Source organism: Amycolatopsis sp. NPDC023774 (assembly GCF_040639695.1).
In the GTDB taxonomy this organism is placed as follows: domain Bacteria; phylum Actinomycetota; class Actinomycetes; order Mycobacteriales; family Pseudonocardiaceae; genus Amycolatopsis.
The window spans coordinates 112558-169530 of sequence record NZ_JBFAAJ010000001.1 but is presented as its reverse complement, the minus strand read 5'-3'; the positions used below and the strand labels follow the sequence as shown (position 1 = coordinate 169530).

The following is a 56973-nucleotide window of genomic DNA, read 5'->3' as shown; positions in this document are numbered from 1 at the left end:
CACGAGGTCAAGGTCCCTGATCGCCAGGACAGTGGTGGGCTCGGTCGAGTCCCACCAGGCGTCTTCGTCGGGCAGGCCGTGGTCGGGCTCGTGCGGCTCCTCGTCCCGGACGACGGCGAACGAGTCGAGCACCCCGACCGCTTCGAGCGTCGACTGTGGCCAGTCCTCGGCGAACTCCTCGTCGAGAACGGAAAGGGCACCGTCTTCTTCGAACACTTCGGGATCGAACACGTCGAGAAGTGGAGACGAAGGCAGCACGAGCTCGTCGGCCCGGCGCCAGCCATCTTCGGACGGGAGGGCGAGCGCACCCGCCCACCCCGGTGCGTCGTCGCCGCACTCCGCGATCAGCCTCAGCACGGCGCCCGCGAGGTTCATGCCGTCCAAACCGGACCGGACGTCTTCCACGCTGCGTTCCACGGCGTACTGCACCTGCTCGGCTTCGAGCAGCTGGCGGGCGTCGGCGTGCTTGGCACCCAAGCGTTCCAGCAACGGATGCGCCGCGGCGGGGTGCACGAGCCTCAGCCCCGGAACGTCCACATCGGACAGCAACGCGAGCAGCTCACCGGACCCGTCGACGAGCAGCGCACCCCTGGCGCCGGGCAGCGTCCGCCCGTCGGACAGCGGCACCGGCAGCCCGTCGAGCTGCGCCGGCGACACGTCGTGCGTGTCCACGGCCACGGCGAGCGCCGCGTACAGCCGGTGCCACCACTCGGGTTCCCGGTCGATCCCCGTGAGCACCTCCAGCACGTCCTCGATACCGATCGCCTGCGCCGACACGGGTTTCAGCGTGCGCGCCGCTCCCGGCGGCGCGGGGACGAGCCCGGGCACGAGGTCGGCCAGCAGCGGCGGCAAGTCCGGCACGTCGATGTCGAGCACCTTGGCCTGCCGGCCGGACACCTCCGCATTGCCCAGGGTGGACAGCCAGGGCCGCGTTGCCAGCTCGGTGAAAACCTGGTCCCTCAGCTGCGCGTCCACCGTGGACCGCGGAAATCCGGCCTGAGGCACCAGCACGAACCGATGCTCCTGCGGCACGGACCGGACCAGCCCGACGTAGTTCGTCGCCGCCTGCGCGATCGCTTCGTCCAGCGCCGCCCCGGGCAGCACCCTCCGCCGCGACGGCTCCAACGGCACGGGCGCGATCAACCTCGCCGGCAACGACAATGCCTCATCCGTCGGCGTCGGCGCGTGCAACACGTCTTCGGCCAGCGGCTGGGGCACCCCGTCCGCGTCGATCGGCACGGCCCAGCCCTCGTGCGTCAACCACCGCCGGTTCGTCTCGGGCCCGATGATCTCAACCTGGTCCGTGCCGGCGCGCGTCCAAACGCGACCATCCACTTCGACCTCGCCCAACCAGGGCAAGGCCAGCAACAGGTCGGAAATCTCGTCCTGGAGGGCGTCCAGCAACGCCTTCCCGCTCGCCGGTTCCCGCAGCGGCAGCCGCACCTCCGTGTCAAACCCCGCCGGCGGGGTCTCCTCGGAAGGCCACGGCAGCCTCAGCACGGGCACGTCCCCGTCCCGCCCGGCCGCCTCCCGCGTGCGCTCCGCGGAGAACCGCACCCCACCTCGCGCCGAAACGACCCGCGGCTCGTCGGACACAGTCAGCACCGCGGCAAACCCGACGCCGAACCGCCCGACCGTATCCAGCCGCTCCTTCGCCGACGCCCGCAACGACGCCAACGACTCCACACCGCGCGTGTCCAGCGGCGCGCCGGTGTTGGCGAACCTCAGCTCACCGTGCACAACGGACACTCTGACGCGGCCGGGCGCGCCCGCCGCTTGGGCCGCGTCCGCCGCGTTCTGCGCCAGCTCCACAAAGAGCCGATCCCGGTACGCCCCGACCCTCAGGTCACGCTCGGCGTTGGTGTCCTCCACAAACCGCGTCGGCGAGTCTCGCCACGCGCGCAGCATCGCCTCGCGCAGCCGCCCCGTCCCGAACGGATCCGCCCCCACGCCCTCGTTCACCGGGGGCCGTCACCACTTTCAGCAGCGCGCTCACCCTCGCCGGCCTCCACTTCGGCGGCTTCGGCCGCTTCAGCGGCTTCAACGCCTTCGCCCGCTTCGGAAGCAGTAGCGGAGGTAGATTCGACGCTTTCGCGCGCTTCGGCGACCTGAGCCGACGCAGCAGCCGCCGGAGTCACTTCGGCAGCCCCGGTCTCGCCGCCATCGTGCGCTCCAGTCGCCCGGCCCGCGTCGCCTGCTTCGGCCACCACGGTGACATCGGTGGCCTGGTCAGCTCCAGTGGACTGGCTCACTTCGTCCGCTTCGACGCCTTCGCGCTCTTCGACCGCGGCGGCTTCGGCAGAATCGCCGGCAGCTTCCTCGAACGACTCCGCAGCCGACTCCTCGACGGTCGTGCCTTCCGGCGCCGCGCTCTCCGCGATCTCGTCGCCCGCGGAAACCGCCTGGGCCTCGGGCACCGCGACGTCGGCGAGCGCAGTGGTTCCCGCGCCATCCTGCGCAGCCGGCTCGGCGGCAGCTTCCTCGGAAGCTCCGACATGAACCTCGCCGGCCGGTTCCGAACCCTGCTCGGCAGCGTGGTCCGCCCACAGCCCCACCGCCTCCCAGGCCCCGCCGGTCGGCTTGGCGGGGGCAGCCGGCTCGGGCTCCGCGGACACACCTGCGGAGTCCGCAACCGCATCGGCCGCCGGGGTAGCGGCAGCCGGCTCGGCCGCCTGATCCGCCTGGGCCACCGCAACGTCAGCGACCGAATCGGCAGACTCCCCTTCCACCGCCGACTCCGCGCCGGCCTCAACCTCAGCCTGAGCGGCCGGCTCGGCCGAAGCAGTCGCCTCCGGCTGCGAGGTCGCGGCCGCGGTATCGGCGGCTGCAGCCGGCGCAATCGGAGTCGACTCGGCCGAGGCCGAGGGGGGCTCGGCGGCGGGAGCTGCCGCGGAAGCCGGCGGCGCCGCACCCGGCTCGGTCGAGGCCTCAGCCGCGGACTCCGAAGTCACCGCCGCGGGTTCAGCAGCCGCATCCGGCGCCGGGGTGACGGCGGTCGGCTCGCCGACCGACCCGGCCGAAGCCTCGGCGAGGGACTCGGTGGCGGGAGCCGCCTGCGAAGCCGCACCTTCAGATGCTGAGCCGGCAGGCACGTCTTTCACCGCCGACTCAGCAGCCTCAACCTCAGGCAAAGCAGCCGCGGCCGACCCCGCCGCAGCGGCCGGAACCGCCTCCGAGACCGAGGTCGCCGCAACCGGCTCGGCGGAGTCGGTCGCCGTGGGCTGCGCGGGCGCAGCCGCAGAGTCGGCAGTTGCTTCGGGTGCCGTGGCAGTCGGGGTCTCCGCGGTCGGCGAGGTGGGCGCAGTCTCCGGTGTGGTGACTGTGGCGGCCGAAGCGGTCTCAGCGGCGTTCGTCGCGAGGGTTTCGGCAGCCGGAGTCTCGGTGAACCCAGCCGGGGAAGCCTCCTCGGCCGCCACCTCGACAGCGGCAACCTCCGCGGCAGCCTCCGGCTCCACAGTCGCCACAGTGGAAGTCTCTTCAGCGGCAGCCGACGAAGCCTCCGCAACCACCTCGGCCGAAACCGCAGCCGAACCCTCAGGCTCAACCTCACGCTCGGCACCCGAAACGAAGTCGATCAGCGAATCGTCATAAACCAGTTCCGCCACCGGGATCGACGAGGTGATCTCCACCTCCACCTCGGAATGCGCCCCGCACCCGTACTCCACATCCACCACGTGGCCGTCCGCTGGTGCGATGTCGTTGGTGCACACCCCGAACGCCCCGCGTAGAGAACCGGCGAGCGGCACGAAAAACCCGCAGGACCCACAAGTCGCCGGAGCACTGCGGGCCATGTCGGAGCGCGGGCCGAACTCGCCGCCGTGCCAGCGGGTGGCGGCGTCCTGGCGGCCGTAGCGCGAGAGGACGTGGACGCGACCAAGGCCGACGTCGTGGGCGACCTCTTCGACGGCCGGGTCGTCGGACTGCAGGTACGCCGGCGCGAGGCGCGGGTCGTCCTTGTCGGTGGGGAAGATGTCGCCCACGCCGAGGTCGCCGGCGCGCACGCGTTGCTCCCAGGGGACCCACGTGGGCGCGACCAGGGAGTCCGGGCCGGGCAGGAGGGCGAGCTCGCTCACGGTCACCGGCTCGTCCAGGCCGGCGACGGCGACCGTCACGGCCCAGCGCCAGCCGCGGTAGCCGGGCACCGACGCCTCGAACAGGTGAGTCGCCGAGACGGCGTCCTCGGAGGTCACGCCGACGTGCTCGCCGACCTGCTCGGCCGGGGCGTCCGCCAGCACAGCTTCGCGCGCAAAGTCTTCCGCGTCCGCGAGCTTCCGCTGGATAGAGCCGTCGTCCAGGGTCAACAGCAACGTCATGTCCCCAATTGTGCCGCACGCATCCGCGCCGCCCGTGCCAGGCTGTTCTCGTGCGCACTCCCCCGAGCCGAACCCCGTTGATCTGGCCACTGCTGGCGGTGGCCCTGCTCGGCGGCTGCGCCGGCACGCAGGCGGCGCCGCCCCCGCCGGAAGACCTCACCGGGCAGGTGCTGCAGACGCTGCCGCACGACACATCGGCCTTCACCGAGGGCCTCGAGTTCTCCGGCACGACGCTGTACGAGAGCCGCGGCCTTTCCGGCGAGTCCGCCCTCACCGCGGGTGCCGCCGGCCAGGACCCCACCACGCGCGTGGCGCTGCCGTCGCCGCTGTTCGCCGAAGGCATCACCGTCCTCGGGCCCAAGCTGTGGCAGCTGACCTGGCAGGACGGTTTCGCCATCGAACGCGATTCGAAAACCTTGGCCGAGCTGCGCCGCGTGCCCTTCGACGGCGAGGGCTGGGGCCTGTGCCACCAGCCCAGCGGGCGCCTGGTCATGAGTAACGGCACCGCCATGCTCACGTTCCGTGACCCGCAGACGTTTGCGGTCACCGGGAGCGTCGACGTCGGCGTGGACCAGCTCAACGAACTCGAGTGCGTCGGTGACACGGTGTACGCGAACGTGTGGAAAACCGGCACCATCCTGCGCATCGATTCCAAAACCGGACAGATCACCGGACGCATCGACGCGAGCAAGCTCCGCACCCCCGTCGACCCCGGGGAAGACGTGCTCAACGGCATCGCGGCCGTCCCCGGCACCGACGAATTCCTCGTCACGGGCAAGCTCTGGCCCGCGATGTACCGGGTGAAGTTCGTCCCCGCCGGCGCCGCCGGGACACAGAACGGCACGTGATCGGGCGGACCGGCACTCGGATGAGGCAGGATTGACACGTGGCACTCTTCGGTTCGCACTCCGAACCCGACGGCACCTTCTCCGAGCGGTCGGGCAAGGGTCGCGGCCGGAAGTCCAAGCGCAAGTGGACGCCGGAGCCCAGCGCCGCCCAGGCCCGCTCCTGGCGCGACTCTCCGCAGCCCACCCGCGTCGACCCCGCCGCGCACCCGGTCGAACCACCGACCCGGCGCGCGCCGGCGGAGCCCTCGACCCAGCACGTCCCACCGCGCGCACGGCCCGAGCGGTACGAGCCCCGCGCCCGCCCCGAACACATCCCCGCCGAGAGCCGGGAGCCCCGAGGCCGCGCCCGAAGCCCGTTCTACGACGAGCCGCGAACCCCGACGGCCGATGAGGCCCCCACCGGCGCCGTCCCCCTCGGCCACCGGCCGCCGCCCCCCAGGGGCGCGCGGCCGTACCCGTCGCAAGACCACCGCACCGAACCGGTCCGGCCGCGCCAGGACGACTCCCGGCCCGGCAGCGGCGAATACGAGCACTACGACACCGGTGGCTACGCCGGCGAACCCCGCGTCGGCCCCGAGCGTGACGAAGAGTTCCGCACCACCGCCGTCCCCGGCGCCGGCTCGATCCCGAAGCTGCCGAAGAAGATCACCGTCACGCGCGTCGCCGCGTTGCGCAGCCGGCAGCTGAGCGGCCAAGCCATCGGCATGTTCCAGCGCGCCACCAAGGCCGACGGCGCGGACAAGTCGGGCCTCACCTCGCTGATGTACGCGGTGATGCTGAACTACGCCAGCGACGCCGCCATGGCCATCGCGCTCGCCAACACGCTCTTCTTCGCCGCCACCAGCGGCGAGAGCAAGGGCAAGGTGGCGCTGTACCTGCTGATCACCATCGCGCCTTTCGCGCTCGTCGCACCCGTCATCGGCCCGGCGCTGGACAAGATCCAACGCGGCCGCCGCCTCGCGATGTGCGTGGCCTCCATCGGCCAGGGCCTGATGGCCGTGGTCATGGCCCTGCACTTCGACGACTGGCTGCTCTACCCCGCCGCGCTCGGGATGATGGTGCTGTCGAAGTCGTTCACCGTGCTCAAGGCCGCCATCACGCCACGCGTGGTGCCGCCGGAGATCACGCTGTCGAAGACCAACGCGCGGCTCACGATCTTCGGCCTCATCGCCGCCGGCGTATTCGGCGGGCTGGCCAGCGGCGTCAACGCGATCAGCGGGTCCGCCGGTGCGCTGTGGTTCACCGCGTTGATCTGCGTGGCCGCAGCCGTGCAGTCGATGCGGATCCCCTCGTGGGTCGAGGTGACCGAGGGCGAGGTGCCCACGTCGCTGTCGGCGCGGCCCGAACCGAAGCAGAAGAAGCAGCGTCAGCCGATGGGCCGCCACATCGTGGTCGCCTTGTGGGGCAACGGATCCGTGCGGGTGCTCACCGGCTTCCTCATGATGTTCGCCGCGTTCGCGGTGAAGGCGCAGACGGAGGGCACGGGCCACAGTCCGTTCATGCAGCTGCTCCTGCTGGGCGTCATCGGCGCCGCGGCCGGAGCGGGCGGCTTCGTCGGCAACGCGCTGGGCTCGCGCCTGCAGTTCGGCTCGCCGGACCAGGTGATCGTGTGGTGCGTGGCCGCCTGCACGGGTGTGACGCTCGTCGCCACGCTCCTGCCCGGCCTCGCGACGGCGGCGGTCGTCGGGCTCGTCGGCGCCACGGCAAGCGCGCTCGCGAAGATCAGCCTCGACGCCGTGATCCAGGAAGACCTGCCGGAGCAGTCGCGCGCGTCGGCGTTCGGGCGCTCGGAAACGGTGCTGCAGCTGGCCTGGTGCTTCGGCGGCGCCGTCGGCCTGCTGCTGCCGCCGACCTACTGGATCGGCTTCCTCGTGGTCACGGTGCTGCTCGGCGTGGGCCTCACGCAGACCTACCTCGTGCAGCGCGGCGGCTCGCTCGTGCCGGGGCTGGGCGGAAATCGGCCACTGCGGCCCGAACCGACCGGCAGCTTCCCCGCGCAGGGCACGTCCCGGGAGCGCCGGTAATCTTCGGGCCATGCGACGTTCCCGATTGGTGGCCGTGCTCGCGGCCGGTGGTCTCGCCGTGGCCGGCTGCTCGGCGCCCGGGCCGGCCGAGGTGACCTTCTACGGCGATGGGCACACGATCAACGTCGGGCCCATCGGCAACTGCGACGTCAAGACCGGCATCTGCGCCGCCAACCCCGGCGCCGCGGGCAGGCTGAAGCTGCGCCCGGGCAAGCCCGTGCAGATCTCCGTGCCGAAGGAGGTCGCGGAAGGTCCGTGGAAGGTGACAGTGCAGTTCGTCAACGGCAAGGGCCAGCCCCAGCCGCTGAAGGAAGACATCATCACCAGCGGCGACCGCTACGCCTACACCGCGATGCCGCCCACCAAGGACGACCAGATCGTGGTGGTGGAGATCGCGCAGGCCACCGTGGTCAGCCGCACGGGCGACCCCAACGACGCGGAGCCGATCACCTCGGCCCTGTGGTCGTTGCAGGTCCAGCCCGCCTGAAGCCACAACGAGTGAAGGGCACCCGCCGAGGTGCCCTTCACCACCGCGTCCGACGCGGGCTCAGGGGTCGAGGTCCCGGGCGACCGCGCGCATGATCTCCGCGATCTGCTTGGTGTTCTTGCGATCCGGGTACCGGTTGCGGCGCAGGTCCGGCTGAACCTTCAGCTCGAGAAGCTTGATCATGTCCTCGATCAGGCCGTGCAGCTCCTCGGCGGGACGCCGGCGCGCTTCCGCGACCGACGGCGGCGGATCCAGCAGCCGGACGGAGAGCGCCTGCGGCCCGCGACGGCCGTCGGCGACGCCGAACTCCAGCCGCTGCCCGGCCTTGAGCCCCTCGACGCCCTGCGGCAGCGCGGCCTTGCGAATGTAGACGTCGGCTCCGCCGTCCTGCGTGACGAACCCGAATCCCTTCTCCGCGTCGTACCACTTGACCTTGCCGGTCGGCACTTCCCTCACCAGTCCTTCTGCTGTACTGCTCACGACGAACGCGCCCCGGGCGTACCCAGGGCGCGCGTCCGCTTAGCGTATCTCGCCACATGCCCTGGGGAGAAGCGGATACGGCCGATACCCTCAGCGCCATGGAAAACGCAGCGAAGCAGACCGCGGGCAAACCGATCCTCATGCGGATCGGGATCGGCCTGTTCGCCATCGGGCTGCTCGCCGTGCTGGCGGTGTTCATCATGTTCGCCGCCGGTCTGGAGAACCTGCCGGTGTGGCTCAGCGCGGTCGCCGGCGTGCTGACGCCGCTGGGCCTGCTGCTCGGCCTGATCGCGCTGGTCCGCGAGGCGCGCGCAGGCAAGCACGGCTGAGCCTCAGAACGCGCGGGCGAACCACTCCGGGAACTGCGTGAGCGAGCCGAACACCACGTCGGCTCCCTCGGCGAGCAGTTCTTCCTTCGTGCACGGCCCCGTGGTGACCCCCACCGCGAGCGCGCCGGCGGCACGGGCTCCTCGCACGTCGCCGAGGTGATCTCCGACATACGCCTGTGCGCCGTACTCCTTGAGCGCAACCGCTTTCTGCGTGGACCACAGCTCGCCCACAAGCTCGTCGACCTCCAGCCCGAGCGCCTCGACGTGCAGCCGCGCGTTGGGCCCGTACTTGCCGGTGACCACGAGCGTGCGCCCGCCCGCCGCGCGCACGGCCTTCAGTGCTTCCGCCGCGCCCGGCAGTGCGACCGTGCTCGGCACGACGAGCCCGGGGTAGAGCGCCCGAAACCGGTCCACGAGCCCCGGAATCCGTTCCTCGGGCGCCTCGAAGCCGCGCAGGATGTCGTCGAGCGGCGGGCCGAGGTTGGCGGCGAAGTGCTCACCGTCGAGCGCCAGGCCCGACTCCGCACCCAGCGCGTTCATCGCCGCGACCATGCCCGGCCGCGGGTCGATCAGTGTCATGTCCAGGTCGAAGCCCACGGTGATGCCCACGCCCGCCACGGTAGCGGGGACCACCGACAGAGCCGGCGTGTACATCCGATCGTGGTCAGTAAAGCTTCTTGACACAACATCGATCTGTGTCAAGCTGGCGGTGTGACGAGCTTCACCGAGCGCACCAAGGCATCACTGCGCGAAGCGCTGCTCGACGCGGCCGCGGACCTGCTCCCCGACCGCGGCCACAAGGCGCTGCGCATGGCCGACGTCGCGGCGCGCGCGGGCGTGAGCAGGCAGACCGTCTACAACGAGTTCGGCAGCAAGGCGGCGCTCACGCAGGCCGTGGCGCTGCGCACGGCAGCCGAGTTCCTCGACGGCATCCGCCGCCGCTTCGAAAGCGCCGACGGGCTGATCCCCGGCATCCACGGCGCCGTCGTCTACACGATCGACCACGCCCGCGAGAACCGGCTCGTCGCCGCCGCGCTCGGCACGGAAGCGGGCGAGGACCTGCTGCCCCTGCTCACCACCAGGGGCGAGCCCATCCTCACGGCCGCCGCCGACCTCGCGACCGAGCAGTACCGCTCGCTGGAGCCCCGCCTGTCGCAGAAGTCCGCCGCACTGCTGGCGGAGACGGTGGTGCGGCTTTCGCTGAGCCACCTGGTGCTGCCGACGCACTCCGCGACCGTGGCGGCCGACGCCGTGGTGGCGGTGCTGGCGCCGGCGATCGAGAGCTTCCTGGCGGATTCGCCGACAGGCTCGTCCACGGAATCGTCCACAATGGAGTGACACGAAAGGGCCGGACATGACGGACACGCTTCCCGAGCTGCGCAGCGGGTTTTCGTCGCTGCGCAAGGGTGGGCTCAACTGGGACTCGTTCCCGCTGCGCCTGTTCGTGAAGGGCAACAAGAAGTTCTGGAACCCCGCCGACCTCGACTTCAGCCGCGAACGCGAGGGCTGGAAAAGCCTGACGCCGGAGCAGCGCCGCTCGACGACCTACCTCGTGGCGCAGTTCATCGCCGGCGAGGAGGCCGTGACGGAGGACATCCAGCCCTTCATGCGCGCGATGTCCTCGACCGGCCGCTTCGGCGACGAGATGTACCTGACGCAGTTCTGCTTCGAGGAAGCCAAGCACGTCGAGGTCTTCCGCCGCTGGATGGACGCCGTCGGCCTCGACGACGACCTGCACCCCTACGTCGCCGAAAATCCCCACTACCGCAAGCTTTTCTACGAGGAGCTGCCGCAGTCACTGCGCGCCCTGCAGGACGATCCCAGCCCCCTCAACCAGGTCCGCGCGAGCGTCACGTACAACCACGTCATCGAAGGCAGCCTCGCGTTGACGGGCTACTACTCGTGGCAGCTCATCTGCACCCAGAACCAGATCCTGCCCGGCATGCAGGACCTCGTCCGCCACATCGGCGACGACGAACGCCGCCACATGGCGTGGGGCACCTTCACCTGCCGCCGCCACGTCGCCGCCGACGACTCCCTGTGGGACGCCGTGCAACAGCGCATGGGAGAACTGCTGCCCCACGCGCTCAACATGATCCAGTGGGTGCAGGACCAGTTCGAGGAAGTCCCGTTCGACAACGACCCGCAGGAGCTGATCCAGTACGCGGCCGACCGCGCCCAGCGCCGGTTGGGTGCCATCGAGTCGGCCCGCGGGACGCCCGTGGAGCAGATCGACCTGGACTACTCGCCGGAGCAACTGGAGGACACCTTCGGCGAGGAAGACGAGAAGGCCCTGGCGGAAGCCGCGGCGGCGGCTTCCTGATGGACGGTGGCCGTCTCCGGATCGCGCCGGAGACGGCCACCAGCGCCACCTCCAGATCACTGCGTGCCGCCGTACGACGTGCCCGCGGTGACGCCGCGCGAGTTGATCAGCAGTGCCGGCGCGGAAGTGTGGGCCGGCGGGGCGCCAGCCGCGTGCGGGTGCCCTCCGGTGCCCATTTCGCGCCGACGCCCTCGCCTGGTCGGCAATCGTGCCGGAGCAGTTGAGGTCGCCGGGCCGTCGCGTTGCGCGCGTCGCTCGGCAGGTACGTCGGCCGGCCCGCGCAGTCCCACCGCGTCGCGTACCTGCCCCCGAAGTCGGATCGACGAGCCCCACGACGGTGCCGTTGGCGCCGAGCCCCCTCGCCGCCCGAAAGCTCGGCGCCTCGGTTCCGCCGAGCGTCACGACGCGGCCCCGGGGGCCCCACCGCTTGGCCACGGTGTTGCCACCGGCCGACGTCGTCGAGCCGATGACCGCGCCACCACGGGAAATCCCGGCGACGGTGCCGTACTCGCCGTCGGGCGTGAGGTCCGTGATGCGCCCCGTTCGTCCCAGCGCACAGGTGCGTGCGCCCGCCCACATCGACGGCGGTATCGGCGACGAGACGACCGTCGGGCGTGATCTCGTTCGCGAACGCCGAGCCGCCACTGGGCAAGCCAGGCAACTCGTGGACACGGCCGTCGCGTTCCCACAGCAGCGCGTGTGAAGCCGCGCCGTCGTACGAAGCGCCGGCGATCCGACCGGTGCCGCTGATCGCGCCGGCACTGCTGCTCTCGCCGGTGTCCGGCAGTCACGTGACCGTGCCGTCGGCGGCCAATGCACGGCACGCTGAACGCCTTGCGCGTCCTCGGCCCACCCGACCACGACGTCGTCCTCGTCGATCGCGACAGCCTGGCCAGGGCACCCCGAGCGTCGGCAACGCGGTGGGCTCGCCCGTGGCGGACCACTTCATCGGGTGGTCGAGGATCCGCGCGTCACGCGGGTCACTCTCGCCCACGACCGTGCCGCGGCGATTGTTCGCCTCGGCTCCGGTGCAGGTGTCACCCCGGACGCGACGCAAGCTCGGTCGGCTCCACCGGCACGGCCGTGGCGCAGGCCGCTGGTGCGAGCACAGTGATCGTCGTCACCGCGACCCCGCGGCGAACGCTTTTCGGCTGACCTTCACGGTGTTCCCCCTTCGTCGGTCTCCGAGGGGGAACACTCGCGACGAGGTTGTCCGGTTGTCTGCCCTATGCGTGTTTCGCCGAGGCGGCGGCTTCGAGGCCCAGCAGCGTCACCGACTGCTCGCGCATCTCGACCTTGCGCACCTTGCCCGTCACGGTCATCGGGAATCCGTCGACGATGTGGACGTAGCGCGGGATCTTGTAGTGGGCCAGCTTGCCCTGCGAGAACTCGCGCACGGCCTCGGCGGTGAGGGGCTGCGCGCCCTCGCGCATCTGGATCCAGGCCATGAGCTCTTCGCCGTACTTGACGTCGGGGACGCCGATGACCTGCGCGTCGAGCACGTCCGGGTGTGTGTAGAGGAACTCCTCGATCTCGCGCGGGTACACGTTCTCGCCGCCGCGGATGACCATGTCCTTGATGCGGCCGGTGATGTTGAGGTAGCCGGCCTCGTCCATCACGGCGAGGTCGCCGGTGTGCATCCAGCGCGCGGCGTCGATGGCTTCGGCCGTCTTGTCGGGCTGTTCCCAGTAGCCGAGCATCACGGAGTAGCCGCGCGTGCAGAGCTCGCCGGGCACGCCGCGCGGCACGGTGAGGTTCGTCTCGGGATCGACCACTTTGGACTCGAGGTGCGGCCCCACGCGGCCGACCGTGGACACGCGGCGCTCCACCGAATCGTCCGCGCGCGTCTGCGTGGAGACCGGCGAGGTTTCCGTCATGCCGTAGCAGATCGACACTTCCGTCATGCCCATTCGGTCGATCACCTGCTTCATCACCTCGACCGGGCACGGCGAGCCCGCCATGATTCCGGTGCGCAGCGACGACAGGTCGAACTCGCCGAAGTCGGGGTGGTTGAGCTCCGCGATGAACATCGTGGGCACGCCGTAGAGCGACGTGCACCGCTCCGCCTCCACGGCCTCCAGCGTGGACCGCGGGTCGAACGCCGGCGCCGGGATCACCATGCACGCGCCGTGGCTGGTGCACGCGAGGTTGCCCATCACCATGCCGAAGCAGTGGTAGAAGGGCACGGGGATGCACACGCGGTCTTCTTCGGTGTAGTTGCAGAGCTCGCCGACGAAGTAGCCGTTGTTGAGGATGTTGTGGTGGGACAGCGTGGCGCCCTTGGGGAAGCCCGTGGTGCCGGAGGTGTACTGGATGTTGATGGGGTCGTCGGCGCTCAGGTTTTTCTGGAGCTCGGCAAGGGCCTCCGGGTCACCGCCCTCCCCCTTGGCCATGAGGTCCGTCCAGGCGTCGGTGCCCAGCAGCACCACGAACTCGAGCCCGGGGCAGTCCGGCCGGACCTGCTCCACCATCGCCGCGTAGTCCGACGTCTTGAACTTGTCCGCCGCGACGAGCATCCGGACGCCGGACTGGTTGAGCACGTACTCGAGCTCGTGCGAGCGGTACGCGGGGTTGATGTTGACGAGGATGGCGCCGATCTTGGCCGTCGCGTACTGGAGCAGCGTCCACTCCGCGCGGTTCGGCGACCAGATCCCGACGCGGTCCCCCTTGCCGATCCCGGTGGCGACGAGCCCGTGCGCCAGCTGGTCCACGTCCTTTTTGAGATCGGCGTACGACCACTTCTTGCCGGCCGCGCGGTCCACCATCGCGTCGCGAGCCGGGAAGGCGGCCACGGTGCGGTCGAGGTTGTCCCCGATGGTGTCACCCAGCAGGGGGACGTCGGACGTCCCGGAGGCATAACTGGGCAGGGCGGGCGCGTCGGGCATGGTTGCCTCCCGGTGGGGTCTTCGTCGACACCCGCGAGTCTAGGAACCCGGGGGGTCGACGACCACCCGGCCGGGCACCCGCCTTCCGCTACGCTCGGTGCGGGTTCGTTTCACGAAGGGTTGGGGTTGGGCCGTGCCGGAGGAGTTCTCCCTGAACTTGACCGAAGTCGACGTCGCCGTCCGCCGCAGCGGCCTGCCGGCTTCGTGGCACCCCTTCGAAATCCGCAGCCCGGGGCTGACGCTTTCTGAACACCGCCGCCTGTCGGACTCGGCTTGGGACGCGCTGCGTTCTCGCGGGTTGGCCCATGCGGACAAGCTCGACCACGACGTTCTGGTCACCTTGCAGGCCTGGACGCGCCCCGAGGTGCTGATCATCGTGCGCGCGGCGGAGCTGCCTTCGGGGACGGTGCTGTACCGGGCCTGCATCGGTGAGGGGCTCGGGGTGTTTTCGTCGTCCTCGCCCGAGGGGATCCGATTCCAGCAGACGCGGCCGGATCGGCTGGTGGAGACGGTGTTGAGCATGTTCCCGGCCTATCCGGCCCTGCCGGTCGCACCGGTCTCTCTTACACAGGCGCCGGCTCGCCATTCGGCTGCGTCGTCGGATGATTCGGACTTTTCGGACCGGGATTTCACTTCGCCTTCGTCAAGTCCGTCTCGCCGTGATCGAGATGCTCTGGGTGCTTACTCTCAGTGGCCACTGCATCGGCACGGCACGGTGGAGCTTTCGCTGCGGCCTCGGCACGGGGTGTTGCGCCCCGTCTCGACGGCCACCTTCGTCGATACGGACGGGGGCCGGTACGTCACGTTCTCGGAACCGCTGCGAGATGGGGGCTTCCGGCTGCGGTTCGTGCCGTCCGACGGGTCGCACCTGCGCCGGTGGCTGTTCGAGACGATCGAGGAAGGGATTCGCTGAGTCGCCTTGTCGACTCGACGCCGAGCCTCGTACCGGCCAATTCGCTCATCTTTTCGCGGGCGCTACACGTCGACCCGTAGTGTTCACCACGTGACTGGACCGACTCGTGGCCTTTTTACACTCGCCTGTCTCGCCACCCTCGCGCTCGCGCTCACGGCGTGCGACGGCTCAGTTGGGGGCAACCCGTCACCGGCGACCTCGGCCGGACAGGGTTCGAGCAACACTGCGCCTCCCCTCTCCAACACACCGTTGGCAGGGATGAGCTCATGCAAGGCGTTGGACCAGGCGATCGCGGGGCAGGGCTTCCCCCCATCGACTCCGACGCTCGCGGACCCGGAACACGCGTGCGAGACCGAGAAACCCGGGTACGGCAGTGTCGGTCTGGACCTGCAAGACGGCCAGAGCTACGACGCGGCCTTCTCCAACACGAGTCAGCTGCAGAAGGGGAACGTGCGAAACCGTCAAGCGTTCCTAGAACCGGCGATCAACCACGGGACCGGAGGCTGTGCGGTGAGCATGGAGGTGAAACCGAAGTCGCGTGCGCTCGTTGTCCTAACTCTGTCGTCCGGCAGCACCGACCAGGCGTGCCTTGATGCGCGCAAGGTCTCGGAGGCCGTCGATCTGCTTCTCCCCTCGAACAGCTGACGAGCGTCGGCCGTTATCCGGAACTCGCTGACAGGTCGTGATGGCCCATCTAGAGTGGGCACGGAAGCACGCAGCGTGTTCAGGAGGGTGGCTGCAGCGATGACAAGCGCGTCCAACTTCAGCGGTCCCCCCGTGTCCGTGACCGATTCGGGCCAGGGTGAAGTTCCGAACCTGTTGGTCAGCCCTCTCGACACAGAGGGGGCGCACCGCCTGAACGACGCCGCCAAGACGTTCAAGGCGCTCGCCGAGAGCGGCGGGTTCGCGGTCAATGAAGTCGGGTTCGAGGCCTACAACAAGGTGTGCAACGAATTCCTTGACGGCTACGCCGGGATGCAGAACGAGGTCAGGTTGCTCGTGCAACGCGCCAAGATGGGATCGAGCGACTACTCAACCCAGGTCGCGACTTACAACGTCAAGGTCGCCGACGGTGACGAGAACTCACTGATCCCCAACCTCGAGCTGCTCAAGCAGAGCATCCTGCAGGTTCAGGAGGCGCTGAAGATCGCGAAGGCCAACTACCACGCGGCCGACAGCGAGCACGCCCAGACCTTCTCCGGCATCGGCAAGGCGCATTGATGAGCGAACGTGTCCAACCCCGCGAATACGAAGCCGACTACTACAGCCAGACCCACGCCGACCTGTCTAAGAAGGCAGCACCGGGGCGGTTCGGTGCCGAGGATCAGCAGAACGTTCGCGACTCGGTCGATCAGCGCACCGGCCAGGCGGCGTCGAAGTACTCGGTCACCCAGGGTGAGCAGCTCCTGCAGGGCCAAGCCACTCGCGGCGACGCTCCCGCCCCCGACGCGAACTACGCGGCGCACGATCACCAGACGCTGTACGACATGGTCCACACGAACATGGACCCCGGCGACCTCGACGCCCGGGGGCGGGTAGCCAACCAGCTCGGCAACTGGCTGGCCGAGATCTCCAACTCAATCAACGACGCAGCCAACTCCAGCCAGATCGAGTGGCAGGGCGCGGGCGCGTCACAGGCCCACAACTTCTTCCAGAACACCGCGACCTACGCAGCGAACACCGCGAACGCCGCCCAGCTGAGCTCCAACCGCTATTCGCAGCAGGCCGCGGCGGCCGGGCACGCGCAGACGACCATGCCGGAGCCCGTCAAGTTCGACCAGCAGGCCGAGCTGGACAAGGCCACCCAGCAGTTGAGTGTCGCGGATCCTGCGGCCGCCGTGCAGACGATGAACGCCATCGCCGCCAAGCAGAAGGAGGCGGACGCCGCGCATCAGCAGGCCGTGCAGGTGATGCAGGGACTCGACAACACGTACCACGAAACGTCCACGACTCAGCCCCAGTTCTCACCCCCGCCGCCGATCGGAGGCGGGGACGACAGCACCCACGCAAGCAGCGCTCAGCCCGGAGCCGGCCTCGGAGGGCACGCGGGTGCGTTGAACACCGGCGCCGGCGGCTTCGGGCCGCCCGGTGGAAGCGCGCCCGGGGGTGGCCCCGGTGGCGGGGCGGCAGGCTTCAACGGCAACGCCTACACACCACCCGGTGCGGGCTCCAGCACCGGTGCCGGGGCCTTCGGTGGGCCCGGCGGTACGGGTGGCTCCGGCTTCCGGCCGCCCGCCGGTGGCGGTGGCTTCGGCCGCCTGTCCCCGGACGCATTGGCGTTTGGGGGTGGCCCGGGCGGCGCAGGGGGTGCCGGCGAGGAGACCCTGCGCGGAGGACGCGCCGGCGGCGGGACCGGGAGGTCCGGCGGCGGGTTCGCCGGGAGCCGCGTATCCGGCGGCGGAGCCACAGTGAAGCCGGGCGAAGGCGAAGGCCCAGGCTCTGGCAAGGGCGCCGGCGAGCGGCTGGAGCGCGGGGCGACCGCGGCGGCCAATGCGGGCAAAGCCGGGAAGGCCGGTGCGGGCGGAGCGGCCGGCGCCGCGGGGGCCGGTAAGAAGAAGGAAGACGACAAGGAGCACAAGAACAAGCTCCCGAACCAGGAAGACCCCGACGAGGTGTTCGAGGTGCGTCCCGAGCGTGGGCCCGACGGGGAAAAGATCACGCCCCCGGTCATCGGTGGGTGAGGAGAGGCTGACGGAGCGCGGCGCCATCCGGCGGGTGGCGCCGCGTGGTGTTTCTGGGCGAAGGGCGGCAACGGCGATGTCTCGAGCGCGCCGCGCCCTGGGTGTCGAGCAGGTGCGGCCGGCAACTGGAGCCTAGGCAAGTCGACAAAACGACACCCACAAAACCCAGGGTAAATCCCTGACACCCCCACCCACCGCCCCCGGTACCGTCAACCCCATGCGGTTCTACGTGGTCGATGCGTTCACCGGGGAGGCGTTCGCCATCGTCAGGAAGAACGACACCACCACAACCCTGCGCTGGTTCACCCCGACGACCGAGGTGGACCTGTGTGGCCACGCCACCATCGCGGTGACGCAGGTGCTCGGTGGCACGCAGAAGTACGAGACGCGCAGTGGAATCCTCACCTGCACCAAACGCGAAGACGGCTGGATCGAGATGGACTTCCCCGTCGACGAGCCGCAGGAAACCCAAGAGGACGTCGGCCACATCATCAAAGACACCAAGCCCCTCTACGTCGGCCGCAGCAGGGAGAACCTGTTCATCGAGCTCGAAACGGCCGAGGACGTCGAACGGGCCCAGCCGGATCTTGAAGCGCTCAAGGGCACCTGGACCGGGCGCATGATCATCACGGCCCAGAGCACGACACAGCAGAAAGACTTCGTCAGCCGGTTCTTCGGGCCCGGCGTCGGGGTGGACGAAGACCCGGTCACCGGGTCGGCGCATTGCGCGCTGGCGCCCTACTGGGGCAAGAAGCTCGGCAAGACGAAGATGCAAGCCCACCAGATCTCGCGAAGGGGCGGCGTCGTCCGAACCGAACTCGACAACGACCGCGTCCGCATCAGTGGGCAGGCGGTCACCGTGGTGAGTGGGGAGCTGCACGTCTGATGCGCCTGCTGCTGAACATCATCTGGCTCGTGCTCTGCGGATTCTGGATGGCCGTGGGCTACGTCCTCGCGGGCATCGTGTGCTGCATCCTCATCATCACCATCCCGTTCGGACTGGCGTCGTTCCGGATCGCGAACTACGCGTTGTGGCCGTTCGGCCGGACGGTGGTCGACCGGCGCGACGCGGGCGTCGGGTCGGTGCTGGGCAACATCATCTGGTTCATCTTCGCCGGCCTGTGGCTGGCAATCGGCCACGTGGTCACCGGCATCGCGCTGTGCATCACGATCATCGGGATCCCGTTGGGGATCGCGAACTTCAAGCTGATCCCCGTGTCGCTCATGCCGCTGGGCAAGGAGATCGTCGACGTCCCCTAGGACTCGGGGGTAAAAGGCAACGGCACCACGAGACACGGTCCGCCCACGAACAGGCCGCCGTCGATGCCCAGCGCCTTGCCACCGGCGTACAGGTACGGCCCCTCGATCTGCGCCGGGTGGATGCCCAGCTGGTCGGCGATCACGCTGTGGCCGTGGACGATCCGCGAACCGCCGAGGGCTGTCATCAACGCGTCCGCGTTCTCCTCGCCGGCCGGGCCGCGGAAGGCGTAGCGCGTGGTCATCCGGCGCCAGACGTCCCACCACGCTTCGATGTCGCTGCCGGTCAGGATTTCCCTCACCGACGCGTTGATCGACGCGATGTCCGAGCCCCAGTCGAGGTACTCCAGCGTGTCCGAGTGCATCAGCAGGTGGTCGTCGACCAGCGTCACCAACAGGCGCGCCGAGAGCCACTCGATGTGTTCCGGTGTCAGGCGGTCCTGATCTGACAGCAGGCCGCCGTTGATCTCCCAGCTGCGGGCGAAGCTGCGCGGCCCGAAGTCCGACGGCACCTGGCGGTCGCCGAAGTGGTACATCCCCAGGAGCAGGATCTCGTGGTTCCCCAGCAGCATCTCCACGGAGCCGCCCGCCTCCGGCGCCTGTTCCTGCAGTGAACGCACGAAGTCGATCACGCCGACGCCGTCGGGACCGCGGTCCACGAAGTCGCCGAGGAACCACAGCCGGTCCTCGGCGCCGCTCCACTTGCCGTCGCTGTCGACCAGCCCCTCGGCGCGCAGTGCGTCGGCCAGGGCGTCGCGGTGCCCGTGGACGTCGCCCACCACATACACGCTCATCGTTCGACGATAGGCCCTGCTCCGGCGCGCACGCCGGTCAGCCTTCGCCGAACGGGTCCAGGGTTCGCCCGATCAGGTCCGCGACGGAGTCGATCACCATCGTCGGCCGATACGGATAGCGTTCAGCCGACTCCTGACTGGATATCCCGGTGAGCACGAGGATCGTCTGCAGCCCCGCTTCGAGGCCCGCGTGCACGTCGGTGTCCATGCGGTCGCCGATCATGAGCGTCGACTCCGAGTGCGCGCCCAGGCGCCGCAGCGCCGAGCGCATCATCAGCGGGTTCGGCTTGCCCACGTAGTACGGCGAGCGCCCGGTCGCGCGCTCGATCAGCGCCGCGACGGACCCCGTGGCCGGCAGCGAACCCTCCATGCTCGGGCCGGTCGCGTCCGGGTTGGTGGCGATGAACTTCGCGCCGCGCTCGATCAGGCGGATGGCGTTGGTGATGGAGCTGAAGCTGTAGGTGCGGGTCTCGCCCAGCACCACGTAGTCCGGGTCGCGCTCGGTCAGCACGTAACCGACCTCGTGCAACGCCGTGGTCAGCCCGGCCTCGCCGATCACGAACGCCGTGCCGCCCGGGCGCTGCGAGTCGAGGAACTGCGCGGTGGCCAGCGCGGAGGTCCAGATCGACTCCTCGGGGACGTCGAGCCCGGTGCGCAGCAGCCGCGCCCGCAGGTCGCGCGGGGTGTAGATGGAGTTGTTCGTGAGCACCAGGAAGCCGATGTCCTTGTCCCGCAGCTCGGCGAGGAACTCATCTGCGCGCGGCACGAGGTGCTCTTCGCGAACCAGGACGCCGTCCATGTCGCTCAGGTACGTCCAGCGGCCTTCTGTCACCCTCGCCGTCCTCTGTTCTGCGGAACTTGATCGAAACAGCCGCACCGTACCACGGTCCCCCGGCAAAGTGCGCCCGCAACGAAGGATTTCCGTTGGGGCACAAAGCAGTCAGGCTTGCGCGGGGTGCACCGCCACCGTCGCGGCTTTCACCGACAGCGTCACGGACGAACCCGGCTCCAGCTCCAGGTCGGCCACCGCCGCGGGGGTGAGGTCCGCGGTCAGGCCCTCGGCCCAGCCCCCGCCGGTCACGCGCAGCCGGATCACGGGCCCGTGCGGTTCCAGGGCCGCGACCGTGGCCTCGGCCGTGTTGCGCGGGCTGCCGTGGTGCTCGCCGTCGTGCGGGTACACGGCCACCGCGTTGGGCTCGAACACCGCGACGGCCGCCTCGCCGACCACGGCGTCCGGCGACAGCAGCCCCGACACCAGAACACCCGACTTCGTACGCAGCCCCCCGGCCTCCGCGACACCCGAAACCAGGTTGAGGCCTGCGATCCGGGCCGTGAACGCCGTGCGCGGCGCGGCCAGCACCTCTCGCGTCGGCCCTCGTTCGACGATGCGCCCGCTCGACATCACGGCCACGTGGTCGGCCAGCGCCAGTGCGTCGAGCGGATCGTGCGTGACCAGCACCGTCGTCGGGCCGTCGCGCAGCACCCGCCGCAGCAGTCCCCGGATCGCGGGCGCCGCGTCCACGTCGAGAGCCGCGAACGGTTCGTCGAGCAGCAGCAACGACGGCGTCGAAGCCAGCGCCCTGGCGATCGCCACCCGCTGCTGCTGGCCGCCGGAGAGCTGGCCGGGCCGGCGGCGCGCGAACGCCGAGGCGTCCACCTCCGCCAGCCACTTTTCCGCGATCTCCCGGGACTTCACCCGGCCGGCACCGGCCGAACGCGGCGCGAAAGCCACATTGTCCAAAGCGGACAGATGCGGGAACAGCAACGCGTCCTGCGACAGCAATCCGACACCACGCGCGTGCGGCGGCAAGTCCACCTTCTCACCCGCCAGCACGCGGCCGGACAACGTGATGTCGGCCGACGTCACGGGCACCAGCCCGGCCAGGCCACCGAGCACTGTGGATTTTCCGGAGCCGTTCGGCCCGAGCAGCGCGAGCACCGTTGCTTCGGGCACGGTGAACTCGACGTCGAGGGAGAACGTGCCGCGTGAGAGCGCGATCCGGGCCGAGAGCGTCACCGGAAACCACCTTCGAACGACCGCGGCCGCGCCACCGCGATGACCACGATCGCCACGACGATCAGCAGCAGTGCGAGCGCCACCGCGCTGTCGACGTCCACCTCGGCCTGCGTGTAGACCTCCAGCGGCAACGTCCGGGTGACGCCTTCCAGGCTGCCGGCGAAGGTGATGGTCGCACCGAACTCCCCCAGCGCGCGGGCGAAGCTGAGCACCACGCCGGAGCCGAGCGCCGGCAGCAGCAACGGCAGCGTCACGCGGCGGAACACCGTCCACGGCCGCGCGCCGAGCGTGGCAGCCACCTGCTCGTAGCGGTCGCCGGAGCCGCGCAGCGCGCCTTCGAGGCTCACGACCAGGAACGGCATGGCGACGAACGTCTGCGCGATCACCACGGCCGCGGTCGTGAACGGGATCAGCTGCCCGGTCAACGCGTTGATCAGCATGCCGAGGAAACCCTTGCGCCCCAGCAGGTACAGCAGCGCGAGGCCGCCGACCACGGGCGGGAGTACCAGCGGCAGGAGCACGATCGAGCGCAGCAGCCGCGTGCCGCGCACGCGCGACCGGGCCAGCACCACGGCCAGCGGCACGCCGAGAATCACGCACGCCACCGTGGACAGCACAGCCGTGATCACCGACAGCTTCAACGCGGCCAGCGACGACTCGGAGATCAGGAGAGAGGGGAACCGGGCGACGTCCGAGCGCACGAGCAGCCCGACGACGGGCAGCACCACGAGCGCGAGTGCCACTACGGCGGGGATCCAGAGAACAAGGGGAATCCGCGAGTGCGGCAGCCGGGCCGCGGCCGCCGCACCGCGTTGCCCCTTACTGCGCCGGGCCAAACCCGATCTTGGTCAGCTCGGCCTTGCCCTGCGCGCCGAGCACGAAGTCGTTGAACTCCTTGGCCAGAGTGGTCTGCGGAGCGTCCTTCACCACGGCGATCGGGTAGCTGTTGATCGCGCCGGAAGACTCCGGGAAGTCCACCTTGTCGACCTTGTCCGCGGCCGAGGTCGCGTCGGTGACGTAGACCAGGCCCGCGTCGGCGTCACCCGACTGCACCTTCGCCAGCACCTGCTTGACGTCGGTCTCCTCGCTCGCCGGCTTCAGCGTGACGTGGGTGCTGTCCTCGACCTTCTTGGTCGCCGAGCCGCACGGCACCTGCTGCGCGCAGACGACCACGGTCAGGCCGGCCTTGGTGAGGTCGGAGAAGGCCTTGATGCCCTTGGGGTTGCCCTTGGCCACGGCGATCGCCAGCTTGTTGGTGGCGAACACCGTCGGCTGCCCGTCGATCACACCGTCCTGCACGGCCTTGTCCATGTTGGCCTGGTCGGCGGAGGCGAACACGTCGGCCTTGGCCCCGTTGTCCAGCTTCTGCACGAGCGCCGCCGAGCCCTCGTAGTCGAACTTGACGGTGACACCCGGGTGCGCGGCCTCGAACTCCTTGCCGAGCTCGCTGAACGACTCGGTGAGCGACGCGGCGGCGAACACCGTCAGCGTGCCCGTTGCGCTCGAACCGGCGGGCGAGGGCACTGCCGGGCCGCCCGAGCCGGGGCTGGTGCTGGCCTCGTCGTTCGCGCTGCACGCACCGGCCAACAACCCGACCGCCGCGACGGCGATGGCGAGCTTCTTCATCTGTTTCCTTCCGGGGTCTCCACCACGACGGTGGTCGCCTTGACAACGGCCACCGCGAGCACACCCGGGCGCAGCCCGAGCTCGCGGACGGCTTCCGAACTCATCAGTGACACCACTCGGTGCGCCCCGCACTGCAGCTCTACCTGGGCCATCACCTTGTCGGCGGTGACCTCGGTGACGAGCCCCACGAAGCGGTTGCGGGCGGAGCGGCCGACTGCCGACGGGTCGTCGGGACCGGCGGCCTGCGCGCGGGCGAACCCGGCCAGCTGGGCACCGTCGACGACCTTCCGGCCGGCGGCGTCGTCCGTCGCGGTCAACTGACCGCTGCGGACCCAGCGCCGGACGGTGTCGTCACTGACGCCGAGGAGCCTGGCGGCCTCGGACAACCGAAATTGCGGCATGGTCGGAAGATTATCGCCGCAGTTGAGGAAAAGCTACGCGAAACCTGAATTGTCGCGCGGTTCGTTGTGTGACTCTTCGAGTATTGCGTTCTGATAACGCTCGGGGTTCGGCCGGACGGTCCCCAGCCGCAGGCCGCCACTGTCGATCGGGCCGGCCGATCGCCCGCGCCACAGCCGGTGTGGACAGTCGGATCCGCACCACGATCCAGGTCACCGCCAGGGGTTTTCGCCTTCTGTCCTGCGAGGTCGAGGGTGGTGCGGTCGATTCCGGACAGTCTCGGTGGCGCCGGCGCGCGAGCGGCGTGGCTGGGTGCGTGAGCAGGCGGTCACGCAGAGGTCACCGAAGGCTGCTGAGACATCGTTCGTCAGCCTGTCCGTGGATAAGGAGGAGTCGGCTTTTCGGGCCTGCGCGAGTTAAGCTGTGAGTAATGACGGCAGTACATCTTGGGTTTCCTCGCGTCCCCGGTACACGAGGTTCGTCCGGCGTGCCCTCGGCACCCCGCCCCGATCATCCGGGCTTGCTCGACCAGTTCGGCCGCGTGGCTACGGATCTGAGGGTCTCGCTCACGGACCGCTGCAACCTGCGCTGCACGTACTGCATGCCCGCCGAAGGCCTCGACTGGATGCCCGGCGAGCAGGTGCTCAGCGACGACGAGCTGGTGCGGCTCATGCGCATCGCCGTCGAGACGCTGGGCGTCACCGACATCCGTTTGACCGGCGGAGAGCCGCTGCTGCGCCGGGGCCTGGAGGGCATCGTGGCGCGCGTCACGGCGCTCGAGCCGCGGCCGCGGGTTTCCATGACCACCAACGGGATCGGTCTCGCGAAGCGGGCCACGGGCCTCGCCGAGGCCGGCCTGGACCGGATCAACGTGTCCCTCGACACCGTGGACCGCGCGCTGTTCGAGCAGATCACCCGCCGCGACCGGCTCACCCACGTGCTCGCAGGCCTCGCCGCCGCGCGTGACGCGGGGCTGGCGCCGGTGAAGGTCAACTCGGTGCTGATGCGCGGGATCAACGAGCACGAGGCCGTGCCATTGCTGCGGTTCTGCCTCGAAGAGGGCTACCACCTGCGGTTCATCGAGCAGATGCCGCTCGACGCGCAGCACGGCTGGAACCGCGGCGAGATGATCACCGCCGAGGAGATCCTGTCGATGCTGGGCGAGGAGTTCTCGCTCTCGCCGTTCCCGGCCGCCCGCGGCGGCGCGCCGGCCGAGCGATGGCTGGTCGACGGCGGACCCGGCGACGTGGGCGTGATCGCGTCGGTGACCAGGCCGTTCTGCGCCGCGTGCGAGCGCACCCGGCTCACGGCCGACGGCGCGGTGCGCTCCTGCCTCTTCTCCAACGACGAGACGGACCTGCGCGCCCTCCTGCGCGCGGGCGCGCGTGATGAAGAGGTGGCGGACGCCTGGCGGGCCACGATGTGGGGGAAGCTCGCGGGCCACGAGATCAACGAAGCCGGGTTCGCGCAGCCGATCCGGCCCATGAGTGCGATCGGCGGATGACATGTCACCCCAGTCCCTGGAACCGATGACCGTGCTGGTCCGCTACTTCGCCTCCGCCCGCGCGGCGGCGGGGGCGGAAGAGGAAAAGCTGAAGCTGCCTGAGGGCTCGACCGTCGCGGACGCGGTCCGCTTGGTGCGTGAGCTGCATCCGGGGCCATTGCAGCGCATCCTCGACGCGGCGAGCTTCCTGTTGAACGAGGTTGCCGTCCGTAACCAGAATCGCGCCCTCAGTGACGGAGCGCAACTCGATGTGCTCCCACCCTTCGCCGGCGGCTGACCCTCGCGCAGACCCCGTCAGACCCGGCTCAGGGGCTCACTGAGCCCCCAAACCCTCCCGCCCGGCCATTTGGTCCGGACCACGTCGAGCGGCGCTCAAGACGCCGTGGGCGGCCATTCTTGTCAATACCTACTCTCCGAAGTGGTTCGCTCACGGCGTATTCCCGGGCACTCGCAGAACCACTCGGCGTGCACTGGCGGACTTCGCACTGAGTGGTTTAGGGTGCCCGACTCAATGGCCGCGCGAACGGACCGTTGACGCCTTATCGACGTGATCCAAGCCTCACGATCCGTGAAATATCTCAGGCAGAAAACGGGCAGATAACGGCCATCTGACCTGGGAAAACATTGCGATCGTGAGAGGTTGCCTGCTGTTACTGTGACGTAGGTCACATGCCGAATAATTTCCGATCACGGCTCTCGTTACGTACCGTCGCTTTTCGGTTGGCCCCGACCGACCGAGCAAGACCGGGAATCCGTAGCGCCTAGCCCTGTCCGACGGATACCCGGACCCATACCCCGAGCGAAAGCATTTCCGGACAGGGACGAGGGGACGAAGACCGCGCGTCGTGCGCTGTCCGCGTCTGCCGCCCGGCAACGGGCGGACGGGCTCCCAACCCGGCCCTCAGCCTTCGGGCTCGTAGGTGCAGGAAACCGAGAAGCATTCTCATGTCGTACCGAGGCAAGCACCGCAAGATGTCCGCCGCCACCCGCACCATCGCCCGCGTCGCTGTCGCGGGTATCGCGGTCGGCGCGCCCATCGCGATCGCCGCGACCCCCGCGTCGGCGACCAACTGGGACGCTGTCGCGCAGTGCGAGAGCAGCGGCAACTGGAACACCAACACCGGCAACGGCTACTACGGCGGCCTGCAGTTCACGCAGAGCACCTGGAAGGCCTACGGCGGCACCGGCAGTGCGGCGAACGCTTCCCGTGAGCAGCAGATCGCCGTGGCCGAGCGCGTTCTCGCGGGCCAGGGCGGCGGCGCGTGGCCGAACTGCTACAGCAGGGGTGCCGGCGGCTCGACCGCGGCGCACAAGTCGACGAAGTCGACCAAGTCGACCTCGAAGTCGACGACCAAGAAGGCGACCCCGAAGAAGAGCGCGAGCGCCCCCAAGAAGGTCGCCAGCACGCCGGTCACCGGCGTGCCGAGCTCGAACCCGAACGGTGACTACACCGTCGTGGCCGGCGACAGCCTGTCGAAGATCGCCAAGCAGCTCAACGTTCAGGGTGGCTTCGAGAAGCTGCAGCAGCTGAACAAGGGCTACATCCCGAACGCCGACCTGATCCTGGTCGGTCAGAAGATCGCCACCAAGTGACTCCTGACCTCTCGTGAGGTCGTGAAGTCCTTCAGTGCGCAGCGTTCGGTTGGCTGTGATCCGACGAAAGGGCCCCACCGCGAATTTCCCCCGGCGGTGGGGCCCTTCGTGGGATCTACCGAACGGCCGCGGCCGCGGCGGGTCAGGGTGAGTTGACCCATTCGTCGGAGCCGTCGGTGAAATGCTGGTGCTTCCAGATCGGGAGCCGGGCCTTCACCTCGTCGACGAGTTCCGCGCAGGCCGTGAAGGCCTGGCCGCGGTGCTCGGCGGCGACAGCACACGCCAGCGCCACGTCGCCGATGGCGAGCGGGCCGACACGGTGGCTCACGGCCACGGCGCGGACGCCCGTCCAGCCCCCGGCGAGCTCGGTGACGACCTGGGCGAGCACGTCGCCCGCGGTGGGGTGGCCTTCGTAGACGAGGTCGAGCACGCCCTTGCCGCCGTCGTGGTCGCGCACGACCCCGCCGAAGGTGACGACAGCGCCGGCCGCGGCGTCCTCCACGAGGCGGGCGTGGTCGTCGACGGACAGCGGCTGGTCGCTGACCTCCGCGCGGAGGATGCGGACTCCAGGCGTGCTCGGGGTCTTGGCTTCGAGCGCATCCGCCGGCAGCGAGTCCGCGGCGAGTGCGTCGGCGACGGAGGCGGAGTTCTCCGTGGACGCGGCGGCTTGTTCGGCCTTGGCCAGGTCCTCCGAAGTGGGCCGGGGGTGGTCGCCGCCGGCGAGCTGGTCCACGGCGTGGTCCAGGATCCCTTCCAGTACGCCCAGCCCGTCCTTCACGCCGCCGCGCGAGCCGGGCAGGTTGACGACGAGCGTGTGGCCCGCGACACCCGCGAGGCCGCGCGACAGCACGGCTGTCGGCACGTGCGGCAGGCCCGCGGACCGAATCGCGTCCGCGACGCCCGGAAGTTCGTAGTCCAGCACCTCGCGCGTGACGTCCGGAGTGCGGTCCGTCGGCGAAATGCCTGTGCCGCCCGTGGTCAAGACCACCGCGACGCCCTCGGAAACCGCCGCGCGCAAGGCGATCCCCACCGGTTCACCGTCCTCGACGACCACCGGCTCGGGAACCGCGTAGCCGCGCCCCGCGAGCCACTCCACGAGCACCGGGCCGGTTTTGTCCTCGTAGATGCCCTTCGCGGCGCGGTTGGACGCCACGATCACCCGTGCCTCGCTCATGACTGCCGCTCCCACGTGCCGGTCTTCCCGCCGTCTTTGCGGATCAGGCGGACGTTGTCGAGCGTCGCGGCCGGATCCACGGCCTTGATCATGTCGTGCAGCGTGAGCCCCGCGACCGCGACGGCCGTGAGGGCCTCCATCTCGACGCCGGTGACGTCGGTGGTCTTCGCTGTCGCGCTGATGTGGACGGCGCTGGAGTCCAGTTCGAACTCCACCTTCACGCCGGACAACGCGATCTGGTGGCACAGCGGGATCAGCTCGGGCACGCGCTTGGCGCCCATGATGCCGGCGATCCGGGCCGTCGCCAGTGCGTCGCCCTTCGGCAACCCGTTGGCGGACAACAATTCCACCACCTCGGCGGTGGTGTGCACCGTGCCGCCGGCGAGCGCCGTGCGCGCGGTCGCCGTCTTGCCGGAGACGTCGACCATCCGCGCGGCGCCGGTTTCGTCGACGTGGCTGAGTTCACTCACCCCTGGAGGCTATGCCAGCGGTGTCCCGGCCGACAAAAGGCCCCGTCACCGCGGCGAGCGATGACGGGGCCTCGTGGTGCCCGGGGAAACTCAGCCGGCCGTGGCCTCCGCGCGGACAGCCGCCTTCACGGCCTCCGCGACGGCCGGGGCCACCGCGTTGTCGAACACGCTCGGCACGATGAACGACGCGTTGAGCCGGCTCTGGTCCACCACGTCGGCGATCGCGTCGGCGGCCGCCAGCAGCATGTTGTCATCGATGTTGTGGGCGGCGGCGTCGAGCAGGCCGCGGAAGACGCCAGGGAACGCCAGGACGTTGTTGATCTGGTTCGGGAAGTCGCTGCGGCCGGTGGCGACCACGGCGGCGTGCTGCTGCGCCTCCAGCGGGTCGATCTCCGGGTCCGGGTTCGCCAGCGCGAAGACGACGGCGTCCTTGTTCATCGTCGCCACCTGCTCGGCGCCGAAGAGGTTCGGCGCCGAGACGCCGATGAACACGTCGGCGTCGACCAGGGCCTCGTGCAGCGTGCCGGCCTGCTTGTCGCGGTTGGTGTGGTTCGCGATCCAGGTCAGGTTGTCGTCGAGGTTGCCGCGGTCCGGGTGGACGATGCCGTCGATGTCGGCGGCCACGATGTCACCCGGGTTCTTGCGCAGCAGCAGCCGGATGATGGCCGAGCCGGCCGCGCCGACGCCGCTGACCACGATCTTGCAGTCCTCGATCTCCTTGCCGACCACGCGCAGCGCGTTGCGCAGCGCCGCGACGACCACGATCGCCGTGCCGTGCTGGTCGTCGTGGAACACCGGGATGTCGAGCTGCTCACGCAGGCGCGCCTCGATCTCGAAACATCGCGGCGCCGCGATGTCCTCGAGGTTGATGCCCGCGTAGACCGGCGCGATCGCCTTGACGATCTTGATGATCTCTTCGGTGTCCTGCGTGTCCAGGCACACCGGCCACGCGTCGACGCCCGCGAACTTCTTGAACAGCGCCGCCTTGCCCTCCATCACGGGCAGCGCGGCGGCCGGGCCGATGTTGCCGAGGCCGAGCACGGCGGAGCCGTCCGTGACTACGGCCACGGTGTTGCGCTTGATGGTCAGGCGGCGCGCGTCCTCGGGGTTCGCGGCGATCGCCTGGCACACCCGGGCGACACCCGGCGTGTACGCGCGGGAGAGGTCGTCACGGTTGCGGAGCGCGACCTTGGGCGTGACCTCGATCTTGCCGCCGAGGTGGATCAGGAACGTCCGGTCGGAGACCTTGCGGACCTTCACGCCCGGCAGCGAGTCGAGCGCCTGCGTGATGTCCTGCGCGTGGTTCTCCGACAGCGCGTTGGCGCTGATGTCGACCACGATCGTGTCCGCGTGCGACTCGACGACGTCGAACGCTGTGAGCACCCCGCCGACGCGGCCGACGGCGGTGGTGAGGTCACCGGCGGCCGTGGAGGAAGCCGGGGCCTCGACCCGGACGGTGATCGAATACCCGGGACCGGGAACCGGCATGGCACTAACTCCCCGCTGGGAAACCTGTGGCTAGGACACTTCGAACACTAGCCCCGTGACCGCCGCCACCCGACCCCAACCGGGTGACTGACCGGTAACTACGGTCGTCTCCCCGGAAGCGTGGATTCAGCGGTTGATTTCCGTCTCCGGGTGCACGTAGGGCACCGAGTCGAGCGGGAAGGTCAGGTCGCCGAACGGCGACAGCGCGCCCTGCCGGTCGGACGCGAGCTCCGACACGGGGTGTTCACCGTCGTCCGCCGGCCAGGTGGGGTCGATGCCCTTTTTCCTGCCGTTCTCGCCCTTCGCCACAACGCCCTCCATTGACCTGGTGCCGCCGGTTCGCCCACAGTCTGCCCGAACACCCCCGACGCCCGCTCACCCGCCCGGTATCCTGGACGTCTATGCCCGCGACCTCTCTGGCGGACTGGCTGCGTGCGGAGTCCGACGACGCACTCGCCGACCTGCTGCGCACCCGTCGCGATCTGTCGACCCCGCCGCCTTCCGACACCACCGTGCTGGCCACGCGCGCCGGCACACCGGGCTCGGTCGCGCGCGCTTGCGAGGACCTCGACACGTTCACGTTGGCCGTGCTCGACGGCTTCCTCGTGGCGGGAGCGGACACCGCGCCGGTTTCGTCGGCTTCGGTTGCCGCACTGGTCGGAACGGACATTTCGGGCCCACTGGCGCGGTTGCGGGCGCGGGCGCTGGTGTGGGGTGCGGACGACGAGCTGCGGGTGCCGCCGGCCGCGCGTGACGCGCTGGGGCCGTTCCCGGCGGGCCTTGGGGCGCCCTCACCGGCGTTGGCCGCTTCCGACCTGGCCGCGCGGCTGGCGGAGGTCGGTGAGGACGAGCGCAAGGTGCTCACGGCGCTGGCCGCCGGCCCGCCGATCGGGCGCACCCGTGACGCGAGCTTCGACGTCTCGCTGTCCGATGCGGCCACGCCGGTGCAGAAGCTACTGGCGCGCTCGCTGTTGCTGCGGCGCGACGACCAGACGGTGGAGCTGCCGCGCGAGCTGGGGCTGTTGCTGCGCGGCGGGGCGGCGTTCGAAGCGGCCACCCTGGTCGAGCCGGAGCTGCCCGTCCATCCACATCAGACGGACACTGTGGACTCCGCAGCCGCCGGCGAGGCGATGGAGTTGTTGCGGCAGACGGAAACGCTGCTGCGTTCGTGGTCAGTCACGCCGCCGCCCGTGCTCAAGTCGGGCGGGCTGGGTGTGCGGGAGCTGCGGAAGCTGGCGAAGGACCTGGAGGCCGACGAGGCGCGCGCTTCGTTCGTCGCGGAGCTGGTCGTGGGCGCCGGCTTGGTGGCCGACAGCGAGGCGACCACGCCGGAGTGGGTGCCGACCACGCTCACGGATTCGTGGCTCGCGTCGCCGACGGTGCAGCGCTGGATGACGCTGGCGCAGGCGTGGCTGGAGCTGCCGCGGCTGCCCGGGCTCGCCGGCGGGCGGGACGCGAAGGACAAGCCGATCGCGCCGTTGTCGGAGGACCTGCGTCGTCCGCTCGCGCCGGTTTCGCGCCGTCGGGTGCTGGCGGCGCTCGCGGACTTGGCGCCCGGTTCCGGCGTGAAGAGCGTGGACGAGCTGGTGTCCGTGCTCGCGTGGCGCGCGCCGCGGCGGGGCGGACGGCTGCGCGACGAGACCGTGGGCTGGACGATGGCCGAAGGGTCGGCGCTGGGCCTGATCGGCCTGGGCGCGCTGACCACCGCCACCCGGCTGCTGCTGGAGGACGACCGCTCCGGTGCTGTCGAGGCGATGCACGACGCGTTGCCCACGCCGGTCGACCACGTGCTCGTGCAGGCGGACCTGACGGTCGTCGCACCGGGACCGCTCGAACCGGAACTGGCGACCGCCATGGCCACCGTCGCCGACATCGAGTCGGCCGGGCACGCGACCGTCTACCGCGTGACCGAGACGACCGTGCGCCGCGCCCTCGACACCGGCCGCACGGCCGACGAGCTGCACGCGCTGTTCCGTGCCAAGTCCGCCACCCCCGTGCCGCAGGCACTCACGTACTTGATCGACGACGTCGCCCGCCGCCACGGCCGCCTCCGCGGCGGTGCCGCCGCATCGTTCCTGAGGTGCGACGACGAGGCTCTGCTGGCCGAGGTGCTCGCCCACCCCGTCGCCGCGGAGTACGACCTGCGCATGATCGCCCCGACGGTCCTGATCAGCCCCGTGCCGCTGGGCGAGGTCCTGGAAGCTCTGCGCAGCGCGGGTTTCGCGCCCGCCGCCGAAGGCCCGGACGGCCGCGTCGTCGACATCCGCCCGTCCGGCCGCCGGCTTCCCGCGCGCGCCCGCGCGGCCCGCTCGCGCCCCGGCGAGCAGGCCGTCCTCACCGACGAGCAGGCCACGCGCATCGTCGCCAACCTCCGTGCCGGCGACGCGGCCACCGCGCGCCGCCGCGGCTCCGCCGTCCGCGCCCCCTCCGGCGGCGGCGCCGACACCACCGCGACGCTGGAACTGCTCTCCCGCGCGACCCTCGAACGCCGCGAGGTGTGGATCGGCTTCGTCGACTCCCGCGGCACGGCCAGCCAACGCGTCGTCCGCCCGGTGCGCGTCGGCGGCGGCGTGCTGGAGGGGACGGATCACGAGCGGTACCCGTTGCACCGGATCACTTCGGCCGCGCTGGTGGAGGAGTAAGGCCTCACCAGGCAAGGCCTCTGCTGCCGGTTTCGCGCCGTTGGGGCCCGGGGCCGGGCAGAGCCGGCCGAGTTCGGCGAGGGTGTCCGCGTCCAGCTTCACCTCGAGGGCACGCAGGGCTCCGTCGAGGTGCGCGAACGTGCGGGCCCGATGATGACAGGCGGTGCCGCTGCGGTCGGCGCTGCCGTCGCGTTGTTTGCGGAGCACACCGCTGAGGATGCCGCCGTGGAGCGGGGACCACGGGATGACGCCGAGACCATACGCACGGGCGGCGGGGAACACTTCGAGCTCGGCCCAGCGGAACAGCAGGTTGTAGATCGACTGCGCGCGCAACAGGCCGCGGAAGTGCCGCGACCGCGCGGCCTCCTGAGTTTGCGCGAGGTGCCAGCCGGCGAAGTCGGACGAGCCGAAGCGCAGCAGGGACGCGTCGATCGCGTGGCGGATGTGGCGCGCGGACAGGCCGCGGTCGTTCGGTCCGTCGCCGGTCGACGTGAAGAGCTTCGTGGCCAGCACGGTCCGCTCACGCCGGTCGCGGCCGCGAGCGAACCAGCGGCCGAGGTTCTCCCTGGTGCCGCCGGGCTGCTTGCCGTACGCGTTGGCGGTGTCGAAGAACGTGATGCCGTGCTCGTGCGCGCGGTCCATGACGGCATGACTGTCCTCTTCGGACGTTCGCGAGCCGAAGTTCGCGGTCCCAGGACGAGCCGCGAGACCATGAGCCCATGCACCGGCGATTCGCGACCAGGGAAGCGCTCATCGACGCGCTGGCGTTGCGGGCCACGCAGCGCTTGGCCTTCCCAGTGGACTCCGCGCACCCGGATGTCGTGCCACTGCTGGTGGCGCTTCACCAGACGACGGCGAACGTCCTCGGCGTGAAGATCGGCTGGGGCTTCGCGATGAGCCAGGCGTCATCGGCGAACCGCGAGATCGCGCGTTTGCACGAGGAGGTGCGCGAAACTTGCGTGCGGCTGTTCCGGCGCGCTCAGGAAGCCGGCGCGCTGCGCGCGGACCTGGACTGGACCCGCCGCGTCTACTGCGCGCTCATCCTCGAAGCCGCGCAGGACACGGACGTGAAGAGCGCCGACGCGGTCGACGAAGATCGTCGTCGACACGCTGCTGCGCGGCGCCGGAACCGGCAGCGCACTCTGACGTCTCAGAGGTTGCGCAGGCCCTGCAGGACGCGCTCCATGAAGTCGCGCGAGGAGCGGTCGCCCAGGACGAGTTCGGTTTGGTGGATGAGGACCAGGCCGAGGTCGGCCATGTCGCCGACCAGGACCTTCACCACGCCGAGCGGCAGGTGGAGGTGGGCGGCGATCTCGGCGACCGAGCGGGTGTCCAGGCAGAGGTCGCAGATGCGGCGGTGCTCGATGGAGCGCACGCCCCGGTAGCGGCGGCCGTCGTCGCTGGTGGAGACCAGGGCTTCGAGCGCGAGGTTGTGGTCGGAGCGCGTGCGGCCGCGGGTGCGGGCGTAGGGGCGGACGCGGGATTTCGCCGGTTTCGCCGCGGGGCTCGGATCTTCGCGCGACCAGGCGTGCTCGGGCTCGGGCGAGTACGACTCGGCCGGATACTGGTCCTGTTGTGCCGCAACGGGTTCAGGCGCGTACTGCCGGTGCGCGGCAGACTCGGGCGCGTACGGCTCAGCCGGGTACGAATCCTGCTGCGGCGCAACGGGTTCGGGAGCGCGGCGACGTCCCGTGGCGCGTTCCGGGGGTTCGGCGAGACGGTGCTGCGCGTCGGCCGGCGGGAGATAGCCGACGTCGGCCGGCGTGGGGCGGTAGGGCTGGTCGTGGTCGGCGGTGTCGACGGCGGTGCGGCGTCCGTGCTGGTCCGCGTGCGAAGGTGCGACGACCGCGTGGCGGCCGGTCGGCTCGGAGGAGTCGTAGGCGGGCGCTTCGAAGTAGCCCGAGGGGTACTGGGTGGCAGGTGCCTGGTGGTGCTCGGCGGGATGCGACTCCGGTGCGGCGGAACGGTTGTGGTCCGTCGGGTAGCGCGCATCGGAAGCAGGCGGCTGGTGGTAGCCGGAGGGAGACGGCTCAGCGTGCTGGTACCCGGAGGCGTAGGCATCCGAAGCCGGCGCCTGGTGATACCCCGACGCGTAGTCGTCGGCGGCGGGCGCCTGGTGATAACCCGAGGCGTACGCGGCATCCGCAGCAGGCGCCTGTTCGTAGCCGTAGGACTCCGGAGCCCGCTGGTACCCCGTCGCACGAGCAGCATCCTGCCCGTAGCCGGGCTCATCCGCCGCCCCGCCGGCCGGCTCCTCCACCGCAGCCAGATGCCGCCGCTCCGGAGCCTGGTAATAAGCCGAGTCCTCCGGAACCTGACGGTCCTCGTGCGTCAGGTACGACTCCGCGTCGTAGTACCCCGAGGAAGTCCCGGTCTCTTCCCAGTACCCCGACTCCCCGTCCTCGACCCACTCGTACCCGTCATCGTCGTAGTAGTCGGAAGTGGAAGGCGAAGAAGACGAAGGTGCGACAGGAGCGTGAGCAACCGGACGAACGGGAGCCGGTGGCGGCACAGCGGAAGCAGCCGGCCGCCGGTGCGGCAGCATCGTTTTCAGCGTGCTCAGCTCGAAATGGCTCGGCGAGTCCACGCCTTCACGGTCGGTTCCCCTGTGCAGCGCGTCCCAAGCGCCCGTGTCCTGCTCGCCGAAACCGGAGATCCTCATGTGCTAACCCCGCACCCCGCCCTGGAGCTGGGCCCGCAGTTCGGGCGTGATCTGCTGGCCGACGCGCTCCACGAGCAGCGTCATCTCGTACGCCACCGTGCCGATGTCGCACGTGGGGGCGGCCAGCACGGCCAGCGACGACCCGTCGGACACCGACATCAGGAACAGGTACCCGAGCTCCATCTCGACCACCGTCTGGTTCACACCACCGGCTTCGAAACACCGCGCGGCGCCCTGCGTGAGGCTCACGAGGCCCGACGCGACGGCCGAGAGCTGCTCGGCGCGCTCCTGCGGCAGACCTTCCGACGGCGCGAGCAGGAGACCGTCGGCCGACACCAGCACGGCGTGAGCGGCGCCGGGCACCCGGCGCACGAAATCCGTGATCAGCCAGGTGAACGTGCCCTGGCCTTCCTGGCCGGAAACGGTCACTGTCCCTCCAAACTGGTCGAACACCGCCGAACACCGCCATGATCGCCGGGCGGGCGTGAAGACGCCGTTCCAGCGTATTCACCCGCCCGACACTGTCGAGCCCGCGTCGGGCGAGCACCCGTGCACTGTGCGTACCGATCCGGACGCACATCGCGCGAACCCATACGTGACCACGCATACGTGGGTCACTCGGTAGTGGCACCGGCAACTGAGCGCAGCGGGGTGTCTGCGCAGGTCACCGGCCGTCCGGCTGCCCCTTCGGGCCTTGCCGGCCCCGACCGTACCGAAGAGCGGGCGGCGAGCCCTACTCCGGTCGGAGGCAGCACTCCCCGAAGCGGGTGAAGCACGTGGAGTTCACTCCAACGGCCGCACTAGCCTGCCCTCAGTGCCGTGTCGTGAGCGATGGCGTGCTGCACGACCGAGATCAGCACCTGCTTGGCGGAGTCACGTTCGCGCGCGTCGCAGGCCATGATCGGCACCGACGGGGAGATTGTCAGGGCGTGCCGCACGTCCTCGATCTGGTGGTGCAGCAACCGGTCGAAGCAGTTGATCGCGACCACGTACGGCAGTTTCCGGTTCTCGAAGAAGTCGATGGACGGGAACGCGTCGGCGAGGCGGCGCGTGTCCACCAGCACCACGGCGCCGATCGCACCGACGGCGAGGTCGTCCCACATGAACCAGAACCGGTGCTGGCCCGGCGTGCCGAACACGTACAGCACGAGGTCCGAGTCGAGCGAGATCCGGCCGAAGTCCATGGCGACCGTGGTGGTCGTCTTGTTCGGCGTGGCCGAAGTGTCGTCGTGGCCGACACTCGCCTCGGTCATCATGGCCTCGGTGGTCAGCGGGTCGATCTCCGAGATCGCCCCGACCAGCGTCGTCTTGCCCGAACCGAACCCACCCGCGACCACGATCTTGGCCGACGAGGTCGGACCCGTCACCTGCGGTGTGTTCGCGTCGGAGTCAAATTCTCCGAAGCCCACTGAGCACCCTTTCCATGAACTCGATACTGGGGCGGTCGCCCGAGGAAGTGCTGCTGGTGGTGTGCACCAGCACCAGTCCGAGACCCGCCACGTCACCAATGAGCACCCGCACGACGCCGAGCGGCAGGCGCAGCAGCGCCGCCACCTCCGCGACGGAGCGGGTGTCGATGCACAGATCGCAGATGGACCGGTGCTCGGGCACGCGCACGCGGTCCAGCACGCGCCCCTGCTCGCTGGTCGAGACCAGCGCCTCGATCGCGAGGTCGTAGGTCGGCCTCGTCCGGCCGCGGGTGCGGAAATACGGGCGCACGAGCCCGGATGTCTCCACCTCGGCCACCGGCGGTTCGTCCACGTACTCGCCCGCGGCCTGCAGCGGCAGAGCTTCGGCGAGCTCGTTGGACGACGGTCCCGGCGAACCGTCGCGCTGGGCACTGAACGCCGCGAACTCCGCGGAGTCGTACAGCGGCCCGCTCGCGCCGCCGAACAGCTCGGCGCCCGGGCCGCCCAGGAGGCGGTCGCGGTACTCGCCGGTGATCGGCTGCTGCCCGGCGTTGGAGTCCGTCAGCCAGTTCGGCGGCTCCCGCACCGGTTCCGCGTCGGATCCCGTGGCGCGCCGGGCGCGCCACTCGCGGTCCACTCGGTCCCGGAAGGACTTCCAGTCCTCCCGGCCTTCGTCCCGCTCGGCCCAACCGCCGGTGAAATCGTCACCGAGCCGGCCATCGCCCCTCAAGCGCCCGTCGTCCACGGTCTGCTCCTGAAGTTCCCGATCCGCCTAGCGGCGGATCGCAGCGCCCTGCAGTTGCGCGCGCATTTCCGGCGTCAGCTGCTGGCCGACTCGTTCGACCAGCAACGTCATCTCGTACACGACGAGACCGATGTCGCTGTCCGGCGCGCCCAGCACCGCGAGGCACGAGCCGTCGGAGACCGACATCAGGAAGAGGAAGCCGTTGGCCATCTCGACCACGGTCTGCGCGACCGGGCCGCCTTCGAACACCTTCGCCGCGCCGCGCGCCAGGCTGGTCAGCCCGGAGGCGACCGCCGCCAGCTGGTCGGCCCGGTCCTTCGGCAGCCCTCGCGAAGCCGCGAGCAGGAGCCCGTCGGCCGAAACGACCACCGCGTGGGCCGCGCCCGGAACCCGGTGGACGAAGTCCGTGATCAGCCACGCGAAGCTGCCCGCCACACCGCCGGCCCTGCCGTTCGGCTGCGCCGAGCCGCCCCCCGGCTGCACTGCACCCGCCCGTGTCACTGTCGCTCCTCACTGCTGTCGCTCACATACCCGGACCCGGTGACCCGTACGCCTTCGTCGTCGAGCCGGGCTTCGTCGGCCGGCCGATCCTTCAATGCGTGCCGTCCGGAGGTGTACCCACGCTGGAAGCTTGCCATCCTGTTGCGGGCCGCGGCGGCCGAGCGGGTGATAGCACCCGTTCCGGGCAGACCGGCAGTCGCGTCGGTGAACGAATTGTGCTGGTCATCCGGTGCCGAGTCGCCGCCGATCGAACCGGGCACGAGGTATGCGTTGGGCACCCGCTTGGGCAGGCCCGCCGGCGTGATCTCCTCGGCCTTCTTCTCCAGCAACGACTGCGCGGCCTGCCAGCCCTCGTCCGACGCGCTGCTCCAGCCGTCGTCAGAACCGGGGTAGAGAGGCGTCGCTTCGATCGGCTCCTCCTCACGGCTGCCGAAGGCGCCGTCGATCCCGGAAGGCTCCTCGGCGGCGGCCGAGGACCCGTTCGCCGCCGGGGCCCCGGGCGCCTCCGGTTCCGCCGGGGCCGCCTCGGTCGGAGCCGCGCCGGCAGCCGGAGCGCCGAGCTCGTCGGCCGAACCGGGTTCGCCGTCCTCGCCGCCCTCGCTGAACCACCGTGAGAGCACCGACTGGTAGATCGGCAGGCGCCGCGTGGGCACGTCGTCCTCGAGGGCCGACGCGCCGTCGTCCACGGCCGGTTCCTGCCGCTGTGGGTCCTCCGGCGCGACGTACTTCGGTTCGCGCTTCGGGAGCACCAGCGGCGGGAACTGGGTCTCCGCCAGGCTCGCACCATCCCCGTTGGACTGCTTGGTGAGCGGGGCGAGGTCCTCGGCCGTCGGCCACGCCGGCGCTTCCGGCAGCGCCGCCTCGGGGCTCAGGAACGGCCCGGCGGCACGGTTTCCCGCCACCAGGTCGTCGAGGCTGATCGGCTGGTCGAGCGGCACGAGGCCACCGTTGGCCTGCGCCGGCACGGCCGGTGCGGGCGGCGCCGCGGGCGGCGACGAAGGCGGCGTGGAACTCGGCGGCGTCGAGTCGAACTGGTCGAACTGCTGCCGGTTGGCCGGCGGCAGGCTCGGGTGGGAGACCTCGTTGCGGGTCAGCGGCGGCGGCGTTTGCCGCGGCGCGGGGTTGTTGACCCGCAGCTGCGTGAGCAGCTCCGCCGGCACCACCACGCGGGCGATCACGCCGCCCTCGATGTCCTCGTTCTCGCGCAGCCGCACCTCGATGCCGTGGCGCTGGGCCAGGCGCGCGACCACGTACAGACCCATTCGCCGAGTCACCGACACATCCAGGTCCGGCGGGTCGGCCAGGCGCTGGTTGACCTCGGCGAGACGGTCCTCCGTCATGCCGACGCCGTGGTCGGTGATCTGGATGGCCAGGGCCTTCTTGCGCGTGACGACCGCACGAACTGTGACCTTCGTCTCCGGCTCGGAGAAGTAGGTTGCGTTGTCCAGCAGCTCGGCGAGCACGTGCACGAGGTCGTGGATCGCGAGGCCCTGCACGGCGACCTCGGGGACGATGCCGACCTCGATGCGCGCGTACTGCTCGATCTCCGACACCGCGGCGCCGATCACGTCGGCCGCCGGCACCGGCTTGGGCACGGACTTCGCGAGGCCGGCGCCCGAGAGCACCAGCAGCGACTCACCGTTGCGCCGCAACCGGGTGGCGAGGTGGTCGAGCTCGAACAGACTCGCCAAGTGGTCCGGGTCCTGCTCGTCGGCCTCGAGCCGGTCGATCACGCCGAGCTGACGTTCCACCAGCCGCTGCGACCGCCGCGAGAGGTTCACGAAGATGCCGTTGACGTTCTCGCGCAGCAGGGCCTGTTCGGCGGCCATCTTCACGGCCTGGCCGTGGACCACGTCGAACGAGCGCGCCACTTCACCGATCTCGTCGCGTGAGGTGACCGGCACCGGGTCGACGGCCTTCTTCGAGGCGTTGACCGGATCCGGATCGTCCAGAATGGACTGAACCGTCTCCGGCAGCCTCGTGTAGGCCACGTCGAGCGCCGTGGTCCGCAGCACGCGCAGCGGCCGCAGCATCAGGCGGGCGATCACGAGCATGAGGACCAGCGCCGCGATGAGCGCCGCGAGCACGATCACACCGCCGACCCACGCCGAGCGCACGGCCGAGCTGGCCAGGTCGTCGGCTTGGGTCCGCAGCTGGGTGAGCAGGTTCGTCTCGACCGCGCGCATCTTGTCGGAGGCGACGGTGCTGTCCTGCCCGAGCTGCGTCGGGTCGATGTTGAGCGCTTCGCCTTGCTGGGCGAAGGAGAACGCCTGGGTCTGGATGCGGCGCCGGTCGTCGACCTCGGGGCCCGAAACGGTGTCGGAGTACAGCTGCACCTGGTCGTCGGTGGCGTTCGCGAGGAACGCCGCGATGGACGCGTCGCCGCTGGCCTCGGCGGCGCGCGTCTCGTCGAGGAGGTCTCCGGGGAAGCCGTTGCGGAAGGCCGCGATCTCCAGGGCCGTGTCGCCGCGGAGCGTGAACTCCTTGGCCTCGCTGATGGCCTGCGTGCTGTTGCCCAGGCGCAGCAGGTCGCGGTCCGTGACCGCGGTGGTCACCTCGCGGCCCAGCTGGATCAGCGAGTTGAGGATGGAGGAATAGGTGTCCAGCACCGCGATGTCCGAGTAGGACGAGGAGCTCACTGCCGCGCGCAGCGGGCGCAGCGCGTCGAGGCGCTGGATTCCGCGGGCGTACCGATCAGCGGTGGCCTGGTCATCGGGGTTCAGGTTGACCAGCGAGTTGCGCAGGTCCTCGACGTCGTGGTCGACCTTCGCGATCTGCGCGTCGAGCCCGGTCTGGCGGAGCGCGTCGCCGGAGGAGATCCGCGCGACGGCGAGGCTGCGCTCGCCCTGCAGGTCGTGGATGACCGTGGTCACCTTGCCCGCGAACGCGACCTGGTCGGCGGTGTGGCCGAGCTGAACGGCCTGCTGCGCGTCGTCCGCTACCCGCAACGCGCCGAGCACGAGCGCGGTGAGCGTCGGGATGATCAGGATCAGCGCCAGCTTCGAGCGAAGCCGCCAGTTGTTCAGCGCCAAGACCGAACCCCGTCGTGCGGGATTCGCCCCACTCTCGCGCGCAGGGGCCCCTCCCACCCCCGCGGTGTCTTCGTTCGGCACCGCCGCACCACCATCTTCGTCCGGGCCCGAGGGACCCTGTGAGTTGAAGCCTGCCGTGCCCGCGACCACTACCCGCACGCTCCCGGCAGGCCGCCCGGCACCTCAGCGGCCCGGTCGACCTGGGCCATTACACCCTTTCGGGGGAAAAGATCCACTTCCAGGTGCGGTTTCGCGCCGCCCTGGACGCGGAATCGGTTCAGTACTTGCATGGCGTTCGATCCCCGCACTGGTCGATCACTGGTCCATTAGGCCTAAGCCACCAGTCCGCCGACGAGTGCCGGCCTGCGCAGAGTGCCTCTCAGCGAGGCTGACTCTCACTACATCGGTGGTCCACACCTCACACTGCCGGAGCAGAGGGTAGCGAACGACTCGGTGATTTGTAACCCTCTTGACAGCCGATCCGGAACACCCGAGTAGCGGATCAAGCCGATTCGTAGTTGGCTCCGACGTGCTGGATGATCTTCAACCCGACCACCTCGATCCCCTGATCGAGTGATTCACGCCACTGCCGGACCGTTGATGAACACCCATTGTGATGGATGCGTCGCTTCTCTACAGTAGCCGCGTGACTCCGGACAATGAGCCACACCCACCAAACCCAGCACGGTCAAACACCCATGTGACCTCATTCTCCAAGGAGTGGCCTTGTTTGAAACAGCCGGGAGCAGCCAGGCAAGACTCGGGCGCCGTGGCTTCCTCTCCCTCGCCCTGGCGAGCGGTGTCGCACTGACCGCGAGCGGCTGCGGCCTGCTCGGGGGTTCGGACGACTCGGGCAGCACGAACGGCGCGTCGGGGCTCGAGAAGACGAAGATCAAGGTTTCGATCATGCCGACGATCGACGTCGCACCGTTCCACCTCGCCGTGCAGAACGGCTACTTCAAGGACGAAGGCCTCGAGGTCGATTCCGTCGACGCCGCCAGCGGCGACTCGTCCGTGACGAAGCTCCTGTCCGGAGAGGTCGACGTCGCCTACGCGAGCTACACGCCGTTCTTCATCGCGAAGAGCAAGGGCAACGCGGACATCAAGTTCGTGTCCGACGCCTCCTCGGCCGGCCCGAAGAGCACCGAGATCGTGGCCATGCCCAACGGTTCGGTGAAGAGCGTGCGCGACCTGGCGGGCAAGAAGATCGCCATCACCGCGCAGAACACCATTTGCGACACCCTGACCAAGTCCGTGATGCGCGACAACGGCGTGGACTTCTCGCACGTGCAGTGGGTTTCCCTGCCGTTCCCGAGCATCGGCGCGGCCGTGAAGCGCGGCGACGTGGACGCGGGCTTCCTCACCGAGCCGTTCATCACGGGCTCGGCGAAGACCAACGGCACGGTGCCGATCATCGACACGGCGACCGGTGCCACGCAGGACTTCCCGACCGCGGGCTACGGCTCGCTGGGCAAGTTCACTTCGGAGAACCCGAAGACCGTGGCGGCGTTCCAGCGGGCGATGCTGCGCGCCACCAAGGAGTCGGCGGACCGCTCGAAGATCGAGCCGCTGATGGTGCAGTTCTCGAAGGTCGACCAGGCCACCGCCTCGCTCACCGCGCTGCTCACCTTCCAGTCCACTTTGGACGCCCGCCGTCTGCAGCGCGTGCCGGACCTGCTGCAGCAGTTCGGGTCGATCCCGGCCAAGATCGACGTCGCGCAGATGATCGTGGCGCAGCCGAGCGCCTCCTGACGTGCGGATCGTTCGGAACCTGGCCGGTCTGCTCGGCTTCCTCCTGATCTGGGAGGTCGTCGTGCGGGCCGGTCTGATCGACCAGAACGACGTGCCGCCGCCCACGGTCGTGTTCGCGCGCATCGGCGAGCTGTTCGGCGACACCGAGTTCGTGCGTGACGTGATCGCGTCCGTGCTCGCGTGGCTGATCGCGATGGCCATCTCCATCGTGATCGCGGTGCCCGCCGGACTGGTGCTCGGCAGCGTGCGCTGGCTGCGCGACGCGACCAAGGCCATCGTCGAGTTCCTCCGGCCGATCCCTTCGGTGGCCTGGATCCCGCTGATCCTCATCGTGGTCGGCGGCGGGCCCGAAGCGAAGATCACGCTCGCCGTCTACGCGGCCGTGTGGCCCATCCTGTTCAACACCATTTACGCGATGGCCGAGATCGACCCGGTGCTCATCGAGACCGCGCGTTCCTACGGCACGCCGAAGTCGCGGCTGTTGACGTCGGTGGCGCTGCCACACGCGGCGCCGTTCGTGTTCACCGGAATCCGGATGTCGGCGGCGATCTCGCTGATCCTGGTGATCAGCACGGAGTTCCTCGCCGGCGCGAAGCTGGGCATCGGGCAGTTCGTGCTCGAGGCGTCGTCGGGCTCCGGGCGGATGGACCTGGTGCTCGCGGGCACCGTCGTGGCCGGGGTGCTGGGATACCTCGCCAACGAAGGGCTCGAACGCCTCGGCAAGCGACTGTTCCGCTGGAGCAGCAACGACGAAGGGGACATCGCGTGACCGTCGTCGGCAAGCCGGTAACCGCCGCGCGCGGCCGCGTGAGCCGCGGCCTGAGCGGTTTCGCGCGCAAGTGGCTGCTGTTCGTTGTGCTCGTGGTGCTCTGGCAGGTCATCACGCAGTTCACGGAAAGCGTGTTCTTCCCGCCGCCGACCAAGATCGTCGCGGCGGCGGTGCAGCTGTGGTTCTCCGGCCCGGCTTCGCACGTTTTCCTCGGCCAGGCGGTGTTCGACCACGTCCTGCCCAGCCTCGCGCGCGTGCTCGGCGGCTGGCTGCTCTCGGTGGTGCTGGGGGTCGCACTGGGAACGGCGCTCGGGCGTTCGAAGACTGGCATGGACTACGTGGGGCCGCTGTTCGCGTTCTTCCGCGCAATCCCGCCGCCCGCGCTGGTGCCGGTGTTCATCGTGCTGTTCCACATCGGACCGGGCATGCAGATCGCCACGATCATCTTCGGCTCCGTGTGGCCGATCGTGCTCAACACGGTGGACGGCGTGCGCTCGGTCGACAAGGTGAAGGCCGAGACCGCGCGGGCGTTCCGCACGCCGCGGTTCTACTGGATCACCACGGTCGTGCTGCCGGCCGCGATGCCGAAGATCTTCGCGGGTCTGCGGCTGTCGCTGTCGATCTCGCTGATCCTGATGGCGATCTCGGAGCTCGTCGGCTCGCTCAACGGCATCGGCTACGCGCTGATCGCGGCCCAGCGCGCGTACGACTTCGACCAGATGTGGGCGTGGATCGTGCTGCTGGGCATCCTGGGTTACGGGTTCAACGCGGCCCTGCTCGCCGTCGAGCGCCGGGTGCTCAAGTGGCAGCCCGGCCGTCACTAGAACTTTCCGGAAGGTAGTCAGAATGTCGACCATGCTCGAGGTCTCCGACCTCAGCCACCGCTACGGCACGGGCGACAAGGCGCACGTCGCCGTGAACGCCCTGTCGTTCACCGTCGAGGCCGGCCAGCTGGCGTGCATCGTCGGCCCTTCGGGGTGCGGCAAGTCGACGCTGCTGCGCGCGATCGCGGGCCTGGTGCCGCCGACGTCGGGCACGGTGAGCCTGCACGGCGACCTGGTGACCGGTGTGCCCGACGACCTCGCCGTGGTGTTCCAGGACTACAGCCGCTCGCTGTTCCCTTGGCTGACGGTGGCGAAGAACGTCGAGTTCCCCCTGCGCTGGACCAAACTCGACAAGGCCGAGCGGCGCAAGCGGGCTGATGCGGCGCTCGAGGCCGTCGGTCTGGACGGGGTCGGGGCGAAGTTCCCGTGGCAGCTTTCGGGCGGCATGCAGCAGCGCGTGTCGATCGCGCGGGCGCTGGCTTCGCGTCCGGCGCTGCTGATCATGGACGAGCCGTTCGCCTCCGTCGACGCGCAGACGCGCTTCGAGCTGGAGGACCTGCTGCGGCGTGTCCAGCGTGAGCAGGGCACCACGGTGCTGCTGGTGACGCACGACATCGACGAGAGCGTGTACCTGGGTGACCGGGTGCTCGTGCTGTCGAAGTCGCCCGCCTCGATCGTCGCGGACCTGCCCGTGGACCTGCCGGCGGAGCGGGACCAGATCACGACGCGGGAGTCTTCCGAGTTCGTGACGCTGCGTGGTGAGGTGGCTCGGTTGCTGCACGGGCCGGCTTCGGCGGCGGTGGCGGATGAAGCGGAGCGTGAGCTGGTGGAGTCCGAGGTCGCGGAAGAGGCCGCGGTGAAGGCCGAAGCCAAGAGCTGAGGTCGTTCAAGGCACTACGAAAACGGGGCACCCACGCCGGGTGGCCCGTTTTCGTGTCTCAGGCCTTGGCTCGGGAGTCCGGGCCGGTCTCGTCGGGGCCGATCTCCGGCAGCGTCCGCACGCCGAGCACGTTGGCGCCCACCAGCTTGCGCGTGGCGAGGTTGCCCATCGGCATGAACGTGCTCGCCTGCACGTCGCGCCACATCCGCTCGAACGGCAGCTTCTTCGTGTACGACATGCCGCCCAGCACGTCGACGAGGCGCTGCATCACCTGCACGGCGTTGTTGGCCGCCACGTACTTCACGACGGCGCAGCGGGCCACTCCGTCCTGCACGTCGCCCGTGAAGAGGCGACGGGACATCACGTCCTCGGCGTGGCTGCGGATGAGCGCCCGCGAGCTCTCCAGCAGGATCTGGCACTCGCCGATCACGTCCTGCAGCACCGGATCGCCCGTCTTGCCCCGCTTGCGCAGCGACTGCACGGTCCAGTCGAGCGCACCGGCCGCGACTCCCGTGTAGACGGCCGAGAAGGCCGGCATCGCCCAGGACCACACGGTTTCCAGCACCCGGGCGTCGAGGTGCTTCACCGGCAGCGAGTGGACGACGGCGCTGTCCTCGACGAACACCTTGGTGAGCTCGACATCGTTGCTCTGCGTGCCGCGCATTCCCATGGTGTCCCAGGTCTGGTGAACCCGGACCCCGGGCTGGTCAAGCGCGATCTGGCACAGCAGCAGCCGCGGGCCGCCGTCGGCGTCCTCGTAACGCGCGGTGGTGGAGCAGTGCGTGGCCACGGCCGTGTTGGTGGCGAAGCTCTTGCGGCCCGAGAGCTCGAAACCGCCCTCGACGCGGACGGCCTCGGTGTTCGAGTCCGTCATGTCGTTGCGCAGGCCCGTTTCGCTGGTCACCGACGCCCAGATCAGCGTGCCCTCGGCGGCTTTCGTGAGCAGCTCGGCCAGGCGCGGCGACTGCGTGCGCCGCCACACGCTCGCCCATTGCCCCAGCGGCGAGAGGTGCATCGTGAACGCCAGCGCGGTGGCGCCGTCGCCCATCGCCAGGCGTTCCAGCACGGGCAGGATCTCCGGCAGGCCCGCGCCGAAGCCACCCAGCTCCTCCGGCACGGACAGGCGCAGGAAGCCCGCTTCCCGCAGGTCGTCGTAGTTCTCGTGGGGGAAGGAGTTCTCGCGGTCGTGCAGGCCGGCGCGCTCGGCGAAGACGTCGGCGAGCTTGCCGGCCTGTGCGACAAGTTCCTGCTGTCCGGGAGTCAGTAGAGGCTGCACCCGGTCATCCAAACAGCGTCACCCGGTCGGGTCAATCGCGAAGATCAATACAGTTTCTGCGGGTTCGGGTCCACCTTGACGTGCACGAGCGCGGGACCGTTTTCGGCGAGGGCTTCTGCGAGCGCGTCACGCAAGTCGGCGCCCTTTTCGACAGTCCGCGCCGGCACGCCCATGCTTTGCGCGAGTTGCGCGAAGTCGATGCCGCCGAGCTCGGTGCCCGGCACCTTCTTGCCACCGGCCGATTCGCCGAGGATCCGCACGGCCGCGTACTGCGCGTTGTCCAGCACTACGAAGGTGACCGGCACGTTTTCGCGCGCGGCCGTCCACAGTGCCTGCACGCAGTACATGCTGGAGCCGTCGCCGAGGATCGCGACGACCTTGCGGTCGGGCCGCCCCAGCGCCGCGCCGACGGCCGCCGGGAGGCCGTAACCGAGCGTGCCACTCGCGACGGTGAGGAACCCCGTGTCGGTGGCGGTGATCGGCAGGTGGTCGTGGAGGCAGTTGCGGTGGCTCGGCGTCTCCTCGACGACGATCGCGTTGTCCGGCAGGAGATCCGCGACGGTGGCGTAGGCGAAGTCCGGCGAGATCGGCGTGGTTTCGGCGGGCTTGGCGGGCTTTGCTCGGGGGGCGGGGGTTTCGCGGCTCTTCGCGGTGACGCTGCCGGTGAGGGCCTGGATGGCGAGCTTCGGCGTGGAGCGGATGCCGGTGCCGTTGCCCGCGCGGGCGAGGATCTGCTCGTCGTCGCTCACGAGGTACAGCGGCGGCAACGGCTCCTCCGGCTCGCCGCGGTACACGTGGTAGGTGAACGCGGGCGCGCCCAAGACCACCACCACGTCGTGCTCGCGCAGCGCCTCGGCCACCGCCTTGCGCTCGGGCTGCAGGAAGCCGAGGAACAGGTCGTGGTCCTCGGGGAACGAGCAGCGCGACGACATCGGCGCGGCCCAAACCCCGGCCATCAGCTTCTCGGCAAGCGCGACCACATCCGGCACCGCGCCGTCCCCGTCCACGCTGGCGCCGACGACCAGCGCCGGGTTTTCCGCGTGGTCCAGGGCGTTCGCCAGTTCTCGGAGAGCTTCGGGGTCGGGTGCGAAGCTCTGTGTCCGCCTTCCGGCGGGCAGCGGCATGGTCGCCTCGGCGTCCCAGTCGTCCACGGGCACGGAGACGAACACCGGCCCCTGCGGCGCCTGCGTCGCGATGTAGTACGCGTGCGCGATCGCGGCCGGCACATCCTGCGCCCGCGCCGGCTCGATGCTCCACTTCACGTAGGGCTTCGGGAAGTTCGCCGCTTCGACGGCCCCCAGGAACGGCTCGTCCGGCAGCAGCGAGCGCGTCTGCTGCCCCGCCAGCACGATCAGCGGCGCCCGGTCGCGGAAGGCGGTGAACACGTGGCCCAGCGAATGGCCCACGCCACCGGCCGAGTGCAGGTTCACGAGCACCGGCTTGCGCGTCGCCTGCGCGTAGCCGTCCGCCATCGCCACGACGGCCGACTCCTGCAGCCCGAGGACGTAGGTGAAGTCGTCGGGCCACTCGGTCAGGAACGCGATCTCCGTGGTGCCGGGGTTGCCGAACACCGTGGTCAGGCCGAGGTTCCGGAGCAGTTCCCGCGTGGCGTCGCGAATCGTGCGCATGATCCGGAGGCTATCCCGGCTCCCGGCTGGTTGTCTCACCCACCCGAGTGAACATTGGTGCCGCTCACGTAGCGCACGTCGCTCAGGCGCAGCGAGTCGTCTTCCAGCGGCAGGCCGTTGGCGGACAGCAGCTCCGCGATGGTGGCGCCACTCAGCTCCCAGCCGAGGCCGGTGAGGTAGGGCGCCGCTTCGTTGCGCTCGCCGTAGTAGCGGACCTTCGCCATGTCCGTGTCGAAACCCTGCTCCCGCCAGCGTTCCGCGATCCGGTTCAGGCCCGCCTTGGTTTTCTCCTCTTCACCCGGCTTCGGATTGGACCGGCTCTCGGTGGCCACGCGGCTGCCCGGCGCGCTGAGCTCGGTGATGGTGTCCAGCAGCCGATCCTGCGCCTCCGGCGGCAGGTACCCCAGCAGCCCTTCGGCACTCCACGCGGTCTTTTCGGTCGGCTCGAACCCGTTGGCCTTCAGTGCAGCCGGCCAATCCCCACGCAGATCAATCCCGACGACCCGGCGCTGCGCGGTCGGCTCCGCGTTGAGTCCACGCAGGGCGCGGGTCTTGAACTCGATGACGTCGGGCTGGTCGAGCTCGTACACGACGGTCCCTTCCGGCCACGGCAGCCGGTAGGCACGGGAATCCAGTCCCGCGGCCAGGATCACGGCCTGCCGGATGCCTGCTTTGGCCGCTTCTCGGAAGAAATCGTCGTAGAACTTCCCGCGCACCTTGGCAACCTCGATCGCCACCCGCCCCACCAAGTCTCCCGGCGGCTCTTCCCCACTCGCCAGCCGCGTCAGCAGGTCGATGCCCACCGCCCGCACGAGCGGCTCGGCGAACGGATCGGCGAACAGCGCGCTGCGCTCGCGCGTCGCGATCGCCCTCGCCGCCGCGGCCATCGTCGCCGTCGCACCAACGCTGGACGCGAGGTCCCAGGTGTCTCCGTCTCGCCGGGTGGAAGTCATGCGCCGCCTTTGTTTTTAGGACTTCACAGGCATTTTCTTGCACCGGGGGCAGCCCGCCCGCCGACACAAACCCCCGCCCTTCCCAGGGGGGCGCGCCCATGTCCATCCTATCGGCCACCACCGACAGAACCGGGCCGCAAGCCGTTGTGGCTGCGAGTTGTCCACAACTCCGGGCCGCTGTGGACAACCGGCCGCGGTCGGGGCTCAGCCGATCTTTCGGACGAGTTCAGCCCAAGCAGCAGGCGGAACAGCGAGCTCGCCACCGCGGCGGTCCTTGGTGTCCCGCACACGCACAACCCTACTCAGCAAAACCTCGACGCATTGACGCTCTTGCGAGTAACTGGACTTCTGCCACTGCAGCGCAACCTCGACGCATTGGCCCGTGTTGGTGTAGCTGGACTTGCGCCACGCACTGCCGAGCATCTTCAGGCCTCCAGTTCGGCGAGCACCCCCTGGATGAACTCGACGCTCTCCTGCTCGCCCAGGGCCAGCTCCGCCAGCTGTTTCGTGGCGACGCGGTACGCGGCCACATCAGCCTCACCGTACAAGTAGGCGCCGCCTCGAAACTCTTCCACGTGCACGATCGAGGGCAAGCTCTCGTAGTCGAGAAGGACGAAGCATCCGTGCAACCCGGCGTGGAAACCTAGCCCACGCGGAACAATCCGAACCGCGATGTTGCGGCGCCGGCCTACCGCCAGTAGGTGGTGCAGCTGGTCGACCATGATCGCAGAGTCGCCGATGTTCTGGCGAAGTGCAGCCTCGCCGATTATCGCGGTGAACTGCTCGACTCGGGAGAGAACATCGCGCCGAGCCATGCGGATCAGCACCGCGACCTCGACATCATCCTTCGAGATTCCCTTTTGGCGACCCAAGCAGGCGCGCACGTAGTCGCCGGTCTGGAACAGACCGGGAATCAGTAGCGGCTCCCGTCGAACAGACGGGTCGCCGTGCGTTCGCACTCGGCGTACGTCGCGGCCGGTGCCGGCGCACCAGGAACCACGCTCTCCAGCCAATTCGGCTCCCGAGCATGACGCGCCAGCAGCACCAACCGCTCGCGTTCCTCCACCGTCAAACGCAGGCAACCCGCCAGCGCCCCGACTTCGGACTCCTTGGGGACCCGGATCCCCACTTCCCCATTGCGCAGGTGACCCGGCGAGAGGTGGACCAATCTGGCCCGCTCGCGCAGGCCCATGCGGCGTTCCTCGCGAGCGGTGCGCAAGGAGAACCCCAGGGCTCTCGCCCGGGGCGTCGCGATCAGTGTCGACATGAGTGCACTGTGTCACCGGGAACCGACAGTTTCGTCCGCCAGGTTCGGGAACGGTGTCGCCCGCCGCAAACACCGAAGCGGGGCCCTTCCCGAACCGGAAAGGGCCCCGCCGCAACGAAAAAGAAGGAAGAACTCAGCCGATCAGACCCGAAAGCCCGGTGCCCTTGAACGAGCCCCAACCGGTGACCTGGTCGTAGCCCGTGCCGGCGCTGAAACCGGTGGTGCCGTTGAAGGTGTTGTTGCCCGTGGTCACGTCGTGGAAACCCGTGGAGTACGAGGAACCGTTGCCGATGCTGTAGAAGGTCGGGTTCAGATTGCCGAGCGAGCCGCCGTGGACCTGGTTCTGCAGGGCGGCGAAGGCGGCCCACAGCGGGGCGGCGCCGGAGGTGCCCCAGACGTTGCCGCTGCTGCCCTCGCTGACGATGGTGTATGCGGAGCCCGAAGCGGCGTCACCGGCGACGTCGGGGACCTTGCGCTTCGTGGTGCTCTGGTGCGACTGCCAGGACGGCGCGGTGAACAGCGTCGAGATGCCGCCGCCGCCGGCGCCGGCCGAGGCGCCGTCGTTCCAGGCCTTCTCGCTGCTGTAGGTGTTGGACGAGGTCACGGTGAGCTGGGTGCCGCCGACACCGGTGACGTTGGGGCTCGAGGCCGGGAAGTCGACGGCCTTCGAAAGGCTGCCGGTCTGGCGGGCGCAGTCGGTGGTGCCGTCGTCGCCCGCGGCGGCGAAGTAGGTGATGCCCTCGGCGGTGCCGGAGGCGATGGCGTTGTTCACGCTCCCGGCGGCCGACGAACCCTCGGCCGCCTCGCACGAGCCCCACGAGATGGAGACGACGTTGACCCGCGCGTCCGACGCGATCTTCTGGTACATCGCCAGCTCGCCGGCGTTGGAGTTCGGGGCCTCGTAGACGAACGAGCTCACCTGGGACGCGAGCGCGTGCACGACCTCGATATCCAGGTCGACCTCGACCTCGCCATCGCCCGGGTTGGAGTCGTAGTTGGCGCCGCTGACCGGCACGGTCGTGACACTGCCGCCGGACAGGCCGTACTTCGAGTCGTAGCTGGTGATATCGGACTTACGGTAGCCGTCGAACTCGACGAAGCCGACGTTCACGCCCGAGCCCGTGGCCGAGAGACCGCTGGTGGAGTACGCGGTCTTGAGGATGCTCGGTGTCACGGCCTTCACGACCCTCGGAGCGGCGGTGGTCGCCGAGTGCTCCTTCACGGCGTGGTTGTCGAGGCCGACCACGGCCTGCACCACCGACGAAACGGAGGCGGGCAGCGCGGGGGCGGAGTCGTTGGCGAAGAACTTGCGGCCGGTAGTGGTGTCGGTGTAATTGCCGAGACGGGTGTGGAACGTGGATTCGAGCTGCGCGGCCGAACCGGTGAACGTGATCGCCTGCCGGTTACCGGAAACCTCGATTCCCTTCGCGCCGTTTTGTTTCAGGAATGAAACGGCCTTCGCGACGTCGGCCGGCGTTGGGCCGAATGCCGCGTTGAATTGCTCCGGCGTGAGGAAGTGGTGGTACTGCGGCGAGGCCGGGTTCTGGACGTCGGAGAGAAACTGCTGGAGGGCCTGCTGGTTGTGCAACTTCAGCGACAGGGCGGCGTTGATCTGCTGACCAGCGTCGACGTCGCCACTGCGGGCACTCGAGGCGAGCGGCGCCGTGTTGGCGCCCATGGTGACCAAGGGATCGGCGTGGGCCACGCCGGCCAGGGAAAGGCACAGCAACGCCGGCAGCGGGACCGCTGCGGCGACGAGCTTGCGCAAGCGCATGGCAATTCCTCTCAAACGGTGGGGGACCTGGCCGAAACACTCCGTGCCTCGACCCGGGAAGGAGCATAAGCCGCCGAGGAACCTACTTTTGGCTGAGCTTTTCACAGTCCGTTTATGTTTCACGAGAGTAATTTCGACAGGTTTTAGCCGGAGCTGTCCTGAAATGGTGCTATTTCCCGTAATACACTTTTCGACGGATTTGAGGTGGTTCCTGATAAGTTCCTGATCCGGTCACCCCCGGCCGCGGCACTGCTGCACTGCTGCACTGACACGGTTTTCGCGCGTCGTCGATGCGCCGGGCTTGTTCGATGGACAATCCCGGCCCCTCGGAGCAGGCTGTCGGAGACTCGCGAAGCGTCCCCAGCCCCCGGTTGTCGAGCGTGCTCTCCCCCGCCCCGCACCACTTCGGTGCGGCGGCCCGCTCGACCTGGGAACGATGTGGATGGCCACCGACGACCGCGCGCCGGCGCCGCGCCCGGACAGCCGGCTCGTCGCGGCTGCCGTGGCGGGCGATGGCGCCGCGGTGGCCGAGCTCGTGGCATTCTTGCGGCCCGTCGTGCTCCGCTACTGCCGCGGCCGGCTCGGCCTGGGCGGCGGCGCCGAGGACTGTGCGCAGGAGGTGCTGCTCGCCGTGCTCGTGGAGCTGCCGCGCTACCGGTACGAGCCGAACAGCTTCCTGCCGTTCGTCTTCGGCATCGCGGGCCACAAGGTCGCCGACGAGTTCCGCCGCCGCTCCCGCAACCGCGCCGACCCCTACGCCGACGCCGGCGACGAGGACCGCCCCGGACCCGACGAGTTCGCACAGACCGACTCGCGGCTGCAGATCGAGGAGCTACTGGAGCATCTTGCGCCCGAGCAGCGTGAACTGCTGACGTTGCGGGTCGTTCTCGGCTACTCGGCCGAGGAAACGGCCGCGGCGCTGGGGTTGCCGAGCGCCGTGGCCGTGCGCGTGAGCCAGCACCGGGCGTTGACGAAGCTGCGCCGGCTGATGCGGGGTCGACCGGAGCCGAAGAAGAAGGATGACTGACGAGGCGGTTTTCAGCGCGTCGGAGGGATCCGGAACAGGTCCCGCACGGTCTCCGACCGGTTCACCACCTCAGCCGCCACCACGCTGAGCTTCCGGCTGTTGCCCCGCGCGTACCCCCGCAGCACCGCGAACGCCTGGTCCATCTCCAGGTTCAGCCGCTCGGCGATGAAACCCTTCGCCTGCTCGATCACGACCCTGCTGCTCAACGCGGTCTGCAGCTGCTCGACGAGCACCTCGTGCTGCTGGATCGTGCGGGCCTGCAGCAGGCCGATCGTCGCGACATCGACCATCGCGCGCGCGACCTGCAGGTTTTCCTCCGACAGCACGCCCGGCGCCGCCGAGAAGAGATTGAGCGCGCCGATCACGTCGGACCGCAGCCGCATCGGCAACGCGTGCACCGCGTGGAAGCCGTGCCCGAGCGCGGCCGCGGCGAATGCCGGCCAGCCGGCGTCGTCACGGCCGAGGTCCGCCGCGCTCACGGGGGTGCGCGACCGGAACGCGTCGAGGCAGGGACCCTCGTCGCGCTGCAGCTGGAAGAGCTCCAGGAGCCGCACGTGCTCGTCGGAGCTCGCCACCAGCTGCAACCCACCGCTTGGGCCCGCCAGCAGGATGCCCGCGGCGTCGACCGGGAGCAGCGACACGCTTCGAGCCGCGAGCAGGTGGAGGAAGTCGATCACGTCGAAGTCGTCGGTGAGCGTGTCCGCCAGTTCCACGAACGTGTCCACCAGCTGCCCTTCAGCCACCTGAACCATCTCCCACTACACAGAACGCGACATACATCAGGTTCCCCCTTCCAGCTCGAACCGAAACCGCCTGCTCACCACGTCCGCGGCGAGTTCCGACAGGGGGCGCTGCTCCGCGAACGCCCGCGCCCGCAGCGCGGCGAAGGCGTCGTCGAGACCGATATCGAGCTGCGCCGCCACCATGCCCGTGGCCTGGTGGACCTGTGCCGCTCGCAGCGAGAGGTTCATGGGTTCGTCGCCCGCCACTCCCCCCTGCTCGTCAAGCAGGAGCAGGAGCATCAGTTCACCGTAGGCCAGTGCGTCGGCCAGCAACACGGGCTCCAGCGGCACGGGCGCCTTCCGGTGGAACACGACCGTACCCACGTCGACGAGCCCCACCCGCAGCGGCAGCACGAACTGCGCGTGCACCCCGGCCTGCACGGCGAGTGGCGCGTACAGCGGCCAGCGGCGCGTCTGCTCGGCCGCGTCGAAGTCGCCCACCAGCACCGGAGACTGCAGCTCTCGGGCACTGCGGACCGGCCCCTCGCCCACGGTCACCTCGATCTCGGCGAGCACAGCCGCGAGGTCGTCGGTGGCCACCCGTACCTCTTGCCGGCCCGGGCCGGTGCTCACCAGCACGGACGCCCCGGCGACCCCGAGCCAGGCCACGGCCGAGTCGCACAGTGCCGCCACCGTGACGTCGACGTGGAGCAGGCGTGCTTCGTCCTTGACCCGCCGCCAGGCACGGGACAGCGGGGTGTCGTCACGCTCTCCGTTCTGACTCGCCTCCACGACCCGTGCCTTCGGCTTGTCCTGCCTGGCTGAGCACCACCCGGGCGGGAGGCCTCTGCACACCCTAGCTCAGCTCTTGACGAGGTCAGCCCACTCCCGAACCGCGCCGGCGTCCACAGGGGACTCCCAGCCACCGGGACGCACCGCGCTGCCCACGTGAAAACCCCGCACTCCCCCGGCGCGCAGGAGGTGCACCTGCTGCGCGCGCAGACCGCCCCCGACGAGGAGTGAAGGGCCTTCGGCGCGCCGCGCGAGCCGCTGCAGCACGGAAAGCCCGCTGCCGACGCCGTGCGGGCTGCCGGCCGCGAGCACCGTGTCGCAGCCGAGCTCGGTGAGCACGTCGAACGCGGCGAGCGGGTCGCGCGCGCGGTCGATGGCGCGGTGGAAAGTCCACGGCGCTCCGTCGAGCTCCTTCAGCAGCGAGCGGCACGCGTCGACGTCGATTTCGTTGTCGTCGGTGAGAAAGCCGAACACGAACTCGCGCGCGCCGACGGCCAGGAGCTTCGCGGCGTCGGCGCGCAGGGCGTCGAGGTCACCGGCGGCGAAACCGTCGCTGCCGCGCAGCATCACGCGCACCGGAAGGTCGGTGGCGGCGAGGACGTCGCGCACGGTCTGCTCCGCAGGAGTGAGCCCGTCCCGCGCCATTTCCGCGACCAGCTCGAGCCGGTCCGCCCCGCCTTCCTGAGCGCGCTGCGCGTCTTCCGGACCCAGCGCGATCACTTCCAGCAGGGCGGTCTTCGAGCTCATGGGGCATCCGTTCGATCAGGTCGCGGGGTTCTCGTCCCCCCGGGTGTGGCGGCCACGCCTGAACCCGCCTTGAAGGCTCGTCATCCGCTCGCGCACCGCTTCGGGGGAAAGCGAGAGTATCGGCCGCTGCTCGGGCACCTGCCCGGGGCCGGCCTCGATGCCGTCTTCGCCTGCTTTTTCGACTGCGTTCTTGACCTCGGCTACGCGCAGGAACGGCCAAGTGTCCTCGGCGCCGTCCTCCTGCTCCAGCTCGTCGGAGGTCGGCCACTCCGGCTGGGCCGGGCTCTCGTCCGGGTCGGTGGTGGGGAATTGCTCGACCGGGAACACCGGTTCGAGGTCGCCCGGTTCCGGCACGGTGCGGGCGTGCCGCGCGGGCGGTTCGGGCACGGGAGGTTCCGATACTGGTTCCGGCGTGCGTTCCGACCACGGTTGCGGTTGTGCCACGGGTTCCGCCGCCGGTACCGGTTCCGGCGGCGCCGGCGCGCGACCCTGGGGCGGCGGCGCGGCCGCGTCGAACCAGCGCGACAGCACGTCCCGGTAAGCGGGCATCCGTTCCGTCGGGGCGTCCAGGTCGAGGTGCGAGCGGTCCTCCTGCGCCGGCCACGGCGGCGTGCTCTCCACCACCGGCGCGCGCCGCGGCGGGCCGGGCTCGAGCACCGGAACGATCGGCGCCTCCGCCGGCGGCTCGGGGTCGTTTTCGCCAACCACGGGCTCCGCGGCCAGCGGAGCCAACGGCGGCAACAGCTCCGGCGCCGGCTCGGGTTCGGCGGCACCGGGAGCGGGCGGCTCGGGCAGCGGCGGCGCGTCGACGATCAGTTCGGCGGGCACGAGCACCGTCGCGGTGATGCCGGTGCCTTCGGCCAGGCGCAGCGAGACGTCGATGTGGTGGCGCTGGGCGAGCGTCGCGACCACGTAGAGACCCATCCGGCGCGAGACCTCGACGTCGACGTCCGGCGGGTTGGCCAGGCGCGCGTTGGTGCGGTCGATCTCGGCCTGCGGCATGCCGGCGCCGCGGTCGGTGATCTCGATGCGCCAGCCGCCGTCGGGGGTTTCGGCGCTCTCGACGGTGACGCCTGCCCGCTCCGACGAGTAGCGCGTGGCGTTTTCGAGCAGCTCGGACACCACGTGCACGAGGTCGTTCACGGCCTCGCCGCGCACCGCGAGAGTCGGTGCGGGGCCGAGCTCGATGCGCTGGTAATCCTCCACTTCGGACAGTGCCGCGCCCACGATCTCGTCGGCCACCACCGGTCCGCTGTCCTCGCGCACGAGGTCGGTGCCCGAGAGCACCAGCAGGTTCTCGCTGTTGCGGCGCATGCGCGTGGCGAGGTGGTCGAGCTCGAACAGGCCCGCGAGCGTGTCCGGGTCCTGCTCACCGGCCTCCATGCGGTCGAGCACGGACAGCTGACGTTCGACGAGATCTTGGCTTCGCTGCGAGAGGTTGACGAACATCGAGTTGACGTTCTCGCGCAGCATCGCCTGTTCCGCCGCCAGCCGCACGGCCTCGCCGTGGACCGCGTCGAACGCGCGCGCCACCTGGCCGACCTCTTCGCGCGTGAACACCGGCACTGGCGCGACGGCCGCGCGGTGGCGCAGGTTCTCCGGCGCGGGATCGGGATCGGTGAGCAGGCGTTGCACAGCCTCGGGCAGCCGGTGGTCGGCCACGTCCAGCGCCGTGCGCCGCAGCACGCGCAGCGGCCGTAGCAGCGAGCGCGCGATGACCACGGACAGGATGCCGGCCACGAGCAGCACGGCGAGCACGATGCCGCCGTCCCAGATCGTCGATGTGCGGGCGCGCGCGGCGAGCGAATCGGTCTGCTCCTGGAGCTGCACGAGCAGCGCTTCCTGCACCTGGTGGGCGAGGTTCACGGTGTAGGTCGCCGCGGTGTCCCACTGGTTCGGGTCCAGGCCTTGCAGCGACTGGCCGTTCTCCGCCCGCGTCAACGCCGACTCGACCAGGTCGTTGCCG

General features: G+C 69.9%; 53 protein-coding genes and 3 pseudogenes (2 of these 56 cut by a window edge). 22 read left to right on the top strand and 34 right to left on the bottom strand.

The annotated features are described in order from the left end of the window. Positions 1–1908 carry the 5' portion of a molecular chaperone Hsp90 gene (locus tag AB0F91_RS00855; protein WP_360595086.1) on the bottom strand. The gene continues 858 nt to the left of window position 1, outside the view, so 1908 of the gene's 2766 nt are visible here — the first part of the coding sequence; its start codon is at positions 1906–1908; its stop codon lies off the left edge, out of view. A 1514-nt stretch (positions 1909–3422) separates the two neighbouring features. Beyond that, a pseudogene (locus AB0F91_RS00850) lies at positions 3423–4313 on the bottom strand (DUF3027 domain-containing protein); the annotation flags it as partial. Positions 4314–4363: 50 nt separating this feature from the next. On the opposite strand from AB0F91_RS00850, the gene AB0F91_RS00845 reads away from it, so the two are divergent. The 3 genes from AB0F91_RS00845 to AB0F91_RS00835 are packed head-to-tail and all read left to right on the top strand — an operon-like array spanning position 4364 to position 7672. After that, positions 4364–5161 carry a glutaminyl-peptide cyclotransferase gene (locus tag AB0F91_RS00845; RefSeq protein WP_360593598.1) on the top strand — a complete coding sequence of 266 codons (798 nt, stop codon included), beginning with the start codon at positions 4364–4366 and terminating at the stop codon, positions 5159–5161. Positions 5162–5199: 38 nt separating this feature from the next. Next, positions 5200–7185 carry an MFS transporter gene (locus tag AB0F91_RS00840; RefSeq protein ID WP_360593597.1) on the top strand — a complete coding sequence of 662 codons (1986 nt, stop codon included), beginning with the start codon at positions 5200–5202 and terminating at the stop codon, positions 7183–7185. Positions 7186–7195: 10 nt separating this feature from the next. Further along, a complete protein-coding gene (locus AB0F91_RS00835; RefSeq protein WP_360593595.1) occupies positions 7196–7672 on the top strand; it encodes a DUF2771 family protein in 477 nt (158 codons plus the stop codon). A gap of 60 nt (positions 7673–7732) precedes the next feature. On the opposite strand, the gene AB0F91_RS00830 is transcribed toward AB0F91_RS00835, so the two are convergent. After that, the gene (locus tag AB0F91_RS00830) at positions 7733–8119 is read right to left on the bottom strand and encodes a cold-shock protein (protein WP_016337551.1); all 387 of its coding nucleotides are present in this window, start codon (positions 8117–8119) and stop codon (positions 7733–7735) included. 131 nt (positions 8120–8250) lie between these two features. On the opposite strand from AB0F91_RS00830, the gene AB0F91_RS00825 reads away from it, so the two are divergent. After that, positions 8251–8481, top strand: coding sequence for a hypothetical protein (locus AB0F91_RS00825; RefSeq protein WP_360593594.1), 231 nt, complete (start codon positions 8251–8253; stop codon positions 8479–8481). 3 nt (positions 8482–8484) lie between these two features. Here AB0F91_RS00825 and AB0F91_RS00820 read toward each other — a convergent pair whose 3' ends face one another. Then, positions 8485–9090: an HAD hydrolase-like protein gene (locus AB0F91_RS00820; protein WP_360593592.1), complete on the bottom strand. Its 606-nt coding sequence runs from the start codon at positions 9088–9090 to the stop codon at positions 8485–8487. Between the two features lie 102 nt (positions 9091–9192). Between AB0F91_RS00820 and AB0F91_RS00815 the strand changes: the two genes are divergently transcribed. The 3 genes from AB0F91_RS00815 (at position 9193) to AB0F91_RS00805 (ending at position 11507) form a co-directional block, all read left to right on the top strand. Beyond that, positions 9193–9819 (top strand): TetR family transcriptional regulator, encoded by a 627-nt coding sequence (locus AB0F91_RS00815; RefSeq protein WP_360593590.1) that lies wholly within the window; start codon positions 9193–9195, stop codon positions 9817–9819. Positions 9820–9835: 16 nt separating this feature from the next. Continuing rightward, positions 9836–10804, top strand: coding sequence for a R2-like ligand-binding oxidase (locus AB0F91_RS00810; protein WP_360593589.1), 969 nt, complete (start codon positions 9836–9838; stop codon positions 10802–10804). A 466-nt stretch (positions 10805–11270) separates the two neighbouring features. Next, positions 11271–11507: a hypothetical protein gene (locus AB0F91_RS00805; RefSeq protein ID WP_360593587.1), complete on the top strand. Its 237-nt coding sequence runs from the start codon at positions 11271–11273 to the stop codon at positions 11505–11507. Positions 11508–12030: 523 nt separating this feature from the next. Here AB0F91_RS00805 and AB0F91_RS00800 read toward each other — a convergent pair. Continuing rightward, positions 12031–13689, bottom strand: coding sequence for an AMP-binding protein (locus AB0F91_RS00800; protein ID WP_360593585.1), 1659 nt, complete (start codon positions 13687–13689; stop codon positions 12031–12033). Between the two features lie 133 nt (positions 13690–13822). Between AB0F91_RS00800 and AB0F91_RS00795 the strand changes: the two genes are divergently transcribed. From AB0F91_RS00795 to AB0F91_RS00770, 6 genes are all read left to right on the top strand, one after another. Beyond that, positions 13823–14602, top strand: coding sequence for an ESX secretion-associated protein EspG (locus AB0F91_RS00795; protein WP_360593584.1), 780 nt, complete (start codon positions 13823–13825; stop codon positions 14600–14602). A gap of 276 nt (positions 14603–14878) precedes the next feature. Continuing rightward, a complete protein-coding gene (locus tag AB0F91_RS00790) occupies positions 14879–15247 on the top strand; it encodes a hypothetical protein (RefSeq protein ID WP_360593583.1) in 369 nt (122 codons plus the stop codon). 132 nt (positions 15248–15379) lie between these two features. After that, positions 15380–15823, top strand: a complete 444-nt coding sequence (locus tag AB0F91_RS00785; protein WP_360593581.1) for a hypothetical protein — start codon at positions 15380–15382, stop codon at positions 15821–15823. Then, positions 15823–17283 (top strand): hypothetical protein, encoded by a 1461-nt coding sequence (locus tag AB0F91_RS00780; protein ID WP_360593580.1) that lies wholly within the window; start codon positions 15823–15825, stop codon positions 17281–17283. The genes AB0F91_RS00785 and AB0F91_RS00780 overlap by 1 nt, the downstream gene beginning before the upstream one ends. A gap of 217 nt (positions 17284–17500) precedes the next feature. After that, positions 17501–18169, top strand: a complete 669-nt coding sequence (locus tag AB0F91_RS00775) for a PhzF family phenazine biosynthesis protein (RefSeq protein WP_360593578.1) — start codon at positions 17501–17503, stop codon at positions 18167–18169. Beyond that, positions 18169–18543, top strand: coding sequence for a YccF domain-containing protein (locus tag AB0F91_RS00770; protein ID WP_360593577.1), 375 nt, complete (start codon positions 18169–18171; stop codon positions 18541–18543). The genes AB0F91_RS00775 and AB0F91_RS00770 overlap by 1 nt, the downstream gene beginning before the upstream one ends. On the opposite strand, the gene AB0F91_RS00765 is transcribed toward AB0F91_RS00770, so the two are convergent. From AB0F91_RS00765 to AB0F91_RS00740, 6 genes are all read right to left on the bottom strand, one after another. After that, positions 18540–19334, bottom strand: a complete 795-nt coding sequence (locus tag AB0F91_RS00765) for a metallophosphoesterase family protein (RefSeq protein ID WP_360593575.1) — start codon at positions 19332–19334, stop codon at positions 18540–18542. The two genes, AB0F91_RS00770 and AB0F91_RS00765, sit on opposite strands and share 4 nt — an antisense overlap. Before the next feature lie 37 nt (positions 19335–19371). Next, the gene (locus tag AB0F91_RS00760) at positions 19372–20166 is read right to left on the bottom strand and encodes an HAD-IIA family hydrolase (RefSeq protein ID WP_360593574.1); all 795 of its coding nucleotides are present in this window, start codon (positions 20164–20166) and stop codon (positions 19372–19374) included. 108 nt (positions 20167–20274) lie between these two features. Beyond that, positions 20275–21351 (bottom strand): ABC transporter ATP-binding protein, encoded by a 1077-nt coding sequence (locus AB0F91_RS00755; protein WP_360593572.1) that lies wholly within the window; start codon positions 21349–21351, stop codon positions 20275–20277. Beyond that, positions 21348–22124, bottom strand: coding sequence for an ABC transporter permease (locus tag AB0F91_RS00750; protein WP_360595084.1), 777 nt, complete (start codon positions 22122–22124; stop codon positions 21348–21350). Before AB0F91_RS00750 ends, AB0F91_RS00755 begins: the two co-directional genes overlap by 4 nt. 46 nt (positions 22125–22170) lie before the next feature. Continuing rightward, complete coding sequence (modA, locus tag AB0F91_RS00745) at positions 22171–22977, bottom strand: molybdate ABC transporter substrate-binding protein (RefSeq protein WP_360593571.1); 807 nt, start codon at positions 22975–22977, stop codon at positions 22171–22173. Beyond that, on the bottom strand, positions 22974–23378 hold the full coding sequence (locus AB0F91_RS00740; protein WP_360593570.1) for a helix-turn-helix transcriptional regulator: 405 nt from the start codon (positions 23376–23378) through the stop codon (positions 22974–22976). The genes modA and AB0F91_RS00740 overlap by 4 nt, the downstream gene beginning before the upstream one ends. Positions 23379–23806: 428 nt before the next feature. Between AB0F91_RS00740 and moaA the strand changes: the two genes are divergently transcribed. From moaA to AB0F91_RS00725, 3 genes are all read left to right on the top strand, one after another. Next, complete coding sequence (moaA, locus tag AB0F91_RS00735; RefSeq protein ID WP_360593569.1) at positions 23807–24880, top strand: GTP 3',8-cyclase MoaA; 1074 nt, start codon at positions 23807–23809, stop codon at positions 24878–24880. 25 nt (positions 24881–24905) lie between these two features. Further along, positions 24906–25157, top strand: coding sequence for a MoaD/ThiS family protein (locus AB0F91_RS00730; protein WP_360593568.1), 252 nt, complete (start codon positions 24906–24908; stop codon positions 25155–25157). A 668-nt stretch (positions 25158–25825) separates the two neighbouring features. Further along, positions 25826–26473, top strand: coding sequence for a transglycosylase family protein (locus AB0F91_RS00725; protein WP_360593567.1), 648 nt, complete (start codon positions 25826–25828; stop codon positions 26471–26473). 142 nt (positions 26474–26615) lie between these two features. Here AB0F91_RS00725 and AB0F91_RS00720 read toward each other — a convergent pair whose 3' ends face one another. The 4 genes from AB0F91_RS00720 to AB0F91_RS00705 all read right to left on the bottom strand — a co-directional run bounded on the left by AB0F91_RS00720 (position 26616) and on the right by AB0F91_RS00705 (position 29914). Further along, positions 26616–27647, bottom strand: a complete 1032-nt coding sequence (locus AB0F91_RS00720) for a molybdenum cofactor biosynthesis protein MoaE (protein WP_360593566.1) — start codon at positions 27645–27647, stop codon at positions 26616–26618. After that, a complete protein-coding gene (gene moaC / locus AB0F91_RS00715; RefSeq protein WP_360593565.1) occupies positions 27644–28117 on the bottom strand; it encodes a cyclic pyranopterin monophosphate synthase MoaC in 474 nt (157 codons plus the stop codon). Before moaC ends, AB0F91_RS00720 begins: the two co-directional genes overlap by 4 nt. Positions 28118–28207: 90 nt before the next feature. Next, on the bottom strand, positions 28208–29605 hold the full coding sequence (locus AB0F91_RS00710; protein ID WP_360593563.1) for an NAD-dependent malic enzyme: 1398 nt from the start codon (positions 29603–29605) through the stop codon (positions 28208–28210). A 126-nt stretch (positions 29606–29731) separates the two neighbouring features. Continuing rightward, the gene (locus AB0F91_RS00705; protein ID WP_360593561.1) at positions 29732–29914 is read right to left on the bottom strand and encodes a hypothetical protein; all 183 of its coding nucleotides are present in this window, start codon (positions 29912–29914) and stop codon (positions 29732–29734) included. Between the two features lie 92 nt (positions 29915–30006). On the opposite strand from AB0F91_RS00705, the gene AB0F91_RS00700 reads away from it, so the two are divergent. Beyond that, positions 30007–32247: a helicase-associated domain-containing protein gene (locus AB0F91_RS00700; RefSeq protein WP_360593559.1), complete on the top strand. Its 2241-nt coding sequence runs from the start codon at positions 30007–30009 to the stop codon at positions 32245–32247. A 216-nt stretch (positions 32248–32463) separates the two neighbouring features. On the opposite strand, the pseudogene AB0F91_RS00695 reads toward AB0F91_RS00700, so the two are convergent. The 8 genes and pseudogenes from AB0F91_RS00695 to AB0F91_RS00660 all read right to left on the bottom strand — a co-directional run. Continuing rightward, positions 32464–32889: pseudogene (locus AB0F91_RS00695) on the bottom strand (aldo/keto reductase); the annotation flags it as partial. Between the two features lie 263 nt (positions 32890–33152). Beyond that, positions 33153–33356 carry a hypothetical protein gene (locus tag AB0F91_RS00690; protein ID WP_360593558.1) on the bottom strand — a complete coding sequence of 68 codons (204 nt, stop codon included), beginning with the start codon at positions 33354–33356 and terminating at the stop codon, positions 33153–33155. 41 nt (positions 33357–33397) lie between these two features. Then, positions 33398–33730 (bottom strand): annotated as a pseudogene (locus tag AB0F91_RS00685) (DUF742 domain-containing protein); the annotation flags it as partial. 1182 nt (positions 33731–34912) lie between these two features. Next, positions 34913–35338, bottom strand: a complete 426-nt coding sequence (locus AB0F91_RS00680; RefSeq protein ID WP_360593556.1) for a roadblock/LC7 domain-containing protein — start codon at positions 35336–35338, stop codon at positions 34913–34915. A gap of 371 nt (positions 35339–35709) precedes the next feature. Further along, entirely contained in the window at positions 35710–36318 is a 609-nt protein-coding gene (locus tag AB0F91_RS00675) for an ATP/GTP-binding protein (RefSeq protein ID WP_285972089.1), read from the bottom strand. Beyond that, entirely contained in the window at positions 36299–37063 is a 765-nt protein-coding gene (locus tag AB0F91_RS00670) for a DUF742 domain-containing protein (RefSeq protein WP_360593553.1), read from the bottom strand. The genes AB0F91_RS00675 and AB0F91_RS00670 overlap by 20 nt, the downstream gene beginning before the upstream one ends. A gap of 27 nt (positions 37064–37090) precedes the next feature. Next, positions 37091–37546: a roadblock/LC7 domain-containing protein gene (locus AB0F91_RS00665; RefSeq protein WP_360595082.1), complete on the bottom strand. Its 456-nt coding sequence runs from the start codon at positions 37544–37546 to the stop codon at positions 37091–37093. Positions 37547–37560: 14 nt separating this feature from the next. Then, the gene (locus tag AB0F91_RS00660; protein ID WP_360593552.1) at positions 37561–40677 is read right to left on the bottom strand and encodes a nitrate- and nitrite sensing domain-containing protein; all 3117 of its coding nucleotides are present in this window, start codon (positions 40675–40677) and stop codon (positions 37561–37563) included. Positions 40678–41385: 708 nt separating this feature from the next. Here AB0F91_RS00660 and AB0F91_RS00655 point away from each other — a divergent pair. The 4 genes from AB0F91_RS00655 to AB0F91_RS00640 are packed head-to-tail and all read left to right on the top strand — an operon-like array spanning position 41386 to position 44821. After that, positions 41386–42348: an ABC transporter substrate-binding protein gene (locus AB0F91_RS00655; protein WP_360595081.1), complete on the top strand. Its 963-nt coding sequence runs from the start codon at positions 41386–41388 to the stop codon at positions 42346–42348. Between the two features lies 1 nt (position 42349). Continuing rightward, positions 42350–43117, top strand: coding sequence for an ABC transporter permease (locus tag AB0F91_RS00650; RefSeq protein ID WP_360593550.1), 768 nt, complete (start codon positions 42350–42352; stop codon positions 43115–43117). After that, positions 43114–43941 carry an ABC transporter permease gene (locus AB0F91_RS00645; RefSeq protein ID WP_360593549.1) on the top strand — a complete coding sequence of 276 codons (828 nt, stop codon included), beginning with the start codon at positions 43114–43116 and terminating at the stop codon, positions 43939–43941. The genes AB0F91_RS00650 and AB0F91_RS00645 overlap by 4 nt, the downstream gene beginning before the upstream one ends. 22 nt (positions 43942–43963) lie before the next feature. Next, the gene (locus AB0F91_RS00640) at positions 43964–44821 is read left to right on the top strand and encodes an ABC transporter ATP-binding protein (RefSeq protein WP_360593548.1); all 858 of its coding nucleotides are present in this window, start codon (positions 43964–43966) and stop codon (positions 44819–44821) included. 58 nt (positions 44822–44879) lie between these two features. Here AB0F91_RS00640 and AB0F91_RS00635 read toward each other — a convergent pair whose 3' ends face one another. The 7 genes from AB0F91_RS00635 to AB0F91_RS00605 form a co-directional block, all read right to left on the bottom strand. Beyond that, positions 44880–46097, bottom strand: a complete 1218-nt coding sequence (locus tag AB0F91_RS00635) for an acyl-CoA dehydrogenase family protein (protein ID WP_360593547.1) — start codon at positions 46095–46097, stop codon at positions 44880–44882. 44 nt (positions 46098–46141) lie between these two features. Then, positions 46142–47725 carry a benzoylformate decarboxylase gene (mdlC, locus tag AB0F91_RS00630; protein WP_360593546.1) on the bottom strand — a complete coding sequence of 528 codons (1584 nt, stop codon included), beginning with the start codon at positions 47723–47725 and terminating at the stop codon, positions 46142–46144. 35 nt (positions 47726–47760) lie between these two features. Beyond that, on the bottom strand, positions 47761–48678 hold the full coding sequence (locus AB0F91_RS00625) for a class I SAM-dependent methyltransferase (protein ID WP_360593544.1): 918 nt from the start codon (positions 48676–48678) through the stop codon (positions 47761–47763). Between the two features lie 204 nt (positions 48679–48882). Beyond that, on the bottom strand, positions 48883–49101 hold the full coding sequence (locus AB0F91_RS00620; protein ID WP_360593542.1) for a DUF397 domain-containing protein: 219 nt from the start codon (positions 49099–49101) through the stop codon (positions 48883–48885). Between the two features lie 2 nt (positions 49102–49103). Then, positions 49104–49637 (bottom strand): DUF5753 domain-containing protein, encoded by a 534-nt coding sequence (locus AB0F91_RS00615; protein WP_360593541.1) that lies wholly within the window; start codon positions 49635–49637, stop codon positions 49104–49106. Next, the gene (locus AB0F91_RS00610) at positions 49592–49945 is read right to left on the bottom strand and encodes a helix-turn-helix transcriptional regulator (protein ID WP_360593539.1); all 354 of its coding nucleotides are present in this window, start codon (positions 49943–49945) and stop codon (positions 49592–49594) included. The genes AB0F91_RS00615 and AB0F91_RS00610 overlap by 46 nt, the downstream gene beginning before the upstream one ends. A gap of 133 nt (positions 49946–50078) precedes the next feature. After that, positions 50079–51719: a S53 family serine peptidase gene (locus tag AB0F91_RS00605; protein ID WP_360593537.1), complete on the bottom strand. Its 1641-nt coding sequence runs from the start codon at positions 51717–51719 to the stop codon at positions 50079–50081. Between the two features lie 442 nt (positions 51720–52161). Here AB0F91_RS00605 and AB0F91_RS00600 point away from each other — a divergent pair, with 442 nt between their 5' ends. Beyond that, positions 52162–52746: a sigma-70 family RNA polymerase sigma factor gene (locus tag AB0F91_RS00600; protein WP_360593536.1), complete on the top strand. Its 585-nt coding sequence runs from the start codon at positions 52162–52164 to the stop codon at positions 52744–52746. Between the two features lie 11 nt (positions 52747–52757). Here the strand turns inward: AB0F91_RS00600 and AB0F91_RS00595 are convergent, their stop codons facing one another. From AB0F91_RS00595 to AB0F91_RS00580, 4 genes are all read right to left on the bottom strand, one after another. Then, entirely contained in the window at positions 52758–53498 is a 741-nt protein-coding gene (locus AB0F91_RS00595) for a GAF and ANTAR domain-containing protein (protein ID WP_360593534.1), read from the bottom strand. A 27-nt stretch (positions 53499–53525) separates the two neighbouring features. Further along, positions 53526–54260 (bottom strand): ANTAR domain-containing protein, encoded by a 735-nt coding sequence (locus tag AB0F91_RS00590; RefSeq protein ID WP_360593532.1) that lies wholly within the window; start codon positions 54258–54260, stop codon positions 53526–53528. Between the two features lie 69 nt (positions 54261–54329). Continuing rightward, positions 54330–55007 (bottom strand): copper homeostasis protein CutC, encoded by a 678-nt coding sequence (locus AB0F91_RS00585; RefSeq protein ID WP_360593531.1) that lies wholly within the window; start codon positions 55005–55007, stop codon positions 54330–54332. 15 nt (positions 55008–55022) lie between these two features. Further along, positions 55023–56973, bottom strand: the 3' portion of a protein-coding gene (locus AB0F91_RS00580; protein ID WP_360593529.1) for a nitrate- and nitrite sensing domain-containing protein. Its footprint extends 818 nt past the window's final position; the window shows 1951 of its 2769 coding nt (coding positions 819–2769); the start codon falls outside the window, past its right edge; it ends in the stop codon at positions 55023–55025.

What these genes read in the sequence shown, in the direction of transcription:
- AB0F91_RS00835 (WP_360593595.1), top strand. Translation starts at nt 7,196, where the DNA reads ATGCGACGTTCCCGATTGGTGGCCGTGCTCGCGGCCGGTGGTCTCGCC.
- AB0F91_RS00825 (WP_360593594.1), top strand. Translation starts at nt 8,251, where the DNA reads ATGGAAAACGCAGCGAAGCAGACCGCGGGCAAACCGATCCTCATGCGG.
- AB0F91_RS00810 (WP_360593589.1), top strand. Translation starts at nt 9,836, where the DNA reads ATGACGGACACGCTTCCCGAGCTGCGCAGCGGGTTTTCGTCGCTGCGC.
- AB0F91_RS00805 (WP_360593587.1), top strand. Translation starts at nt 11,271, where the DNA reads ATGACCGCGCCACCACGGGAAATCCCGGCGACGGTGCCGTACTCGCCG.
- AB0F91_RS00800 (WP_360593585.1), bottom strand. Translation starts at nt 13,689, where the DNA reads ATGCCCGACGCGCCCGCCCTGCCCAGTTATGCCTCCGGGACGTCCGAC.
- AB0F91_RS00780 (WP_360593580.1), top strand. Translation starts at nt 15,823, where the DNA reads ATGAGCGAACGTGTCCAACCCCGCGAATACGAAGCCGACTACTACAGC.
- AB0F91_RS00775 (WP_360593578.1), top strand. Translation starts at nt 17,501, where the DNA reads ATGCGGTTCTACGTGGTCGATGCGTTCACCGGGGAGGCGTTCGCCATC.
- AB0F91_RS00770 (WP_360593577.1), top strand. Translation starts at nt 18,169, where the DNA reads ATGCGCCTGCTGCTGAACATCATCTGGCTCGTGCTCTGCGGATTCTGG.
- AB0F91_RS00765 (WP_360593575.1), bottom strand. Translation starts at nt 19,334, where the DNA reads ATGAGCGTGTATGTGGTGGGCGACGTCCACGGGCACCGCGACGCCCTG.
- modA (WP_360593571.1), bottom strand. Translation starts at nt 22,977, where the DNA reads ATGAAGAAGCTCGCCATCGCCGTCGCGGCGGTCGGGTTGTTGGCCGGT.
- AB0F91_RS00740 (WP_360593570.1), bottom strand. Translation starts at nt 23,378, where the DNA reads ATGCCGCAATTTCGGTTGTCCGAGGCCGCCAGGCTCCTCGGCGTCAGT.
- moaA (WP_360593569.1), top strand. Translation starts at nt 23,807, where the DNA reads ATGACGGCAGTACATCTTGGGTTTCCTCGCGTCCCCGGTACACGAGGT.
- AB0F91_RS00730 (WP_360593568.1), top strand. Translation starts at nt 24,906, where the DNA reads ATGACCGTGCTGGTCCGCTACTTCGCCTCCGCCCGCGCGGCGGCGGGG.
- AB0F91_RS00725 (WP_360593567.1), top strand. Translation starts at nt 25,826, where the DNA reads ATGTCGTACCGAGGCAAGCACCGCAAGATGTCCGCCGCCACCCGCACC.
- AB0F91_RS00720 (WP_360593566.1), bottom strand. Translation starts at nt 27,647, where the DNA reads ATGAGCGAGGCACGGGTGATCGTGGCGTCCAACCGCGCCGCGAAGGGC.
- AB0F91_RS00710 (WP_360593563.1), bottom strand. Translation starts at nt 29,605, where the DNA reads ATGCCGGTTCCCGGTCCCGGGTATTCGATCACCGTCCGGGTCGAGGCC.
- AB0F91_RS00700 (WP_360593559.1), top strand. Translation starts at nt 30,007, where the DNA reads ATGCCCGCGACCTCTCTGGCGGACTGGCTGCGTGCGGAGTCCGACGAC.
- AB0F91_RS00640 (WP_360593548.1), top strand. Translation starts at nt 43,964, where the DNA reads ATGTCGACCATGCTCGAGGTCTCCGACCTCAGCCACCGCTACGGCACG.
- mdlC (WP_360593546.1), bottom strand. Translation starts at nt 47,725, where the DNA reads ATGCGCACGATTCGCGACGCCACGCGGGAACTGCTCCGGAACCTCGGC.
- AB0F91_RS00625 (WP_360593544.1), bottom strand. Translation starts at nt 48,678, where the DNA reads ATGACTTCCACCCGGCGAGACGGAGACACCTGGGACCTCGCGTCCAGC.
- AB0F91_RS00620 (WP_360593542.1), bottom strand. Translation starts at nt 49,101, where the DNA reads ATGCTCGGCAGTGCGTGGCGCAAGTCCAGCTACACCAACACGGGCCAA.
- AB0F91_RS00610 (WP_360593539.1), bottom strand. Translation starts at nt 49,945, where the DNA reads ATGTCGACACTGATCGCGACGCCCCGGGCGAGAGCCCTGGGGTTCTCC.
- AB0F91_RS00605 (WP_360593537.1), bottom strand. Translation starts at nt 51,719, where the DNA reads ATGCGCTTGCGCAAGCTCGTCGCCGCAGCGGTCCCGCTGCCGGCGTTG.
- AB0F91_RS00600 (WP_360593536.1), top strand. Translation starts at nt 52,162, where the DNA reads ATGGCCACCGACGACCGCGCGCCGGCGCCGCGCCCGGACAGCCGGCTC.
- AB0F91_RS00595 (WP_360593534.1), bottom strand. Translation starts at nt 53,498, where the DNA reads ATGGTTCAGGTGGCTGAAGGGCAGCTGGTGGACACGTTCGTGGAACTG.
- AB0F91_RS00585 (WP_360593531.1), bottom strand. Translation starts at nt 55,007, where the DNA reads ATGAGCTCGAAGACCGCCCTGCTGGAAGTGATCGCGCTGGGTCCGGAA.